The organism is Serpens gallinarum, from assembly GCF_014836765.1.
Lineage (GTDB): Bacteria > Pseudomonadota > Gammaproteobacteria > Pseudomonadales > Pseudomonadaceae > Serpens > Serpens gallinarum.
Window position 1 is genome coordinate 1 of record NZ_JACSQG010000009.1, and the last position, 56,825, is coordinate 56,825.

General features: G+C 59.9%; 51 protein-coding genes (1 of these 51 running past the window's edge). 20 read left to right on the plus strand and 31 right to left on the minus strand.

Translation table 11 applies throughout. The features are described 5' to 3' along the window. The first annotated feature begins 81 nt into the window (after positions 1 to 81). Complete coding sequence (locus H9642_RS14600; protein ID WP_251837192.1) at positions 82 to 357, plus strand: barstar family protein; 276 nt, start codon at positions 82 to 84, stop codon at positions 355 to 357. 160 nt (positions 358 to 517) lie between these two features. Then, positions 518 to 5,002 (plus strand): AVAST type 2 anti-phage system protein Avs2, encoded by a 4,485-nt coding sequence (gene avs2 / locus H9642_RS14605; RefSeq protein ID WP_251837193.1) that lies wholly within the window; start codon positions 518 to 520, stop codon positions 5,000 to 5,002. A 307-nt stretch (positions 5,003 to 5,309) separates the two neighbouring features. Here the strand turns inward: avs2 and H9642_RS14610 are convergent, their stop codons facing one another. From H9642_RS14610 to H9642_RS14660, 11 genes are all read right to left on the minus strand, one after another. Further along, positions 5,310 to 6,188, minus strand: a complete 879-nt coding sequence (locus H9642_RS14610; protein WP_251837194.1) for a transporter — start codon at positions 6,186 to 6,188, stop codon at positions 5,310 to 5,312. 291 nt (positions 6,189 to 6,479) lie between these two features. After that, on the minus strand, positions 6,480 to 8,753 hold the full coding sequence (locus H9642_RS14615; RefSeq protein WP_251837195.1) for an ATP-dependent DNA helicase: 2,274 nt from the start codon (positions 8,751 to 8,753) through the stop codon (positions 6,480 to 6,482). Continuing rightward, positions 8,750 to 10,387 carry a VRR-NUC domain-containing protein gene (locus H9642_RS14620; protein WP_251837196.1) on the minus strand — a complete coding sequence of 546 codons (1,638 nt, stop codon included), beginning with the start codon at positions 10,385 to 10,387 and terminating at the stop codon, positions 8,750 to 8,752. The genes H9642_RS14615 and H9642_RS14620 overlap by 4 nt, the downstream gene beginning before the upstream one ends. A gap of 386 nt (positions 10,388 to 10,773) precedes the next feature. After that, positions 10,774 to 12,183, minus strand: a complete 1,410-nt coding sequence (locus H9642_RS14625; protein ID WP_251837197.1) for a c-type cytochrome — start codon at positions 12,181 to 12,183, stop codon at positions 10,774 to 10,776. A gap of 17 nt (positions 12,184 to 12,200) precedes the next feature. Next, the gene (locus H9642_RS14630; protein WP_251837198.1) at positions 12,201 to 13,841 is read right to left on the minus strand and encodes a GMC family oxidoreductase; all 1,641 of its coding nucleotides are present in this window, start codon (positions 13,839 to 13,841) and stop codon (positions 12,201 to 12,203) included. Positions 13,842 to 13,853: 12 nt separating this feature from the next. Next, positions 13,854 to 14,381, minus strand: coding sequence for a sorbitol dehydrogenase family protein (locus H9642_RS14635; RefSeq protein ID WP_251837199.1), 528 nt, complete (start codon positions 14,379 to 14,381; stop codon positions 13,854 to 13,856). A 439-nt stretch (positions 14,382 to 14,820) separates the two neighbouring features. Continuing rightward, positions 14,821 to 15,546 (minus strand): tellurite resistance TerB family protein, encoded by a 726-nt coding sequence (locus H9642_RS14640; protein ID WP_251837200.1) that lies wholly within the window; start codon positions 15,544 to 15,546, stop codon positions 14,821 to 14,823. Positions 15,547 to 15,752: 206 nt separating this feature from the next. After that, positions 15,753 to 16,325 (minus strand): NADPH-dependent FMN reductase, encoded by a 573-nt coding sequence (locus H9642_RS14645; protein ID WP_251837201.1) that lies wholly within the window; start codon positions 16,323 to 16,325, stop codon positions 15,753 to 15,755. A gap of 190 nt (positions 16,326 to 16,515) precedes the next feature. Beyond that, complete coding sequence (locus tag H9642_RS14650) at positions 16,516 to 17,655, minus strand: lactonase family protein (protein ID WP_251837202.1); 1,140 nt, start codon at positions 17,653 to 17,655, stop codon at positions 16,516 to 16,518. 266 nt (positions 17,656 to 17,921) lie between these two features. Beyond that, on the minus strand, positions 17,922 to 18,623 hold the full coding sequence (locus H9642_RS14655) for an RES family NAD+ phosphorylase (protein ID WP_251837203.1): 702 nt from the start codon (positions 18,621 to 18,623) through the stop codon (positions 17,922 to 17,924). Continuing rightward, positions 18,617 to 19,030, minus strand: coding sequence for an antitoxin Xre-like helix-turn-helix domain-containing protein (locus H9642_RS14660; RefSeq protein ID WP_251837204.1), 414 nt, complete (start codon positions 19,028 to 19,030; stop codon positions 18,617 to 18,619). Before H9642_RS14660 ends, H9642_RS14655 begins: the two co-directional genes overlap by 7 nt. Positions 19,031 to 19,220: 190 nt before the next feature. Between H9642_RS14660 and H9642_RS14665 the strand changes: the two genes are divergently transcribed. Then, complete coding sequence (locus H9642_RS14665; RefSeq protein ID WP_251837205.1) at positions 19,221 to 19,613, plus strand: GFA family protein; 393 nt, start codon at positions 19,221 to 19,223, stop codon at positions 19,611 to 19,613. A 187-nt stretch (positions 19,614 to 19,800) separates the two neighbouring features. Here H9642_RS14665 and H9642_RS14670 read toward each other — a convergent pair whose 3' ends face one another. From H9642_RS14670 to xdhA, 6 genes are all read right to left on the minus strand, one after another. After that, the gene (locus H9642_RS14670) at positions 19,801 to 20,442 is read right to left on the minus strand and encodes an FMN-binding negative transcriptional regulator (RefSeq protein ID WP_251837206.1); all 642 of its coding nucleotides are present in this window, start codon (positions 20,440 to 20,442) and stop codon (positions 19,801 to 19,803) included. 125 nt (positions 20,443 to 20,567) lie between these two features. After that, a complete protein-coding gene (locus H9642_RS14675; RefSeq protein WP_251837207.1) occupies positions 20,568 to 22,505 on the minus strand; it encodes a methyl-accepting chemotaxis protein in 1,938 nt (645 codons plus the stop codon). Between the two features lie 352 nt (positions 22,506 to 22,857). Beyond that, complete coding sequence (guaD, locus tag H9642_RS14680) at positions 22,858 to 24,159, minus strand: guanine deaminase (protein WP_251837208.1); 1,302 nt, start codon at positions 24,157 to 24,159, stop codon at positions 22,858 to 22,860. Between the two features lie 130 nt (positions 24,160 to 24,289). After that, a complete protein-coding gene (gene xdhC / locus H9642_RS14685) occupies positions 24,290 to 25,129 on the minus strand; it encodes a xanthine dehydrogenase accessory protein XdhC (RefSeq protein WP_251837209.1) in 840 nt (279 codons plus the stop codon). Positions 25,130 to 25,268: 139 nt separating this feature from the next. Further along, positions 25,269 to 27,671 (minus strand): xanthine dehydrogenase molybdopterin binding subunit, encoded by a 2,403-nt coding sequence (xdhB, locus tag H9642_RS14690; protein WP_251837210.1) that lies wholly within the window; start codon positions 27,669 to 27,671, stop codon positions 25,269 to 25,271. Further along, on the minus strand, positions 27,664 to 29,109 hold the full coding sequence (xdhA, locus tag H9642_RS14695; protein ID WP_251837211.1) for a xanthine dehydrogenase small subunit: 1,446 nt from the start codon (positions 29,107 to 29,109) through the stop codon (positions 27,664 to 27,666). Before xdhA ends, xdhB begins: the two co-directional genes overlap by 8 nt. 613 nt (positions 29,110 to 29,722) lie before the next feature. Between xdhA and nirB the strand changes: the two genes are divergently transcribed. The 5 genes from nirB (at position 29,723) to H9642_RS14720 (ending at position 36,297) form a co-directional block, all read left to right on the plus strand. Continuing rightward, complete coding sequence (gene nirB / locus H9642_RS14700; protein ID WP_251837212.1) at positions 29,723 to 32,281, plus strand: nitrite reductase large subunit NirB; 2,559 nt, start codon at positions 29,723 to 29,725, stop codon at positions 32,279 to 32,281. Next, a complete protein-coding gene (nirD, locus tag H9642_RS14705) occupies positions 32,281 to 32,664 on the plus strand; it encodes a nitrite reductase small subunit NirD (RefSeq protein WP_251837213.1) in 384 nt (127 codons plus the stop codon). Before nirB ends, nirD begins: the two co-directional genes overlap by 1 nt. A gap of 48 nt (positions 32,665 to 32,712) precedes the next feature. Next, a complete protein-coding gene (locus H9642_RS14710; RefSeq protein ID WP_251837214.1) occupies positions 32,713 to 33,522 on the plus strand; it encodes a formate/nitrite transporter family protein in 810 nt (269 codons plus the stop codon). A gap of 60 nt (positions 33,523 to 33,582) precedes the next feature. Continuing rightward, positions 33,583 to 35,304 (plus strand): bifunctional protein-serine/threonine kinase/phosphatase, encoded by a 1,722-nt coding sequence (locus H9642_RS14715; RefSeq protein WP_251837215.1) that lies wholly within the window; start codon positions 33,583 to 33,585, stop codon positions 35,302 to 35,304. A gap of 78 nt (positions 35,305 to 35,382) precedes the next feature. Beyond that, the gene (locus tag H9642_RS14720; protein WP_251837216.1) at positions 35,383 to 36,297 is read left to right on the plus strand and encodes an AraC family transcriptional regulator; all 915 of its coding nucleotides are present in this window, start codon (positions 35,383 to 35,385) and stop codon (positions 36,295 to 36,297) included. Positions 36,298 to 36,407: 110 nt separating this feature from the next. Here the strand turns inward: H9642_RS14720 and H9642_RS14725 are convergent, their stop codons facing one another. Next, positions 36,408 to 37,145: an SDR family oxidoreductase gene (locus tag H9642_RS14725; protein WP_251837217.1), complete on the minus strand. Its 738-nt coding sequence runs from the start codon at positions 37,143 to 37,145 to the stop codon at positions 36,408 to 36,410. A gap of 323 nt (positions 37,146 to 37,468) precedes the next feature. On the opposite strand from H9642_RS14725, the gene H9642_RS14730 reads away from it, so the two are divergent. After that, positions 37,469 to 37,663 (plus strand): hypothetical protein, encoded by a 195-nt coding sequence (locus H9642_RS14730; RefSeq protein ID WP_251837218.1) that lies wholly within the window; start codon positions 37,469 to 37,471, stop codon positions 37,661 to 37,663. A 47-nt stretch (positions 37,664 to 37,710) separates the two neighbouring features. Here H9642_RS14730 and H9642_RS14735 read toward each other — a convergent pair whose 3' ends face one another. Continuing rightward, positions 37,711 to 38,073, minus strand: coding sequence for a cupin domain-containing protein (locus H9642_RS14735; RefSeq protein ID WP_251837219.1), 363 nt, complete (start codon positions 38,071 to 38,073; stop codon positions 37,711 to 37,713). 153 nt (positions 38,074 to 38,226) lie between these two features. Between H9642_RS14735 and H9642_RS14740 the strand changes: the two genes are divergently transcribed. From H9642_RS14740 to H9642_RS14755, 4 genes are all read left to right on the plus strand, one after another. Further along, on the plus strand, positions 38,227 to 39,471 hold the full coding sequence (locus H9642_RS14740) for a saccharopine dehydrogenase family protein (RefSeq protein ID WP_251837220.1): 1,245 nt from the start codon (positions 38,227 to 38,229) through the stop codon (positions 39,469 to 39,471). Between the two features lie 139 nt (positions 39,472 to 39,610). Then, a complete protein-coding gene (locus H9642_RS14745) occupies positions 39,611 to 40,114 on the plus strand; it encodes a GNAT family N-acetyltransferase (RefSeq protein WP_251837221.1) in 504 nt (167 codons plus the stop codon). Between the two features lie 112 nt (positions 40,115 to 40,226). Next, complete coding sequence (locus H9642_RS14750; protein WP_251837222.1) at positions 40,227 to 41,180, plus strand: class I SAM-dependent methyltransferase; 954 nt, start codon at positions 40,227 to 40,229, stop codon at positions 41,178 to 41,180. Between the two features lie 108 nt (positions 41,181 to 41,288). Beyond that, complete coding sequence (locus H9642_RS14755) at positions 41,289 to 41,822, plus strand: DUF4256 domain-containing protein (protein ID WP_251837223.1); 534 nt, start codon at positions 41,289 to 41,291, stop codon at positions 41,820 to 41,822. Between the two features lie 288 nt (positions 41,823 to 42,110). Here the strand turns inward: H9642_RS14755 and H9642_RS14760 are convergent, their stop codons facing one another. The 4 genes from H9642_RS14760 to purM all read right to left on the minus strand — a co-directional run bounded on the left by H9642_RS14760 (position 42,111) and on the right by purM (position 44,987). Further along, a complete protein-coding gene (locus H9642_RS14760; RefSeq protein WP_251837224.1) occupies positions 42,111 to 42,476 on the minus strand; it encodes a VanZ family protein in 366 nt (121 codons plus the stop codon). 80 nt (positions 42,477 to 42,556) lie between these two features. Beyond that, the gene (locus tag H9642_RS14765; RefSeq protein WP_251837225.1) at positions 42,557 to 43,267 is read right to left on the minus strand and encodes a DUF3108 domain-containing protein; all 711 of its coding nucleotides are present in this window, start codon (positions 43,265 to 43,267) and stop codon (positions 42,557 to 42,559) included. An 11-nt stretch (positions 43,268 to 43,278) separates the two neighbouring features. Continuing rightward, a complete protein-coding gene (gene purN, locus H9642_RS14770; protein WP_251837226.1) occupies positions 43,279 to 43,929 on the minus strand; it encodes a phosphoribosylglycinamide formyltransferase in 651 nt (216 codons plus the stop codon). Next, positions 43,929 to 44,987 carry a phosphoribosylformylglycinamidine cyclo-ligase gene (gene purM / locus H9642_RS14775; protein ID WP_251837227.1) on the minus strand — a complete coding sequence of 353 codons (1,059 nt, stop codon included), beginning with the start codon at positions 44,985 to 44,987 and terminating at the stop codon, positions 43,929 to 43,931. Before purM ends, purN begins: the two co-directional genes overlap by 1 nt. A 263-nt stretch (positions 44,988 to 45,250) precedes the next feature. Between purM and H9642_RS14780 the strand changes: the two genes are divergently transcribed. Beyond that, positions 45,251 to 46,258, plus strand: coding sequence for a DUF2066 domain-containing protein (locus H9642_RS14780; protein WP_251837228.1), 1,008 nt, complete (start codon positions 45,251 to 45,253; stop codon positions 46,256 to 46,258). A gap of 170 nt (positions 46,259 to 46,428) precedes the next feature. Beyond that, positions 46,429 to 47,133, plus strand: a complete 705-nt coding sequence (gene hda, locus H9642_RS14785) for a DnaA regulatory inactivator Hda (RefSeq protein ID WP_251837229.1) — start codon at positions 46,429 to 46,431, stop codon at positions 47,131 to 47,133. Positions 47,134 to 47,229: 96 nt separating this feature from the next. Here hda and H9642_RS14790 read toward each other — a convergent pair whose 3' ends face one another. Genes H9642_RS14790 through arsC form a run of 3 tightly spaced genes read right to left on the minus strand, consistent with a single transcriptional unit; the run spans position 47,230 to position 48,585 of the window. Beyond that, complete coding sequence (locus tag H9642_RS14790) at positions 47,230 to 47,637, minus strand: DUF2069 domain-containing protein (RefSeq protein ID WP_251837230.1); 408 nt, start codon at positions 47,635 to 47,637, stop codon at positions 47,230 to 47,232. Beyond that, on the minus strand, positions 47,630 to 48,235 hold the full coding sequence (gene wrbA / locus H9642_RS14795; protein WP_251837231.1) for an NAD(P)H:quinone oxidoreductase: 606 nt from the start codon (positions 48,233 to 48,235) through the stop codon (positions 47,630 to 47,632). Before wrbA ends, H9642_RS14790 begins: the two co-directional genes overlap by 8 nt. Continuing rightward, positions 48,232 to 48,585 carry an arsenate reductase (glutaredoxin) gene (gene arsC / locus H9642_RS14800; protein ID WP_251837232.1) on the minus strand — a complete coding sequence of 118 codons (354 nt, stop codon included), beginning with the start codon at positions 48,583 to 48,585 and terminating at the stop codon, positions 48,232 to 48,234. The genes wrbA and arsC overlap by 4 nt, the downstream gene beginning before the upstream one ends. A 156-nt stretch (positions 48,586 to 48,741) precedes the next feature. On the opposite strand from arsC, the gene H9642_RS14805 reads away from it, so the two are divergent. The 3 genes from H9642_RS14805 to H9642_RS14815 are packed head-to-tail and all read left to right on the plus strand — an operon-like array spanning position 48,742 to position 50,732. Next, on the plus strand, positions 48,742 to 49,983 hold the full coding sequence (locus H9642_RS14805; RefSeq protein ID WP_251837233.1) for a YihY family inner membrane protein: 1,242 nt from the start codon (positions 48,742 to 48,744) through the stop codon (positions 49,981 to 49,983). Continuing rightward, positions 49,980 to 50,447 carry a TlpA disulfide reductase family protein gene (locus H9642_RS14810; protein ID WP_251837234.1) on the plus strand — a complete coding sequence of 156 codons (468 nt, stop codon included), beginning with the start codon at positions 49,980 to 49,982 and terminating at the stop codon, positions 50,445 to 50,447. The genes H9642_RS14805 and H9642_RS14810 overlap by 4 nt, the downstream gene beginning before the upstream one ends. Positions 50,448 to 50,459: 12 nt before the next feature. Then, entirely contained in the window at positions 50,460 to 50,732 is a 273-nt protein-coding gene (locus H9642_RS14815) for an acylphosphatase (protein ID WP_251837235.1), read from the plus strand. Positions 50,733 to 50,879: 147 nt separating this feature from the next. Here the strand turns inward: H9642_RS14815 and folE are convergent, their stop codons facing one another. The 4 genes from folE to H9642_RS14835 all read right to left on the minus strand — a co-directional run bounded on the left by folE (position 50,880) and on the right by H9642_RS14835 (position 53,166). Beyond that, entirely contained in the window at positions 50,880 to 51,425 is a 546-nt protein-coding gene (gene folE, locus H9642_RS14820) for a GTP cyclohydrolase I FolE (RefSeq protein ID WP_251837236.1), read from the minus strand. A 132-nt stretch (positions 51,426 to 51,557) separates the two neighbouring features. Further along, positions 51,558 to 52,115, minus strand: coding sequence for a Smr/MutS family protein (locus tag H9642_RS14825; RefSeq protein WP_251837237.1), 558 nt, complete (start codon positions 52,113 to 52,115; stop codon positions 51,558 to 51,560). 44 nt (positions 52,116 to 52,159) lie between these two features. Beyond that, complete coding sequence (locus H9642_RS14830; RefSeq protein ID WP_251837238.1) at positions 52,160 to 52,480, minus strand: hypothetical protein; 321 nt, start codon at positions 52,478 to 52,480, stop codon at positions 52,160 to 52,162. A gap of 89 nt (positions 52,481 to 52,569) precedes the next feature. After that, positions 52,570 to 53,166 (minus strand): cysteine hydrolase family protein, encoded by a 597-nt coding sequence (locus tag H9642_RS14835; protein ID WP_251837239.1) that lies wholly within the window; start codon positions 53,164 to 53,166, stop codon positions 52,570 to 52,572. 179 nt (positions 53,167 to 53,345) lie between these two features. On the opposite strand from H9642_RS14835, the gene prmB reads away from it, so the two are divergent. Further along, the gene (gene prmB, locus H9642_RS14840) at positions 53,346 to 54,266 is read left to right on the plus strand and encodes a 50S ribosomal protein L3 N(5)-glutamine methyltransferase (protein WP_251837240.1); all 921 of its coding nucleotides are present in this window, start codon (positions 53,346 to 53,348) and stop codon (positions 54,264 to 54,266) included. Positions 54,267 to 54,796: 530 nt separating this feature from the next. Here prmB and H9642_RS14845 read toward each other — a convergent pair. Beyond that, the gene (locus tag H9642_RS14845) at positions 54,797 to 55,579 is read right to left on the minus strand and encodes a hypothetical protein (RefSeq protein ID WP_251837241.1); all 783 of its coding nucleotides are present in this window, start codon (positions 55,577 to 55,579) and stop codon (positions 54,797 to 54,799) included. A gap of 209 nt (positions 55,580 to 55,788) precedes the next feature. Here H9642_RS14845 and aroC point away from each other — a divergent pair, with 209 nt between their 5' ends. Beyond that, positions 55,789 to 56,825, plus strand: the 5' portion of a protein-coding gene (gene aroC / locus H9642_RS14850) for a chorismate synthase (protein WP_251837242.1). Its footprint extends 55 nt past the window's final position; the window shows 1,037 of its 1,092 coding nt (coding positions 1-1,037); the start codon lies at positions 55,789 to 55,791; the stop codon falls past the right edge of the window.

Below are 56,825 nucleotides of genomic sequence, written 5' to 3' on the forward strand. Positions count from 1 at the left end.
TGGTCAGTCACTTGAAAAAAGTGCCGCGAGCGCCGAAGGAGCGGGTGTTTTTGGGGTTTTTCTACAGCTTCGTTAGAACTCATGCGCTCCTACACTATTGATTGTGCTCATCTCAAGGATGAGGGTTCCTTTTGGCAAGCGTATCTAGCTGTAACTGAACCGGAAGATGCTGGTTATTTCGGCTGCAACCTCGATGCGTTTTGGGACGCTCTTAACGGAGGCCCTGGTTGGCCGGGAGAGTGTCAACTGATGTTCATCAATACTGCAAATCTCAAAGCGCTGCGAGAGGGGCGCTTCTATCAGGTGCTTCGAAAAATCTCACGAGATTCGAAACTTGTCGAGGTGCGCCTTGAATGAGAGTTCTAACCCGGCGCTCAACCTCTCCCTTCTGTCGCTGGACGCTGCGCGATAAAGCCGCGCAGCGCCGGTTCTCTGTTTTGTTCTCCTGCAGTGGAATGTAGCATCTCATAGAGGTCACGAGGCTTCGTTAAAATAGAAAATGTAGGATGGATAAAAAATGGAACCTGTCTCAATGGTAATTGGTGGAGCAGCTTACTACGTTGCAACAAAATTTGTAGACCAATTTATATCTCAGGAAGGGTACGGGTGGTTTCGCAAGATGCTTTTTCCCAAGCAAAGATATGTAGACAGGCTCTATCAACTGATTGAGGAAACGGCTACAGAGTTTGAAGTCGAATATCCAATTGAGTCAGATAAAGTTCCATTTTATCACTCTCAGCCATTATTTGATGTGTTAAACGAATACATTTTGTTTAAAGAGTTGCTCGATAAAACTGAGTTATTGAATAAGTTTAGTGATTATCCAAGTATACTTCCTCCAACTCAAAATCAACTTGAGCGTTTTTATGCGATTCTTGCGCTTAAAATAAACAAGTGCAAAACGTTAAAAAGTCTCCATATCGAAGAAACTTATAAAGAAAAAATATTCGATATCAGTGACGAACTTATTCAAATTAAACTTTTGTTGCGATCTATAGATGAGAAGCTAACTTTTCACTTGAGTGATGATTGGTTAAATGAGAAAAACAGACAAGCAATTGCTGATTTGGGTGGACGATATACACCTGAGTTGAACGTAAAGCTTGATATTTCAAAGGTATTTGAGGGCCTTGGAAGGACTCAAGCATTTTCTGATATGTTTTATTCGCATATCGACAGTTTTCTTATAAAAGGAAATAAGCTTCGTCAATGTGATGAAATTTCTACACCACTATCTGTAATGGTTCGGTCCTTAAATGATATTGCAAATCTCTATCAAGAAATCGACATTTCTAAATTAAGTGAAGTTCCAACGAAGAAGTTTATTGATAATGTTTCTAGATGCCGGGTAGCTATTAGTGAGTCGGAATCAGTATTGTGGGATTTGCGGGAAGAGTCAAAAAAAGAAGGTGAAACCAATCACTACAGTGATAAGTATTCATCCACTTTGAGAGAGCTTCGGGATCTTGATTATGCGTGCAATAATTTACTTGCATTCATTAACTCAATAACAGTGAAGTTAGCTAACAACCAATTCTTACTTCTCGAAGGAAAGGCTGGAATAGGTAAATCTCATTTACTTGCTGACGTGATTAAAACACGGATTGCCTCGGGTTACCCTTCTCTATTTATACTAGGGCAACAACTTACTTCAGATGAATCTCCTTGGTCACAAATATTTAAGAGATTACAGCTTAAGGTTACTTCCCGTGAGTTCCTAGAAAAGCTGAATTTATTTGGTCAAAAAAGGGGAAAAAGAGTCTTAATCTTTATTGATGCAATTAATGAAGGAAATGGCAACAAATTCTGGAATGATAACATCAACAGTTTTGTGGATGAAATCAAACAATTTGAATGGCTTGGCCTAGTAATGTCAGTCAGAACAACATATAAAAGTGTAACAATTTCAGATGAGAACGTGGAGCGCAATAATTTTGAAATTCATGAGCATATTGGATTTCAAAATGTCGAGTTGGAAGCGGTCAGCTTATTTTATGATTATTACAGTATAGAGAGGCCATCGTCACCTAACCTTAATCCAGAGTTTAGAAACCCTCTATTTCTTAAGTTGTTGTGCGAAGGGATTAAGAAAAATGGCTTAACGAAAGTGCCTGTTGGGTTTAATGGCATTTCAAATATTCTGAATTTTCTAGTGGAAGGTGTAAATAAATCATTAGCATCACCCAAAAAATATGCTTTCGACTCCAGCTTTCCCCTTGTTAAAGAAGCTCTCAACGAAATAATAAAAGTTAAACTGAATATTGGTGGAAATAGTATTTCACTTAAAGAAGCTCATTCAGTGGTTCAATCTGTTGTTCATGATTATGTGACTGATAAAACTTTTCTTAGCGCCTTGATTGACGAAGGGTTGTTAACTAAAGGCATAGTAAGAAATGATGATAATTCTACCGAGGAAGTAGTTTATGTGGCTTTTGAAAGATTTGATGATCATTTAACCGTTAAGTTCTTATTAGACGATGTTGAAGATATCGAAAATGAATTTAATTCTAATGGTCGCCTGAAAAGTTATTTTAAAGATGAATATGACTTTTATATACACTCGGGGATAGTTGAGGCTCTATCCATTCAATTGCCAGAAAAGTATGGGAAAGAGCTTTATGAATTATTGCCGGAGTTCAGTGATAATCATAATTTACTAGAAGCATTTATTGAAAGCTTGGTTTGGCGAGATATCCATGCTATTGATTTCGAAAAAATCAAACCTTTCATCAATGAGCAAGTATTTGGGTTTAACAATAGCTTTGATCATTTTCTAGAGGCAGTGATCTCTATTTCAGGGTTAGTTGATCATCCCTTTAATGCTAACTTCTTACATAGTTGGCTAACAAAGCACTCTTTACCAGATCGTGATGCGTTTTGGACTACACAACTTAAATACAAATATAGTGAAGACTCAGCATTTAGGCATCTAGTAGATTGGGCATGGGATAGAACAGATAAAAGCTACATTTCAGACGAATCAATCGAGTTGGTTGCAACTAGTTTATGCTGGTTTTTAACTTCGAGTAACCGGGAGCTTCGGGATTGTTCTACCAAAGCTTTAGTAAGTTTACTCGAAAAAAGAATTCCTGTATTGAAAAAGATAATTGATAAGTTTGATGGGGTAGACGATCCTTATGTTTGGGAAAGAATATTTTCAGTTGCATTAGGCTGTACATTGCGAACGGATAATGTTCAAGAACTAAAATATTTGGCCGAAACTGTTTACCAAAAGGTATTTTGTCCTGAGTATGTGTATCCAAATATCTTACTTAGAGACTATGCGAGAGAGATCATCGAATTTGCTACTCACTCTGGACTGGTGCTTGACGGTGTTGAACTGTCTAAGACTAAGCCTCCATACAACAGTAGTTGGCCTGACGAGATTCCTTCAAAAGAAGAACTAGAGTCCCTCTATGATAAAGACCCTTATTGGACACTTTGGAGCTCGATTATGGGAGGTGGTGACTTCTCACGATATACGATTGGAACAAATCACAATCACTCGGATTGGTCTGGTTGCAAGTTTGGTGAACCCCCTATTGACCGTAAGCAAGTTTTTAAAACTTTCCAAAGTAAATTAACTGATAACCAAAAAGAGCTGTATGAAGCTACTGACCCTATCATTTATGATGATAATGCCGAAGAAATTACGTTTGGTAGCACTACAATTAGGCTAGGTAGCGCGATAGGCAGAAAAGCTCAGGAAGAAATAAGGGCGAACAAAGAATTGTTTAAAAAGTCTTTGTCGGATGACCTGTTAATTGAGTTTGAGAATGATATAGAGCCGTACCTAGATCACAATAATAACTTGCTGGAAACCGATAAACACTTTGATCTTAGAGTAGCAGAGCGCTTTATATTTAAGCGTGTTGTGGAGCTTGGTTGGGATCCTGAGAAGCATGGTGATTTTGACCGACAAATAGGAACTGGCCGTGGGCGCAGAGAGTCATTTCAAGAGCGGATTGGTAAGAAGTACCAATGGATTGCTTATTATGAATACATGGCAAAGCTAGCCGATAATTTTATTCGTTTTGAAGGATATGGTGACGAACGAAAGGAAAGCCCATATCAAGGGCCATGGGAGCCTTACGTAAGAGATATAGATCCTACTATCTTACTTAAAGAAACAGGAACAAAGGTGTTAAGCAATCAAGAAATGTGGTGGCTTAATGATGAAGTATTTGATTGGACTTGCTCTTATGAAGAATGGGTGAAAAGCTCTACTGCGATAACTAATCCATATGGTTTGATTGAAGTTAAAGATGACAACGGTGATGAATGGCTGGTATTAGAAAGTTATCCGTCTTGGAAAGAGCCCAAAATTATTGGCAACGATGACTGGGGGCACCCACGAAAAGAGGTTTGGTGCCATCTCAGAAGTTATATCGTTAAATTAGAAGAATTTGAAAATTATAGAGATTGGGCAATAGGCCAACACTTCATGGGCAGGTGGATGCCGGAAGGAAGTGATAGATACCAATTATTTAATAGAGAGTTCTATTGGTCCGAAGCATACCAGTTTTTTAAATCAGACTATTATGGTGGCTCAGATTGGACCTCGGTATCAGACCAAGAGTCCAGAGCTAAGATAGCTGACGTTAGTATTACTTCTGTTAATTATTTGTGGGAAGAAGAGTTCGATAAATCAAAAATAGAAACTTTGAGCTTTTTGAAACCAAGCAATTTAATCTTCGAAAAAATGGACTTAACGAGCGGGGAAATAGAAGGTAGCTTCAAGGATCAAAACGGTACTATCGTTTGCTTTGCAGCTGAAGCTATACATGCTTCAAAGGCACATTTACTTATTAAAAAAGAACCATTTTTAAAAATGTTAGGTGAGAATGGCTTTGAAGTAGTTTGGACATTGTTGGGTGAGAAAGGTGTTATAGGTGGCTCACTTACCTCAAATCATCATTATGGCCGACAGGAGTTTAGTGGAGCGTTTTATTTTGATAACAATCAGCTAAAAGGGAGCCATAAAACTTACTCAACGCGATAAATGAATGTAAGAACTGAATGATAACTAGTATATATAAGTGGTGTTAAAAAGGAGTGATGCTTAAGAAACCCCAACTTGAGGGGGGGCTGCCGAAAGGAGAGAAAAGGGGACAGATTTATTTTCCTTAGCGCAGCTCTGGCCTATCGGAACCACCGGCTGCTTCTGGCCGGATAGCGACGGCCTGGCATAGATCGTCGCTATTGCTCGGGATTTCAAAACTGCACTGGTCGCTCGGTCGCTCGGTCGCTTCCAGAAGCGGTCAGCCTTCACGAAATTAGGGGCGATTCGTATTGCACAAATCCAGTGTTCAAAGTCCTCCGCCGAAGCGGTATTGCCAAACAATGCCCAGAACATCGTATTGGCTGCCAGTACGGGTGTGCGCGCCCTCACTGGTAAACAGCTTTAGCGAATGGTTCCGGCTCAACGGCAGCGTGAGAGTGCCCCCGTAGCGTGTGTTTTCCTGAAAGTCGTGGTTACTGACCCCATCAACAGAAGTGCTCCCGCCCGAGAAGTAGGTCGTATCCAGCGCTACCCAAACACCATTGCTAAAGGCATAGATAACATGCGCTTGTACCTGGTAAATCGGGTCTTGGGAAACCGTACGGTGGCCGAGGAAGTCGTCATTGTCGGTGAAAAAGGTTCCCGCACCGGATAACTCCAATGTCACTGCCCCCAGGCGCTTGGAAATCCCCAGCTCTGGCTTGAATGACCAGCGATTGTTGCCGAGATTTATGAGCCTACTGGAATCGTATTGGCCAACTGGCGGTGTGATTGCCAGGCTGGCGCCAATAATCAAGTCCTGTTGGTAGTTAGGGAATTCAGCCAGGGAGAGCGACGGGGCGCCATAAAAGTTAACCGAGAATCGAAATCTTGGATCGATCAGCCCTGTGACATTACGTTCCCTGGGTTCACCGGCAAACAGAGCAGAACCCTCCAGTCTCGCCTCGGGCACAACGATATCGAACTTCCCGGAGCGACCCCATACGTCCAACGATCTGGCAAAGGCAAAGACGGTAGTCTTGATATTAATTTGGCCATTTTCGAGCGTATTGAGGGGTTCGCGGTCACACTGCCATCCATATCGCTGTAGCCCACGAGCAGAAAATTGATACCGACCGGCGTATTGGCATAAGACCTGGGTTCGAGATCTTCTGCGACTGCTCCGTTGGCTATAAGCGACGCGCATGCGAACCGGACCAGCCTAACGGCGCAGAGTTTGGGCATCGTCCACATTCGCGTGCTTCCTACGGCCCCAGAGTTCTATTGTTGTAGCGCATCTGCCTACATCTGACCGCTACCAACAATGCTGCGCGGCTGCACTCGCTGTTTGATCGGGTGGTCCTGCTGATCGGTGCCTCGTCTGGTGAACGACAACTTGGGCGTTAGCAGCCTTTCGCGAACGGGAGCAGCGACCCTAGGCAACCCTTAGGCGTGGCAAAATTCTGGCGGCTTCACAGCATCCTTGTGGCCCAACCTTTCACACCCGCCACGACTCCACTTCCCACCAACTGGGCAACAGCCCCCTCACCTTCGCCCGCCCAAATCGATCATCCAGCAGATACACCACACCACGGTCGTCGGTGGTGCGAATCACCCGGCCGGCGGCTTGAACGACTTTCTGCATCCCCGGATAGAGGTAGGCGTAGTCGTAGCCGTTGGCCTCGCCGAAAATGTCCTGCACGCGTGTTTTGATTTCTTCGTTGACCACGTTGAGCTGGGGCAGGCCGAGTGTGGCGATAAAGGCGCCGATCAGGCGTTTGCCGGGCAGGTCGATGCCTTCGCCGAACGCGCCGCCCAGCACGGCAAAGCCAATGCCTTCCGAGTGCAGGGTGAAACGGTCGAGAAACGCCTGCCGCTCGCCTTCCTGCATGTTGCGGGTTTGCACGCTGGTGGGGATGTCCGGGTGCAGGCTCCTGAACAGCTCGCGCACTTGCTCCAGGTAGGCGTAGCTGCTGAAGAAGGCCAGGTAGTTGCCGGGCTCGCGTCGGTACTGCTCGGCCATCAGGTGGCAAATGGGCGCCAGGCTGCTTTCACGATGCTGGTAGCGGGTGGACAGGTTGCGCACCACGCGAACGCTCAGTTGCTCGGCCGCAAAGGGCGAGGCCACGTCGATCCACTGGGTTTCTTCCGGCAGGCCCAGCAGGTCGCGGTAGTAGTTGGCGGGTCGCAAGGTGGCCGAGAACAGCGTGGTGGTGTGGGCCTCGTCGAAGCGCGCGGCGAGGAACGGCGCCGGCACCACGTTGCGCAGGCACAGCGTGGTGTCCAGGCTCAGCGCGTTGCTGGTCTGACGGGTGATGTCGCACAGCGAATGGGGGCCGTAGGCCTCGCTCAGGCGACAGAACAGCATGGCGTCCAGGTAGAACTGCAGCAGGCTGCGGTCGTTGCCGTCAGGCTGCTCGCTCAGGTGATCGGTGATGGCGGTCACCGCTTTTTGCAGGGCCGCGACGAATAAATCCGGCACGCTGGGGTAAATCTGGTAGTCGTGCTCTTGCACCCGGTTGAGCTGTTCCCAGTGGCGACCCACGCGCTGCAACTCGCTGCGGATGCGCGCCGGCGCCCGGCGGAGCAGGTCGTGGAATACGGCTTGATCCAGTTCGGCGCTGTACATGCTGCGCGCCCGGTCGACCAGGTTGTGCGCCTCGTCCACCAGCACGGCGACGCGCCATTCGTTGAGGGTGGTCAGGCTGTAGAGCAGGGCGCCCATGTCGAAGTAGTAGTTGTAATCGCCGACCACCACGTCCGCCCAACGGCACAACTCCTGGCTCAGGTAGTAGGGGCAAACCTGGTGTTGCAAGGCGATGCGGCGCACCTGCTGCTGGGAGAGCCAGCCGTGTTGCAGGGCGGCGTGCCGAGCAGCCGGCAGGCGATCATAGAATCCTTTGGCCAGCGGGCAGGACTGCCCATGGCAGCTTTTGTCCGGGTGTTCGCAGGACTTGTCCCGCGCCACATGCTCCAGCACCCGCAACGGTGTGGCCCGATCCTCATGGCGCAGGCTGTGCAGCGCGTCCAGGGCCAGACGGCGGCCGGGTGTTTTTGCGGTGAGGAAGAACAGCCGATCCAGTTCCTGACTGGGCATGGCCTTGAGCTGGGGAAACAGCGTGCCCAGGGTCTTGCCGATGCCCGTCGTGGCCTGGGCCATCAGCGTGTGGCCATCGCGGGCGCTGCGATAGACCGCTTCGGCCAGTTGCCGCTGGCCATGGCGAAAGGCTGGGTAGGGGAAGCTCAGGGCGTCCAGATAGTCGTCACGCTCTATACGGTGGGCCTGTTCCTGCTCGGCAAAGCGTAAAAAGCACAGGCACTGTTGATCGAAGAAGGCTTTCAGGTCAGAGGCGCGGAAACGCTCGGTAAAGGCATGCTCGACCTGGGTCATCACCTCGAAATACACCACGGCCAGTTCCAGTTCTTCCAGCCCGAGTTGCTCGCAGAGCAGCCAGCCGTAGACCTTGACCTGGGCCCAGTGCAGCAGCCGATGGTTGGCGGGGATGCGGCTGATGTCGCCGCGGTGGGTCTTGATCTCTTCCAGACGGTTGGCCTCGGGGTCGTACCCGTCGGCGCGACCGCTGACCAACAGCCCCGGATAGGTGCCACTCAACGGCAGTTCCGCGAGGTAGTGCCCGCCACGCCGGCTGACCACGGTCTGATGCCCGGCGATGCCTTCCTGGGCGGTGGGCGAGGGCGTAAAACGCAGGTCGAGGTCGCCCTCTTTGGCGGTGAATTCGCACAGCGCCCGCACCGCGACCCGATAGCTCATGCCGCTGCCCAGGTCACGTAACACACCTCAACGGCAATGCCCTGTTCGGCGGCGAAGGTCAGCCAGCGTTTCTGGTTGTCCTGCAGGCGATCGCCGGGGCCTTTCACTTCGATCATGCGGTAGCGCCGCTCCTGCGGGTAGAACTGGATCAGGTCGGGCATGCCGGCGCGGTTGGCTTTCAGGTCCTGCAGCAGGCGGGTGAAACAGGCCTGCAGGTGCTGCGGCGGAATGCAGTGCAGGGCCATTTCCAGGAGCGGCTCATCGAGCATCGCCCAGAACACGAAGGGCGACTGGATGCCGTACTTTTCCCGGTAGCGCGCGCGCAGCAGTTGCGGGTAGTCGGGGTGTTCAAGGCGCGCCAGGCACTGCTCGAACAGTGCCTGGCGCCGAGGGTGGAAGTCCGGGCTGTACAGGTCCACCGGGCCGCTGTGGAACGGGTGGAAGAACGCGCCCGGCAGCGGGGCGAAGATGGCGTCCCAGCACAGCAGGCCGAACAGGCTGCAGAGCAGGGAATTTTCCACGTAGAACACTGGCGCCGCGTCCTGATGCAGGTGATCGCGCACGGCGATTTCCACGCTGCTCTCGGCAGGCGCAAGGGCCAGGTCGAGGCGCGCCTCCGCAAGGGTTTTGGGCCGCTTGCTCAGCGGTAAGCCGAGCCGGCGGCGCAGGCGGGTCAGGGCGCGCTCCAGGCGCTGGCTTTCCTCGTCACTGCCGGGCTGTTGGCTGAAGAGTTGGGCGTACTCAAGGGCTTCGGCATTGCGGCCCAGGTTTTCCAGCACGCGAATCTGCCGCCAGCGTGCCTCGCCGTGGCTGCTGTGCCGGTAGAGCGTCAGGGCCTGTTCCAGCTCACCGCAGCGTTCCAGTTGCTGAGCGATCTGGAACAGCAGCCGTGACTGGCGGGTGCGCAGGTGGGGGTTCTGCGAAGAGAAGGCCAGCAACGCCGGCAGTATCGCCTCCACGGCGAGGCCCTCGTCGCAGTGCTGGCGCAGCCCGCGCAGGTGCAGGTAATCCTCAATATCCTGGCGACACTGGAAGCCACGCGAGTGCGGGCTGATGTCCACCGGCTCGTAGCGGTATATGCCCAGGTCGGCCAGCACGAACTCGGACCAGTCCTGGCTCAGGTTGCCGAAAAACATCAGGCGCAGGCGGTCGCAGAGTTCGCCCACCTGCAGGCTCAGCAGCCGATCGTCCAGGGTGGGGCACCAGTTGCTAAAGGTCTGTTCCGGCAGGTCCTGCGCCTGCAATTGTTCAAGCAGCTCGCTTTTCTTTTGCGCGGCGCGGCGATCCGGCAGTGGCAGGTGGGCGAGCACTTCATCCTTGCGTAACAGCTCGGCCACTTCAGCTGCGCTCAGAATTGCCTGCTCGCTGACCCAGCCAAGATCCAGCAGCGGACGGGCCGCGGCCAGGCTGTCGCCGATCTCCGGGTAGCCGAGTTTGCTCAGGCGAAAGTGGCAGCCACGGCGCATGACCATCCGCACCAGCAGCGCCTGGGCGGGCAGCTCCAAGGTGTGGAAGCTCTCGATAAAGGCGAGTTCCTCAAGCGTCAGCAGGTCGGCATAGCGCTCGCGCACCCAGGCCAGGGCGGTGCGAAAGTTGTCGAGGTAGTAAAACTCGGGGGCAAGCGAGGAGGGCATGGCGCGGCAATCACTGGGTTTTCATACAGGATTGTCCGGCCTGGAGCGGGATTGAGCAACCGCAGGTGACGACGGGGTTGCGAGCGTTATTCGGGCCCGCCCGCTTACTGAGTCGTTCCGGTCCCCTGGCCACTTGCCGGGTCGATGACCTCTCCGCCTTCACTGCCGTGTTCGGTACCAAGGCCGGTGCCTTGTTCCGCGGGGGGAGCTGTTTGGTCATTGCGATCAGGGTCCATCGAGTCGTCTGACCCGCTGGAAGGCTGCTCGTGACTGGGCGCAGGTGTAGGTTCGGGTGCGCTGCGTTCGGTTTCATCCACGTCGCAACCGACCAATGCCAGGGCAAGCAGAGCCGTTATCAGGTAGCCAAACCGCATGGTGCTGTCCTCCTAATACCGATGGTTGGTGACCCTGCGCCGTCTGCGCCGCATGAGCGCGATGAGCACAATAAGCAGCACGATGACGCCAACGACCATGGCCACGCGTGCAAACAGAACCAGGTCAGGCGCTGAGGTCTTCCCGGCGCGCAGGTTCTCGACCTGGCCCACCGTGACTTCGGCCTGGGGATTTCCGTAGGTCTGGATCAGGTAATTGGACAGGGTTGCGATTTGCTGATCGGAAAGTTCATGGGCGAAGCCCGGCATGCGGATCTCATGGCCTTCGGACACTCGATGAATTCCCTGGAGGATCACCATCGCCAGGTTGTTGGTCTCAGGCCTTCCGGTCGCGGTGTTTTGATACAGGGCTGGAAGCAGGGTGTCGAAGGTGCCTTCGCCGTGGGCCTGGTGACACGCGGCGCAGTAGCCGTCATAGAGCTGGGCTCCGGTCATCTCGTCAGGGTTTTCAGGCCAGGCGCCGCTGCGTGAGCGGTGGACCGCGTTGACCGCGCTACCCCAGGCGTACACGGGCTTCTCGATGCCTTCTTGAACCACGGCAGGAACCGTCTTGAGATAGACGGCGATCGCGTGCAGGTCCGCGTCGGTCAGGTACTGCAAGCTATGGTCGATGGCTTCCGCCATGGGCCCCGAGGCCTGGCCTTTGGCGATATTGCCGGTTTTCATGTAATGCACCAGCTCCTCGGTGCTCCAGCCGCCGATGCCGCTGTTGACGTCGGAGGTGATGTTGGGCGCGTACCAGACGCTGACTTCGCCACCGGCCAGGTCTTTGGACGACATTTCGGCCATCAGGAAATTGCGCGGCGAGTGACAGGTGCTGCAGTGGGTCAGGCCCTGCGCCAGGTAGGCCCCCCGATTCCATTCAGCGTTCTGGCTGGGGTCGGGCTGGTAGGGCTCGTCATCCAGAAACAATGCATTCCATACAGCCATGGACAGCCGAATGTTGAATGGAAAGGGCAGCTCCGTTGCCGGTGGGCGGGTTTCCACCGGCGCCACGCCGCTCATGAAGTACGCGTACATCGCTTCGATGTCTTCGTCTGTTGTCTTGGCGTATGAGGTATAGGGCATCGCGGGGTAGAGGTATTTGCCGTCAGCGCGAATGCCTTTGCGCACCGCGTCGTCGAACTGCTCCAGGGTGTAATTGCCGATTCCCGCTGTTTTCGACGAGGTGATATTGGTGGCGATGACATCGCCCAGCGGCGTCGACAAGCGCAGTCCGCCGGCAAAGAGCTCTCCGCCTTCGAGGGTGTGACAGGCGACGCAGTCGCCCGCCCTGGCCAGGTACTCACCGCGCTTGACCTGTTCATCGTCAAACGGAGCTGCCTGGGCGCCCAGGCTGAGGACCACCGCGATGCTCGCCAGGAGGTGCTGACCAATGCTCTGCTTCGTTCTTTCAATGGTCATGAAAACTTCCTTCACGCTTACGCGATGGGCGCGTCATGGTTAACAGTCCATGCGCTCGAGGAGCCAGGCAGCATGTGTTCGACGCTTCGCAGCGCCACGGCCACGGCAGCCAGCGTCGAATTGCACGTGCCCGCAGTCGGCAATACACCCGTGCCGACCAGATAAAGGTTTTCGTGGTCGTGGGCGCGTCCGTACTCGTCACACACGGACGTATGCGGGTCGCTGCCCATGGTTAGCGTCCCGCAGATGTGCTGGTTATTGGCGAAATAATCATCCTTGGTATACCGAAGGTTACTGCCGCCCATCAATTCTGCGATCCGGGCGAAATCCGCCTTGCCGGCGATGGCGCCACCGCGGGTGTAATCGTCAATCCTGTAGTGGGCCTGCGGTTTCGGGATGCCCAGGGCGTCTTTCTGATCGCTCAGGCTGATGCGGTTTTCCGGGTTGGGCAGCACTTCCAGCACGGTCTTGACGTTCATTTCATGGGCGGCGCTATAGCGCAGGCGCTTTTCGAACTCGGGCCCATAGACGCCTTCCAGCAAGAGCCGTTGAGTGGTGCTGTCGACGCGTGAAATGTTGGTGAAATCCAGCCGGTATGCGGAATATTCCGAACGGAACGGGCCGTCGCGCAGGGTGTTGATCGAGCTTGGGCTCTGCGGTCCGCGCCCAAGCCAGACCTCTTCATCGGCATCGAAGGTCAGTGACGTGCTCGGATGGTCCATCAGGTTGCGGCCCACCATTCCCGAGCTGTTTGCCACTCCGTTGGGGTATTTATCACTGGTGGAGAGCAGCAAGAGCTTGGGACTTTCGATGCCGTTGGCGGCAACGATGAATGTTCTGCCCGTAACGCGGTGGGAAGTCTTGTCCGGATCGTAGTAATGCGCGGCCACGATTCGGTCTTGGGCATCATGTTCGAGCTGATAGACCACGGCATTGGCAATCAGCTTGGCGCCGGCCGCTTCGGCGGCGTCCACGGACAGCCCTCCGTGGTACTGCGCATCCACCGGGCAGATCGGCTGACAGTTGTTGCTGCCGCAGCAGGCGGGGCGGCCGTCGAAGGTGCGGCTGTTGCGTGCAACGGTATTGCCCACCACGGGGTAGACGCCAGCCAGGCGTTCGCGCAAGCGGCGCATCGCGTAGGGTTCGGCCACGGGCTCCAGTGGGAACGGCTTGCTACGAGGCGATTCCGGATGCTCTTCCAGAGAACCGGCGACCCCCATGATTTCCTCGGCTTCCTGATAGAAGGGCTCGAGCGCGTCATAACTGAACGGCCAATCGACACCCACGCCGTAAAGGCTTTGCATGAGCATGTCATTGGGGACATAGCGCCAGGCATGCGCCGCCCAGTGCCAGGTGGTGCCGCCCACCATGCGGATGTATTCGGCTGGATACGGATACGGCCCGGCCTGGACCAGGTAACCATTGTCCTTGGGCGCATACACCGGGTGGGGTGCCCAGGGCGAGAACGGATACGGCGACATCCAGTCGCTTCGGCGCGTCGAATTACGGAAATTGGCCACCAGTTGGGCGCGACCCACGCGGGGGCCGGCTTCCAAGATCAGCACCGAGGCGCCGCGCCTGGCCAACTTGAGCGCGGTCAGCGCGCCGCAAATACCGGAGCCAATCACAACGAAATCAGCAGACAACTCTTCGGCCACGTGGCGACCCTCTCAAACCGGTTTACTGGCCCAGCTGCCATAAGCGCCATGGCAATAGCTGGGCGGCTTCAGCACATCGCTGACGAACACTGCATTCAAGGCGTTTTCATAGGCGAGGCAATGCACCTGCTCACCGTCGCTCACGATGCCGAGAAACCAGGCCGTGGCAATTTTGCGCGGCACCGGCGCGAGCGAGGGATAGTCGCTTTCGAGTACCGCCTGCAGTTGGAGGGGACCGATCTGGCGATCGTTGATCAGCTTCAACAGTTCGCGGGTTGCCGCTGAAAAATTGGGGTCCGCCTCGGTCAGCGCATCGAAGAGAGTCGCCGAGAGCTCAGCGTCCAGAGACTGGCGACCGGCGATGATTGCCGAAACGGCCATGAAGGCGCCGCGCTCGGCGTCCGGGGCAGTTTGTGCGACGGCCCAGGGAATCAGGGATGCCGTATAGAGGGTGAGCATGCCCATCAGCAGGCCCCGGCGCGACGGATCTTCGGGGGCGTGAGGTGAGAGGCTGACGACTTTTTTTCTTACCAAGGACATGGCAATACCAGAGTCAGATCAGTCCGGCTTTAGCGTCGAGGCCGATAACGAAGGAGTGTTTGTTATAGGCCAGCACGAATTCGTAGAGTTCAGAGTCGCTCCACATTTCCCTCGTGAGGGGCGACTAGGGTCCGTGGACATTTGCAGCGAGCCGCGTAGTGGCTCCATTGCGCTAGCAAGGCGACACCCGCTCCCGGCGGGTTTGTCGTAGCCTATGGATCGCTCGTCCTGCTTTCTCTGAAGATTGGCGCCACCCGGCTGCACCGGTTCGGTTGACCCGCAGCAGCCCTCTGGCGGTTTATCGATTGGTTGCGCCTATCGGAGGCTGAGTGAGGGGGCATGCTGCATTTGACCTAAAGCGGCCCCGTCGCATTAGGCAAAAATACGGCCTGGGTTTTTCGGGCCCGAAACATAATTCGTTCCCTTTTCTCTCTCTTCCTCAAGTTCCGGCCTGACGAACCTGATTTTCCAGTTCGGTCTTGAGGGCCGGATCGAGCCTGAGCTGCTTGGCCAGCTCATCAAGATAGGCGCGTTCCATGAAGTGCTCTTCATCCACGAGCATGACGCTGGCGATGTACATTTCAGCTGCCATTTCCGGAGTGCTGGCGGCGCGCGCGACATCGGCCGGGTCGAGGGGCTTGTTCAATTCGGTGTGCAGCCACTGTTGCAGTTCCTGATCGTTGTCGAGCTTGACGAACTCGCCCTCGATCAGCGCTTTTTCGCGCTCGTCCACATGCCCATCGGCCTTGGCCGCCGCCACCAGCGCCTTGAGGATTGCTTGGCTGTGCAGTTCGACTTGGGCCGGCGGCAATCGATCAAGGGTTTGCGGCTCGCCTTGTGGCGCGCTGCCCTGCTGGGCTTGCCAGTTGCCGTAGGCCTTGTAAGCAATCACGCCGAGGGCCGCCAGGCCGCCGTAGGTCAAGGCCTTGCCGCCGAACTTGCGCGCCTTCTTGTTACCCAGCAGCAGGCCCATCGCGCCCGCCGCCACGGCACCGCCGCCCGCGCCAGAAAGCAGGCTGCCCAGATTCCCGCCGCCCGCACCGCCTAACAACCCACCCAACCCGCCATTGGCGACGGGTTTGCCGGTGGTGCTCTTGCTGCCCTGTTTCTGCAGCAGATCCTGGCCAGATCTGAGCAACTGGTCGAGTAAACCTCGGGTGTTCATCTGAGCGTCCTCAAAAAAGTAAATAACGGCTGCAGGGTAAAGCTTGCCTTGCGCCTCGACGTGGCGCATTTGCATCCGGATGTTGCATTTTTTACGAACGCACTGCACGAGTAAACGGGAGGCGGGGAGCGCGACTGCCCAGCGGCACGCTCGAAAAACGCGCAGGGTGCGGCATGCCTCGATTACGCTCGCACCCGTCGTGCGGCTCAGGTCGTGCGGGGCAGCACGGTGAGGACGCGCACGATGAAGGCGTGCAACTCGGTCATGTAGTTGCGCAGAAACTCCCGAGTACTCTCGTTGGTAACCTCGCCGTCGGCCGTGATAAGCCCTTCCTTGAAGTGGATGTAGGCCTCAACGGTGTTCATCAGTGGCGAGTTGCAATAGCACAGCACGCCACGCAATTGGCTCTGGGCCACCGCAGTGCCAATAGCCCCAGGTGACGTGCCGATCACGCCGGAAGGTTTGTGCGCCAAGGAGTTTTGGCCCCATGGACGGCTGGCCCAGTCGATTGCGTTTTTTAGGCCGCCGGGGATCGAACGGTTGAACTCAGGGGTGACGAACAGGAGAGCATCGCAGTCGGCGATGGCCTGCTTGAAGGTCCGGGCCACTGGAGGGTAGTCGGCATCATAGTCTTGGCTGTAGACAGGCAGATCCTTGATCGGGATCTCGACGAGTTGCAATTCGGGGGGTGCCAATCGAGTCAGTGCCTGGGCAAGCCGACGATTGATCGACGTCGAGGACAGGCTACCAACGAAATACCCAACCTTGTAACTGGCCATATTCGTTTTCTCCTAAGTGAGATTTCCTGGTGGAACCTTGGCCTTTGACCCGACTCCTGGCAAGAACGCGCAGGCATGTCGTCGGCCAATGATGCCGGCCGGCGTTGTGCCGCAATAAGGCTGGTGGGTTAGCGGTTGATGCCGCCTTGCATGCCGGAGCGCTTGTCAGCGGGCGGAGGCCCGGATTCGCTTACGGGTAGGACACGGTTTCCACCCAATTGGCACCTTTACCCGAAGGCGCGTTGCCGGCGCGGGTGAGCGTACCTTTCTCGGGATCGATGGCGTAGACCCCGATCTCATCGCTCTTCTCGCCGGTCACGAGGAGCCATTTACCACTCGGATCGACCGCGATGCCCCGTGGTTGCTTCTCGACTGCAATGTTTTGCAGGTAGGTCAGCGTACCGGTCTGGCCGTCGACGGCAAAGACGCTGACGCTGCTGCCGGTGCGCTCGCTCGTATAGAGGAAACGGCCGTTGGGCGTGAGGCGAATGTCCGCACACCAGATCAGGTTGTCCGGCAGCGTTGGCGCAGGCTGGCCGGGCGTGGCCGCAGGCCGCGGTTGGCCGTGCACCAGGCCGGCGCTGGCTGGAACCGATTGCACGCTGGCGACTTCGGTCAGGGCGCCGGTGGTCTGATCAATCGAGTAGCTGGTGACGGTGCCGGCCATTTCGCCGAGCAGGTACAGGAAGCGGTTGTCCGTGGCGATCACGGCATGGCGTGGGCCGGCGTTTTTCGGCAATTTGACCGAACTACTCTGGGTCAACTGGCCCGTTTTTTCGTCGAATGTGAACACCAGAAGCTGGTCAGAGCCCAGGTTCGTGGCGTAAGCAAAGCGGTTGCTGTGGTCGACGATGATGGCGTGGGCGTTGAGCCCAGTCTCAACCACTTGCTGCGAACCGTCCTGAACCATGCCCTGGGCGTCAATCGCGTTGACCATGACCTGATTGTTGCCGTAGGAAGCTCCCAGCAGATAGTGGCCGGTGCGGTCGACAGAAATGTAGGCCTGACTGTCGGCTACGGCGGCCTTGCTCAGCAGTTTGAGCGAGCCATCCGCCGGGTCCACGGCAAACGTTGCGACACTAAAGGGCTCCGAGCGGATGGAGGCATACAGCTTGCGATGATCCGGACTGAGTGCCAGGGGCATCACGTTGTCACCGGCTTGTGTGGACGTGAGTAGGGTCAGAGTGCCGTTATCGGCCAGGCGATAGCTGCCGATGGTGCCATCGACGGCGTTGGACACAAAGGCGTAGGTCTGGGCCTGTAACAGCGGGCTGGCGAGGGCCATTGCAGCGGATAGCGAGAGGGCTTTCAGGGTGTTGAGCGGGGTCATGTTGTGCCTCCACTCCGGTGCGACGGGGCGCGACCGGCATTGGCTGGGTGAGGAGCTTTTTTGACCGTCCGCCACTCTGTTCTGCTTAATGCGCCAGCCGCTGTTGCCCAGCCTAAACGGACGAAGATGGCCAGTTCCTCATCGCTCAGGCAATGCTTCGCTTCTCTTTGTGTAGATGCAGCCAGCATTCACCCAGCGCCAGCAGAAGAAAGCTGGCGTCTGGCACGCCAGGGCTGCTGACCTACCAGCCATCCCTGCAACCCAGCCTATCGACTCTCCAGCGTCGCAATCCGATTGATGCCGATGATTTGGTTGCTCCAGATCATTTCGTAATGTCCGGTCTGAATGATCGAGGTAACGGGTCGGGGCGTCATCAATGCCCAGCAAATGTTGCCGGGGGAGCGGACCGAGTTGTAGCGCAAGCCCGGGCAGCCGGTTCGTTTCAATTCATGCCCCCATTGGCGCGAATGGCTGTAATCCTCGGGCGCGTAGATGGGGTCGGTCAGCGGCACTGCCGTGGCGTCTTTCATGCCGGTATCGTTGAAGCGGCACGTGAGCCCGCGAAAGGTAAAGCGTTCGTAGCTGAGCCCTGGCACGTTCGACCAGTAGCGCGCCTGGTGGTAGCGCACTTCGGCGATCGCGGTGCCCATGCTGTCGGCCAGGTAGAGCACGCCAAAACTGCCATCGCTAAAACGCGAGCCCTCAGGGTTCACATGGGTGAAGGGCGCCGTGGCATAGGCGCAGCCGGTAATACCGAAAGGAATCTCATCGCGGGCCACCAGCTCCAGCCGGCCGATTTCGTTCTGCAGGCGAGGATTGGTCAGGGACTGGAGCTGGAAGAGCGCCTCGAAGTCCTTTGCGTCGGCCACATCATCGAACAGGGCGATGGGGGGAAACTTGGAGTTGACCAACCGGTAGGCCCGGAGGTTCTCGCCGCTGGAAATGGCCAGGCTGCCAAGCCTTACCACTGGGCGCCCCGCAGCGCGTCGATGCGCCGAAAGGTCTCGTACAGGGAGATCATGTCGCCCTGGGCCATGATGTCCAGCGGCGTGCGGCCATTGAAGAACGCGTTGTGGTTCTCCATCGCGGGGAAGCCGTAAACATTTTCGGGGTTGTCGAAAATCAGGCGAAGCGCGGCGTGGATGTTCAGCACCATGCTGATGCGTTGCAATTGATCGGCGTCCAGCGCCACGGACCAGGCCGGGTCCTGTTGCCGGGCGCGGGTGTATGTGCTGCGTGAGATGCGCAGGATGCGGCAGGCCTGTTCGGACGAAGCCTGCCACTTGTCGAGGATATTCAGCGCCGCCCGCAGACCTGCTACGCATTGCTCCCGTGAAAAGTCTCGGGCTGGAGCAGCGGTTGCCAGGGTTCCCATAGCAAAAGCTCCTTTGCTTGATTCTGTAGACTCAATAATAGCTGTGTTGCGTCTATAGATCAAAGTGGGTTGGAGTAAATGCACCTGTCGACAGCTGAAATCGATAACAGGTTAGGCTGTCACAGCTGTCATGAACGTCCACTGGCTAACGTTTTATAGTCCGAGCCGTTAGCGTTCAACGGAGGCACACATGAACCAGTTCACCGGGGGCTGCCTGTGCGGCAATGTTCGACTTGTGGCGTCGGGACGCCCTTACCGGGTTGGCCTTTGTCACTGCCTCGACTGCCGCAAGCACCATGGCGCGCTGTTCAACGCGTGCGCGGTATTTCCTCAGGATGCGGTGACGGTCGAGGGCGAAACGCGCGATTACGGCGGACGGTTTTTCTGTCCCCGCTGCGGCTCGTCCGTGTTCGCCCGCACCGCAGACGAAATCGAAGTGCAACTAGGTGCTTTGGATGCCCCTGACCAACTGACGCCCACCTACGAATGCTGGACCCTCCGCCGCGAGTCCTGGTTACCGGCGTTTCCGCTCACCAGACGTTACGAGCGTGATCGTGATGACGCGAGTAGGTTTGAGGGGTAAGGCGCCGGACGCAGCTTAAAAACGTTGCATGGTGTTGAGCGCAGCGATACCCATTGTCGTAGTTGGCATTGATAGGTATCGGCGCAATGCCACGAGGTAAATCGTCACCCTCTGTGCGCCTCAACCCATCCTACGGCTGAGCGGTGTACCGGAGGGAGATGCGTTCGGGCCACGCCGGGGCGGCTGTTCAGCCTTTCCTTCCCAGCGTCTCAAGCATGTGCGCGGCCAGCGCCTCCTGTCCGCGCTCCCGCAGGTTTTCCGCCGCGCCGCGTGCATCCCGTGCTTCCCTGTTCTGGCTGATTTTCGACTTGCCGGTGAGGCGGGTAATTTCGATCTCGATGCCGACGATGGCGGCGAGCATCTGGTCGATGTAGTCGCGGCTGGAATCGGACATTTTCCACGGCTTGAGAGGTTCGGCCTGGGCTTCGTGGGTGCGGGTCAGGCGCCCGACGACGCCGCGGACGAATTTCTCATCGTCGCGAATGCGCAGGCGGCCATGGGCGTGGACGACACGGTAGTTCCAGGTGGGCACCTGGCGGTGGAATTCGTGTTTGCTCGGGTACCAGTTGGGCGAGACATAGGCCTGTTCCGCACGGAAGATGACCATTACTTCGCTGCCGTCGGCGATGTCCTGCCACAGCCGGTTGGCGCGGGCGACGTGGGCGAGGAGTGTGCCCTGCGGGCCCTGCGCCGAGGCCAGCTCGAAGGGCAGGTGATTGGCATCCAGGCCCTCGGGACCGAGGACAACCAGCGCGCCGAGGGGGTAGTCCCGAATCAGTTGGTGCAGCGCTTCCGTGCGGTTTTCTGCGAAGTGGGCGGGGACGTACATGACGGCAGGCTCGTGATGGCAGGAATGCCATCGAGTGTGCCACTGGCGGGTGACTTACAGGAACCGGGTGCCGCAAAAAAGAGCGCTTCCACTGGCCTGCCATGGGCAGGCCAGTGGCGCGAATTTTACAGTTTGAAGCGGCGAATCTGCGCTTGCAGCGTGGCGCCCAGACGCGCCAGCTCATGGCTGGCGGCAGCGGTCTGTTCGCTGGCGGTGGCGGTCTGGTCGGAAATGTCGCGCACGCGCACGACGCCGTGGCTGATTTCGTTGGCCACGCTGGCTTGCTGCTCGGCTGCGGTGGCGATCTGCTGGTTCATGGCCTGCATGTTGGACACCATCTGGGCAATGGTAGCCAACGAGGTACCGGTGTTCTGACCCAATTCTACGGTGCGATCAGTCAATTCGCGGCTGCTTTGCATGGTCTGTACGGCCGCCTGGGTACCGGCCTGCAAGCCAGCAATCAGGCTTTCGATTTCCTGGGTGGACTGTTGGGTGCGCTGGGCCAGGCCACGCACTTCGTCCGCAACCACGGCGAAACCGCGTCCGGCTTCGCCGGCGCGGGCGGCCTCGATGGCGGCGTTCAGGGCCAGCAGGTTGGTCTGTTCGGCAACGTTCTTGATCACATCCAGCACGCTGCCAATCTTCTCGCTTTCCTGCTGCAGGTGGTTCATCGCCGCCATGGAGCGACCGACCTGTTCGGCCAAAGTGTGGATTTGCGTCAGGGTTTGCTCAGCAAGCCGGTTGACTGCAAGTGCCTCTCGGTCTGCGTTGTCGGCGGCATGCGATGCCTGTTCGGCATTGCTGGCCACGTCCTGCACGGTGGCGGTCATTTCCTGCATGCCCTGGCTGGCCTGAGCGGTCTCCGCCATCTGGCGCTTGGCGCCTTCACTGGTTTGCAGGGTAACGGCGGACAGCTCTTCGGCGGCGCTGGCAATCTGATTTGTGCTGTTGCCGATGTTGCCAATCAGCTCACGCAGGCTGTCGCGCATCGCGGAGACGTGCTGTTCCAGTGCGCCGAATTCGTCGCCACGCTGGCTCACGGGGTGCATGCTGAGGTCGCCGTCGGCGATCCGGTCGGTAGTCTCCAAAGCCAGTTGCAGGGGCTGGACGATCTGGCCGGTAATGATGCGTGCCACCAATAGGCCCAGCAATATCGCGCCCAGGGCGGTAAACAGAATGGTCAGTTTGGCGAAGCGGGTCTCATCCAGGCGCTGTTCAAGCAATGCTTCGTACAAGGTGCGACCGGTGGTGAACAGGTTGTCTTTCGCGACGCGCAGGTCCTCCATGGCTTTGTCTTCGTGGGTAAAGGCGGCGGCACTGCCCTGGTAGGCAGTCTGGTAGGCGCGCAGCGCGTCACGGGCAGTAACCAGGAGAGGTTCCTGATGGTTGAAGTACGCCGAGCGGTTGTCGAGTCGAGTCAGTACGGACTGCATCGTGGCCAGACCTTGCCTCTGCAGGTCGTGGTTATCTCGCTGGAGCTCATAACGCATCAACGTTTGACGGCCCAGCAACATGTCGCTCTGCATGCTCATCAGTTCGCGGGTGAGTTCAAGGGTGAGCTCAAGCGGGAAGGGGTTGTTGTCGATGAGGTTGCGGTCCAGTTTGTCGAACGCCCCCAGCACCTGGCCGCCGGATAGGGCCTGTTGTGAGGTGTGCTGGATGCGGGATTGCAGCGCTTCGTCCAATTGTGTGAACGCTGCGCCGTACTGCTCGCCCAGTGCCAACAGGCGGTTGGCGACATCAATATGCTCGGGGACATCGAGATGCTTGCGCATTTCCAGTTGTTCAGCCTGCAGGCGTTGCAGTTGGTTCTGCGCAGCCTTGCGATCCGTCTCCTTGATGCTCTGCCGATAGGTCTGGACGGTGAAAACCAGTTCCTGGGTGAGTCGCTCGAGAATCGCGATTTGGCCAAATTGATCGGCACTCTTGGAGAGCCTGTCCAGCGACAGCCAGGCCGTAATGGCAATCAGGGTGGTGAGGGCCAACACAAGGGCGAAGCCGATGGTCAGCTTGCCGGTGACCTTGATATGGGTGAAGAACGCAAATGCGCGACCGTCATTCATGTGTGCGGATGCTCGAAGCAGGTGAATAAAAGGTGCAATTCCATTGCGGTGGAGTTGTTGTTGGCTGCCGCAGCATTCCGAATGGAGATCGCTTGATGTGAAGTAAATGATAGCATTTTGATGTCAATGTTCTTTCTTGGCTTCTGAGCAAAACCAAATAAAAACAGTTATTTAGCGCAATATCATGATTATTTAGACGATGTTTCAATCTGGACTTGGTGGTTCACATTGAGTGAGGAGCTCCCGGTTCTGTTTTGGCGAGCTTTGGGGAGGCGGGGTGCGAAGAACTACCGGAATACAGGAGGCCGCCCCGCGATCCTCTCCAGGAGCGTAGGGCAGCATTCAGACAGCCTCAGCTCCGATGCACGGACTGCCCGGCGGCGAAGGTTTCGCGCACGGCGCGGTCGTCGCCCAGGATCATCAGGGCGAAGAGCTTTTCCCGCAGCGTGGTCGCTTGGCTGAGTCGCTGACGGATCAAGGGGGTGGCCTGGTAATCGAGCACCACGAAGTCGGCGTCCTTGCCCGGTTGCAGATTGCCGATCTTGTCGTCCAGATAGAGCGCACGGGCGCCGCCGAGGGTGGCGAGGTATAGCGCCTTGAACGGATCGAGCTTCTGCCCCTGCAATTGGAGCACCTTGTAGGCCTCGTTGAGGGTCTGCAACTGCGAAAAGCTGGTGCCACCACCGACATCGGTGCCCAGACCGACGCGCACGCCGTGGCGTTCCGCCTGGTCCAGATCGAACAGGCCGCTGCCAAGGAACAGGTTTGAGGTGGGACAGAAGGCCACCGCCGAGCCGGTTTCCCCCAGGCGCTGACATTCTTCGTCGCACAAATGAACGCCGTGGGCGAATACCGCGCGCGGGCCGATCAGGCCGTGATGATCGTAGACATCCAGGTAGCCGCTGCGCTCGGGGAACAGCTCCTTGACCCAGGCGATTTCCTGCTGGTTTTCCGAAAGGTGGGTGTGCAGGTACAGGTCCGGGTATTCCTTGAGCAACTGGCCGGCGCGGTTCAATTGCTCGGGCGTGCTGGTCGGTGCGAAACGCGGGGTGACGGCGTAGTGCAGGCGGCCCTTACCGTGCCAGCGCTCGATCAGCGCCTTGCTGTCGGCATAGCCGGAGTCGGCGGTGTCGGTCAGGTACTCCGGGGCGTTGCGATCCATCAGTACCTTGCCGGCGATCATGCGCACGTTGAGCTTCTGGGCCTCCTCAAAGAAGGCATCCACCGATTGCGGGTGCACAGTGCCGAAGACCAGCGCAGTGGTGGTGCCGTTGCGCAGTAGCTCTTGAAGGAACAACTGGGCCTGTTCACGAGCGTGCTGCGGGTCGGCGAACTTGGCCTCGTTGGGGAAGGTGTAGGTTTCCAGCCAGTCGAGCAGTTGCGCGCCGTAGGAGCCGATTACGCCCATTTGCGGGAGGTGGATGTGGGTGTCGATAAAGCCGGGCGTGATCAATGCATTGGGGAATTCACGCACTTCGACAGTGGCGGCCAGGGTGGGCAGCAGGGTGGCAGCATCGCCCAGCTGGACGATTTTGCCGTCCTCGACCACCAGCACGCCGTCCTCAAGGTATTCATAGGAAGCCTCCGTGCCAACCTCGCGCGGGTCGGCAAGGCAATGAAGCAGGGCGGCGCGAAAGGCAGTGCGTTGGGTCATGGGGTTCTCAGAAGTCTATTGGTTACGTACGGGCCCCATGTAGGGTGGACAACCGTTTTTAGTTGTCCACCAAAACGGCGCCTGTGGTGGATGTAAAAAACGACATCCACCCTACAACAGTTGTATGGGCTTATCCCCGGCGCGAAGCCGGTAGCAGCATAGGCACCGACTTCTCGCCGTGCTGACGTTGTTCACCGAAGCGGGCGTTGTAGGTGGCGATCACCTCGCCGGCTATGGACACGGCGATTTCCATCGGCAGTTTACCCTTTACCTGGGCCAAACCCATGGGGCAGCGTATGCGCTGGATGACCTCGGCTGGCACGCCGCGTTCTTGCAGGCGGTGTGCGAAACGGGCGCGCTTGCTCTTCGAGCCGATCAGCCCGAACCAGGCGAAGTCGTTGCGCGTAAGGATGGCGGCGGCCAGTTGCAGATCCAAGAGGTGATTATGGGTCATGACGATGAAGTAACTGCCGGCGGGCATCTCCTGCACTTCATCGATGACGTCCTCGGTGAGTACCTTGTCCACCCCGGCGGGAATCTGCGCGGGAAATTCCTGTTCCCGCGAGTCGATCCAGCGTACCCGGCACGGCAGGCTGGCCAGCAGCGGCACCAGCGCGCGGCCGACATGCCCGGCACCGAACACGGCAATGTATGCCTGCGGCTGGCCCATGGGCTCGAACAGCAACACAGTGACGCCGCCGCAGCACTGGCCAAGGCTGGCGCCGAGGGTGAAGCGTTCCAGGCGCGGTTCGCGGCTGCGGCTTTCCAGCATCTCGCGGGCGATCTGCAGGGCCTTGTATTCCAGATGGCCGCCGCCGATGGTGTCGTAGCTGCGCTCGGCGGTGACCACCAATTTCGCGCCGGCATTGCGCGGTGTCGAGCCACGCTCCTCGATGAGGGTCACCAGCACGCAAGGCGTTCCCTGTTGCTGCAGCTCGGCCAGAGCCTCGATCCAGGCGGTGTTGCTCATGGCTGGGTTCCTAGTCGTACGGATAGCCGCCCCGTGGAAAACCGCGCAGCGTTTTCCTGCGGAGAATTCGTGTTGTAGCCAAGGTGGACAAGCAGAGCGTTGTCCACCCTACTCATGAGCTGCAAGCCGCATGTAACCATCAGGGGGACTCCGTCATGTTGGGCTCCTCGCTTCGCTCTTGAAGCTTGGAGCTTGCCGCTCTCATCTGCTCCACGCCCCACAGCACCCGCTCCGGGGTCGCCGGCGCGTCGATGTGCGGCTGCACGCGGTAGTCGGCAAGACTCGCCACCGCGTCCTTGAGCGCACACCACACCGAAATGGCGAGCATGAACGGCGGTTCGCCGACAGCCTTGGAGTGAAACACGGTGTCTTCCGAGTTCTTGCGGTTCTCTACCAGCGTCACGCGCAGGTCCGCCGGCACATCCGTCACCGCCGGGATCTTGTAGCTCGCCGGCCCTGAGGTCAGCAGCTTGCCGGTGTCGCTCCACACCAATTCTTCCGTCGTCAGCCAGCCCATGCCCTGCACGAAACCGCCTTCCACCTGACCCATATCGATGGCCGGGTTCAGCGACGCGCCGACGTCGTGGAGGATGTCGGCGCGCAGCAGTTTGTATTCGCCGGTCAGGGTGTCCACCAGCACTTCGGAACAGGCCGCGCCGAAGGCGTAGTAATAAAACGGCCGGCCCTTGGCCTGGGAGCGGTCGTAGTAGATCTTCGGCGTGCGGTAGAAACCGGTGGCCGACAACGACACCTGGCCGAAATAGGCCTGTTGGATCAGATCCTCGAAAGCCAGGAACTGGTCGCGAATGCGCACCTGGCCGTTCTTGAATTCGACGTCTTCCTCGCTCACCTGCCAGTGGCGGGCAGCGAAGTCCACCAGCCGCTGCTTGATGGCCAGCGCGGCATTCTGCGCGGCCTTGCCGTTCAGATCGGCGCCGCTGCTGGCGGCGGTCGGCGAAGTGTTGGGCACCTTGTCGGTGTTGGTGGCGGTGATCTGGATCTGGCCAATGTCCACCTGGAACACCTCGGCGACCACCTGGGCGACCTTGGTGTTCAGGCCCTGACCCATCTCGGTGCCGCCGTGGTTCAGGTGAATGCTGCCGTCTTTGTAAATGTGGATCAGCGCGCCCGCCTGATTGAGAAAGCTGGCGGTGAAACTAATGCCGAACTTCACCGGCGTCAGCGCCAGGCCTTTCTTCAGCACCGGGCTTTTGGCGTTGTAGGCGCGGATCGCGGCGCGGCGCGTGGCGTACTCACTGCTGGCTTCCAGCTTGGCGGTCATCTCGGCCAGCAGGTTGTGCTCGACGGTCTGGTAGTAGTGGGTGACGTTGCGCGACTCCGTGCCGTAGTAGTTGCGCTTGCGCACCGCCAGCGGGTCCTTGCCCAGCGTGCGGGCGATGTGATCCATGATCTCCTCAATGGCGACCATGCCCTGCGGGCCACCGAAGCCTCGAAAGGCGGTGTTGGAGGCCAGGTTGGTCTTGCAGCGATGGCCGTTCACCACGGCGTCGCCCAGGTAGTAGGCGTTGTCGGCATGGAACATGGCGCGGTCGACGATGGAATTGGACAGGTCCGGCGAATAGCCGCAATTGCCGGCGAGGTCGATCTTGATGCCGTGCAGCAGGCCATCGTCGTCGAAGCCGACGTCGTATTCGACGTAGAACGGGTGGCGCTTGCCGGTGATCTGCATGTCTTCCAGGCGCGGCAGGCGCATCTTGGTCGGCCGCCCGGTCAGGTGCGCGATCACCGCGCACAGGCACGCCGGACCGGCGGCCTGGGTTTCCTTGCCGCCAAAGCCGCCACCCATGCGGCGCGTGTCGATGACGATCTTGTTCATCGACACGCCGAGCACTTCGGCGACCAGCTTTTGCACTTCGGTGGGGTTCTGCGTGGAGCTATGGACGAGCATGCCGCCGTCTTCGCTCGGCATCACCGAGGCTGCCTGGGTTTCCAGGTAGAAGTGTTCTTGTCCGCCGATGTGCAGCGTGCCGTGCAGACGGTGCGGCGCCGTGGCCAGTGCGGCGTCGGCGTCGCCACGTTGATGGGTATGGCTGTCCAGCACGAAGTGGTGGTTGCGCAGCGCCTCGACCACGTCGAGCACCGGTTCCAGATCCTGGTACTCGACGATGGCCGCCTGCGCCGCCTGGCGGGCGTGTTCCAGGCTGTCGGCGGCCACCGCCAGCACCGGTTGGCCGATATATTCCACCAGGCCGTCGGCCAGCAGCGGATCGCCCGGGGCGATGGCGCCGATGTCCAGCTGGCCAGGTACGTCCTGGGCGGTGATGACGAGGGCCACGCCGGCAATTGCGTAGCAGGGCGTGGTGTCGATGCGCCGGATGCGCGCGTGGGCGCGCTCGCTGATGCGCGCGTAGACGTGCAGCTGGTTGGGGAACTCCAGGCGGTCATCGACATACAGCGCTTCGCCCGTCACGTGCTTGGCCGCGCTGTCGTGGGGCACGCTGCGGCCAACGCCGGTGTGCAGATCCTGCTTGAACAGGGCGGCGAGCTGTTCCTGGGTCTTGACGGTCGCGTGATCAGACATAAGCGGTCACCCGGGTGGCGGTTTTCGGTGCGTTCAGCTCCAGAAAGCATTTGCGCAGCAGGTTCTGCGCGACCAGCAGGCGGTACGCGCGACTGGCGCGAAAGTCGCTCAGCGGGGTGAAGTCCGTGGCCAGCGCGGCGCAAGCGCGCTCCAGCGTGGCGAGATTCCACACTTCGTCCTGCAACACCGCTTCGCAAGCCGCGGCGCGCTTGGGAATCGCCGCCATGCCGCCGTAGGCAATGCGCGCCGACTGCACGACACCGTCCTCAATCGACAGGTTGAACGCTGCGCACACCGCGGAAATGTCGTCGTCCAGACGTTTCGACACCTTGTAGGCGCGAAACTGCTGGTTGGGGCGTGCGCGCGGAACCAGGATCGTTTCGATGAATTCGCCCGGCTGGCGCGCGGTCACCTTGTAGTCGATGAAGTACTTCTCCAGCGCCAGGGTGCGCCGGGTCTCGCCCTTGCGCAGCACCAGTTGGGCGCCGAGGGCAATCAGCAGGGGCGGGGCGTCGCCAATGGGCGAGGCGTTGCCGATATTGCCGCCCAGGGTGGCCTGGTTGCGGATCTGCAGCGAGGCGAAGCGTTGCAGCAGGGTGCCGAAGTCCGGGTATTCCTGGGCAAGAACGTCATGGCAGTCGGTGAGCGAGGCCGCCGCGCCAATCCGGATGTACTCGTCATCCAGCGTGATCCGTTTCATTTCGGCGATGTGCCCGACGTAAATCATCACCGGCAGCTCGCGGTGAAACTGGGTGATTTCCAGCGCCAGGTCAGTGCCGCCAGCCAGCAGGCGTGCCTCGGGATTGGCCGCATAGACTGTCGCCAGCGCGTCGCTGGTAAGCGGTGACAGGCAGCGTTTCTGCCCGTCATCCAGCTCGGCGGTTTCAAGCGGGGCGATGGCTTGCAGGTGTTTCACTGTCTCGGCTTCGGCTATGTCGAACTGGTCCAGCTGCGGATGGCTGCAGGCCTGTTCAGCGGCGGCCAGGATCGGTCGGTAGCCGGTGCAGCGGCACAGATTACCCGCCAGGGCTTCGTGGGTGGCGGCGGGGTCGGCGCCAGTGGCGGCGCTGTTCTTCTGCAGGGCGAACAGGCTCATGACGAAACCGGGGGTGCAGTAGCCACACTGCGAACCATGGCAATCGACCATGGCCTGCTGGACGCTGTGCAACTGCCCTTGGTTCTTGAGGTCTTCGACAGTGATCAGTTGTTTGCCGTGCAGGGCAGAAAAAAAGGTCAGGCAGGCGTTCAGCGTGCGGTAGCGCAGGCGTGTGCCGTCCAGTTCGCCGACCACTACCGTGCAGGCGCCGCAATCGCCCGAGGCGCAGCCTTCCTTGGTGCCGGTCTTGTGCAGGTGTTCGCGCAGGTACTGCAGCACCGTGGTGTTGGGGTCGAGCGTCTGCTCGCTGCGCATCTCGCGGTTGAGAAGAAACTGAATCAAGGCAACGCCTCCGGGTGATTTCGTGCAGCAGGGTGAGTGGCGAGCGAGGCTACCTGGTGGCTTGCCTCCAGCCCGCACCTGCTCCTGGCTGAACGGCCTGTGGTTCAGAACAAGTCTGGTCCACTTGAGCGGAGCCTGCCGCGCGCATCGATAGGCGTGGCCGTGGCGATGCGCTGCGCGATCGCGCCGTTATCGACGACGTCCTGCCCTTGCCAAGCAAATGGCTCCAGGCTGGTGCGCAGGCAGGGTTGGTTGCCATGTGCTGGTGCGCATAAATACCGGCCATGGCCTGAGCTGCGCGGGCCTGCCCGTGGCTATTTGTGCCGGCTTTCCAGGCGGGCTGCGGCTCGCGCCTGTCCTGTGTATGGCCTCAGCCGAAATGGCATGCAACCTGCACTACTCAGAAAGCCTGCCCATGGCGGCAGGCCGACTACAGAATTATCCAGGCGCCGCGCCAGTCGCGCGGGGCAGGGGATACCGGGCAACGGCGCCCGGAACATGATCCCCACGATTACCAGGCAACGGCGCCTGAAGCTGCTCGGACAGCTTCAGGCGTTTTTTTTTTGATTTTTTTGCCGGCAACCACCGGCAGCGACGTTGAGCGAGGTAAGAGATGAACGCCATTGTCACCCCAGCCACGCGTGAAAAGCGGATCATCATCGGCAACGGAATGGTCGGCCATCACTGCATTGAGCAGCTGATCGCCCTTGGCACGCTGGCCCACACGGAACTCCATGTGTTCGGCGAAGAGCGCCAGCGCGCCTATGATCGCGTTCACCTGTCCGAATACTTCGGCGGTCGCGATGCTGAATCGCTCGCCATGGGGGAGGCGGACTTCTACGCGCAGAACGGCGTACACATGCACCTCGGCACCCCGGTGCTGGAGATCGACCGCGAGCGCAAGGAAGTCGTCACCCCTGACAGTCGCTACGCCTACGACCAGTTGATTCTGGCCACCGGCTCATACCCCTTCGTGCCGCCGATCCCGGGTGCAGAGGGCAACGCCCGGCTGGTCTATCGAACCCTGGATGACCTCGACGCCATTCGGGCTGCGGCCAGTAACGCCCGCCGTGGTGTGGTGGTGGGCGGTGGTCTGCTCGGTCTGGAAGCCGCCAATGCACTCAAGTCCCTGGGCCTGGAGGCCCATGTGGTGGAGTTCGCCCCGCGTCTGATGCCGGTGCAACTGGATGCCGAGGGTGGCGCCGCGCTGCGTGCCCGCATCGAAGCGCTGGGCGTGGGCGTGCACCTGTCACGCGCCACTCGGGAGATTGTCGCCGGCGAGGACTACGCCTACCGGATGGCGTTCGAGGACGGCGAGTACCTGGAAACCGATCTGATCGTCTTTTCTGCCGGCATCCGGCCGCAGGACGCTCTGGCTCGCAGTGCCGGACTGGAGATCGCCCCGCGCGGCGGTGTGGTGGTCGATAACGATTGTCGCACGTCGGATCCGGCCATTTTCGCCATCGGCGAATGCGCCAGCTGGAACGGCAGCGTATTCGGTCTGGTGGCTCCGGGCTACAGCATGGCGCGCACGGTCGCTGCGCAATGGGCCGGTGTCGCCCACGAGGCCTTCACCGGCGCCGACATGTCCACCAAGCTCAAGCTGCTCGGGGTGGACGTCGGCTCCATCGGCGACGCCCATGGCGCCACACCAGGCACTAAGAGCTATCGCTTTATCGACGAGGCTTCCGCCAGCTACCGGCGTTTGGTGGTGTCCGCCGACGGCAAGCATGTGCTCGGCGCGGTGCTGGTCGGCGACAACAGCTACTACGACACCTTGCTGCAGTACGCGCAGAATGGCATTGCCTTGCCACAGAACCCGTCCAGCCTGATCCTGCCGCTGTCTGATGGCGCGCCGGCGCTGGGGGTCGATGCGCTGCCGGACGCCGCAACCATCTGCTCCTGCCATAACGTCAGCAAGGGCGCGGTCTGTTGCCAGGTGGACGCCGGCCTGACCGAGCTGGGCGATCTCAAGGCCGCCACCAAAGCCGGCACCGGGTGCGGCGGTTGCAGCGCGCTGCTCAAGCAGGTCTTCGAGCATGAACTGAGCGCCCGTGGCGTCGCGGTGGACAAGAGCTTGTGCGAACACTTCGTCCACACCCGCCAGGAGCTCTACGCGATCGTGCGGGTCGAGGGCATCCTCAGCTTCGAGGAACTGCTGGCCAAGCATGGGCGCGGCCATACCGGCTGCGACCTGTGCAAGCCGGCTGTGGGCTCGATCCTCGCGTCCTGCTGGAACCAGCCGATCACGGATCCGTCGCTGGTGCCGCTGCAGGACACCAACGACACCTTCATGGCCAACATGCAGAAGAACGGCACCTACTCGGTGGTGCCGCGCATCGCCGGTGGGGAAATCACTCCCGACAAGCTGATCGCCCTGGGTGCGGTGGCAAAGAAATACGACCTTTACACCAAGATCACCGGCGGCCAGCGCATCGACCTGTTCGGCGCCCAGCTGCATCAGTTGCCGGACATTTGGGGCGAGCTGATCGCGGCGGGTTTTGAAACCGGGCATGCCTATGGCAAGTCGCTGCGCACGGTGAAGTCCTGCGTCGGCAGCACCTGGTGCCGCTACGGCGTGCAGGACAGCGTCGGCATGGCCCTGCTCCTGGAGAACCGCTACAAGGGCCTGCGCGCGCCGCACAAGTTTAAGTTCGGCGTTTCCGGCTGCACCCGAGAATGCGCCGAAGCGCAGAGCAAGGACATCGGCGTGATCGCCACCGAGAAGGGCTGGAACCTCTATGTGGCAGGCAACGGTGGCATGCGCCCGCGCCACGCCGAGCTGTTTGCCACTGACCTCGATGACGCCACGCTGATCCGCACCATTGACCGCTTCCTGATGTTCTACATCCGCACGGCGGACAAGCTGCAGCGCACCTCGGTGTGGCGCGAAAGCCTGGACGGCGGCCTGGACTATCTCAAGGACGTGATCATCCACGACAGCCTGGGGCTCGGCGCCGAACTGGATGCGCAGATGCAACTGGTGATCGATCGCTACGAATGCGAATGGGCCAACGCCCTCAAAGACCCGGAAAAGCTCAAGCGCTTCCGCACCTTCGTCAATGATCGGCGCGCCGATCCGGACATTCACTTTGTCAGAGAACGCGGCCAGCGCAGGCCGGTGCGCGCCTCTGAACTTCACCTGATCCCCGTTGCCCAGGAGGTGCTCTGATGAGCCTCAATGCCATGTGTCTCGACTCGCAAACCGTCAGCCCATCCGCTTCCTGGCGTGCCCTGTGCGGCCGCCGCGATCTGGTTGCTAACTCGGGCGTGGTCGCCTGGCTGGATGGCATCCAGGTGGCGCTGTTCTACCTGCCGGAGAACACGGCGGGCGACAGGCTCTACGCCATTGAGAACCGCGACCCGAAGTCCGGAGCCAATGTTATCGGCCGCGGCATCGTCGGCTGCCTCAAGGGCGATCTGGTCATCGCCTCGCCGCTGTACAAGCAGCATTTTCGCCTGCAAGACGGCACCTGCCTGGAATACCCCGAGCAGCGCCTGCGTGTCTGGCCGGCACGTTTGAATGACGATGCCGTGGAAATCGGCGTCGCGTGAGCCCCGCATTGTTTTAACCCTGTTTTTGACTGCATACGAGAGACCGCCATGTCCTACATAGTCCCTTCGGAGTTCGCCACCAAGATGGTGGACGCCGGCGAATCGAAGATTTTCATGTCTACCCGCGACACCCTGATCCGCGCGTTTATGGCCGGTGCGATCCTCTCCCTGGCCGCGGTATTCGCGGTGACGATCACCGTGCAGACTGGTTCGGCGTTGGCCGGAGCGATGCTGTTTCCCGTCGGCTTCGTGATGCTCTACCTGATGGGCTTCGACCTGCTCACCGGGGTGTTCGTGCTGACGCCCCTGGCGCTGCTCGACCGTCGCCCCGGCGTTACGGTCAACGGCGTGCTGCGTAACTGGGGGCTGGTGTTCCTGGGTAACTTCGCCGGCGCATTGACCGTGGCCTTCATGATGGTCTTTGTCTTCACCTACGGCTTCTCCATCGAGCCCGGCGAGGTGGCGCACCGGCTGTCGCACATCGGCGAATCACGCACCCTGGGGTATGCCGAGCACGGCCTGGCCGGCTGGATGACTATTTTCCTGCGCGGCGTGCTGTGCAACTGGATGGTCTCGATGGGCGTGGTCGGCGCGATGATCTCCACCACCGTGGGCGGCAAGGCCATCGCCATGTGGATGCCGATCATGCTGTTCTTCTACATGGGCTTCGAGCACTCGGTGGTGAACATGTTTCTGTTCCCGGCCGGACTGATGATCGGCGGTGATTTCTCGGTAATGGATTACCTGCTGTGGAACGAAATCCCCACTGCGCTGGGCAACCTGGTGGGTGGCCTGGCCTTCACCGGCCTGACGCTGTACGCCACCCACGTGCGTACCGCTGCCAAACGTTCTTTCTGATCAGGACGTAACGCACAGGCTCCGGACTGCCGGAGCCTGTGCGTTTGAAGCCAGAATCCCATGCCCAGCCAACTTGCCATTTCCCTCGGCCAGCACACCGACAAGGGTCGCAAACCCGTCAACCAGGATTTCCACGGTGCCTGCCTGCCCGCCGAGCCGCAGCGCTCCACCAAGGGTATAGCCATCGCCCTGGCCGACGGTATCAGTAGCAGCGCGGTCAGCCAGATCGCCAGTGAAACCAGCGTCAAAGGGTTCCTCGCCGACTATTTCTGCACCTCGGAAGCCTGGTCGGTAAAGACCTCGGCGCAGCGTGTGCTGGTGGCGATCAATTCCTGGCTGCATGCCCAGACCCGGCAGAGCCAGTACCGCTACGACCGTGATCGCGGTTACGTGTGTACCTTGAGCGTGCTGCTGCTCAAATCCACCACGGCCCACCTGTTCCATATTGGCGATGCGCGCATTTACCGCCTGCGCGACGGTGCGTTGGAACAGCTGACCCGCGATCACCGTGTCTGGGTCTCACAAGACACCCATTATCTGGGCCGCGCCATGGGCATCAACTCGCATCTGGAGATCGACTACCAGACGCTGCCCCTGGAAAGGGGCGATCTGTACTTTCTTGCCACCGACGGCGTCTATGAGCACGTCTGCGCGCCGTTCGTGGCGCAGGTGATCGATGCGCACGCGGATGATCTGGACACGGCGGCGCGCTTGATCGTCGAGGAGGCCTTCGCGCAAGGCAGCGATGACAACCTGACCGTGCAGTTGGTGCGGATCGACGACCTGCCCGATCAGGGGGCCGACGAAGTCCAGCAGCGGCTCGGCGAGCTGGCATTGCCGCCGCTGCTGGATGCCCGGATGCAGTTCGACGGCTATCGAATCGTCCGTGAATTGCATGCCAGCAGCCGCAGCCATGTTCATCTCGCAGTGGACGAGGCCAGTGGCAACCGGGTGGTGTTGAAGACGCCTTCGCTCGACCTGCGGGGCGATGCGGCTTATCTGGAGCGTTTTCTCACCGAGGAATGGATCGCGCGGCGCATCGACAATCCCCATGTCCTCAAGTCCTGTCTGCCGGCGCGCAAGCGCCACTACCTGTACACCGTCAGCGAGTTCATCGACGGCCAGACCCTGGCGCAATGGATGATCGACCACCCGCGTCCCGACCTGGAAACCGTGCGCGGCATCGTCGAGCAGATCGCCCGTGGCCTGCGTGCGTTCCATCGCCTGGAAATGCTGCACCAGGACCTGCGCCCGCAGAACCTGATGATCGACGCCACCGGCACGGTAAAAATCATCGATTTCGGTGCCACCCGCGTAGCGGGCTTGGCCGAATTGGGCGGGGTGCGGCAACAGGACGATGTGCTCGGCACCGCGGCCTATGCCGCGCCGGAATATTTTCTCGGCGAACCTGGCAGTTGCCGCTCGGATCTGTTTTCCCTCGGCGTGATCACCTACCAGATGCTCAGTGGCAGGCTGCCCTACGGCGCCCAGGTGGCCAAAAGCCGAACGCGGGCGGCGCAACTCAGCCTCAGCTATCAATCGGTGCGCGACAGTACGCGGGAAGTGCCGGCCTGGATCGATGATGTTCTCAAGAAAGCCACGCATCCAGACCCCGCCAAACGCTATGGCGAACTGTCGGAATTCCTGTTCGAGCTGCGCCAGCCCAATCAGGCCTTCCTCAACAAAAGTCGTGCGCCGCTGCTGGAGCGCGATCCGGTGTTTTTCTGGAAGGGTGTGTCGTTGATCCTGGCGCTGACCGTCGTCGTGTTGATGCTCCGCTGAGTCAGTGGCGCACTCTGTGGCGATGGGCGTGTGCCTGATAAGCTGCATCCCCACCTGTGCAATGTGACGTATCGAGCCATGCCCCCACTCGCCATCGCCGACGAGACAGCCGCTCCTCGTGCCGCCCTGGTCCGTCTGCTTGCGGATCTCGTCCATGAGGATGGCGTGCACCCGACCGCCATTGACGCCTTGCACCTGATTCGCTGCGCAACACCGGGCGAACTTGTGCGCGGGCTGCATAAGCCGGCGCTGTGCATCATCGTGCAGGGCCGCAAGGAGGTTTGGCTGGGCGAGGAATGCTACGCCTACGACGCCCTGCATTATCTGGTGGTTTCGGTCACCGTGCCGGTGGCGGGCCAGGTTGTGGAGGCTTCGCCACAAGCACCCTATCTGTGCATTCGTCTGGACATCGATCCGGTGCTGATCGCGCCATTGATTGCCGAGATGGGGCCGCCGGACCCGAAGCGTGAAGGGGTGACGCGGGGGTTGTACCTGGATCGTGTCGACGCAGCGTTGCTGGACGCGACGTTGCGGCTGGTCCGCCTATTGACCAGCCCGCAGGATATTGCGGTGCTCGCGCCACTGGTGCAGCGGGAAATATTCTATCGCTTGTTGTGCGGAGGGCAGGGGCGCCATCTGCATGAGATCACGGTGCGCGACAGCCAAGGCCACCGTGTCACGCGGGCCATCGAATGGCTGAACCGCAACTATGTCGAGCCGCTGCGTATCGAGGAGCTGGCGCAGCGGGTCAACCTGAGCAGTTCGACCCTGCACCACCGCTTCAAGGCGCTGACGGCCATGAGCCCGCTGCGCTACCAGAAGCAGCTGCGCCTGCAGGAGGCGCGCAGGTTGCTGATCGGCGAGGGACTCGACGTGTCCAGTGCGGCGTACCGGGTCGGTTACGAAAGCCCCTCGCAGTTCAGCCGTGAGTACAGCCGACTGTTCGGCGCCTCGCCGATCAAAGACCTGGCCCGACTGCGCAGCACAGGCTGAGCCTCGCAGCCCCGGCTAGGGCCTGGGCATATGGCGCAGCCCCTGCACCGCAAAATGCCCGCCCACCCATGCCGAGAAAAGCCCGGTACGGTTCAGGCTAGGCGGGCAGCTCAGTAAACACTGGCGGTCGGGCGGACGATCAGTTCGCTGACATCCACATCGGCTGGCTGGTCGATAGCGTAGGCAATGGCGCGGGCAATAGCGTCGGCGGGGATGGCGATGCGGCGGTAATCGCGCATGGCCTCACGGGCACCGTCATCGGAAATGCTCTCTGCCAGCTCCGATTCGGTGACCCCGGGGGCGATCAGCGTCACGCGGATGTCGCCATCGACCTCTTGACGCAGCCCTTCAGAAATCGCCCGCACCGCGTACTTGGTGGCGCAGTAGACCGCGGCGGTAGGGCTCACCGCATAGGCGCCGATGGAGGCGATGTTGATGAACTGGCCCGAACGCTGGCGCTGCATCAGCGGCAGCCCGGCAGCAATGCCGTGCAATACGCCACGAATATTGACGTCGATCATCCGGTTCCACTCGTCCACCTTCAGCGCGTCGAGCGGTGACAGCGGCATGACCCCGGCGTTATTGATGATGACGTCCACCCTGCCGAACTGCTGCTCAGAGAAATCGATGAAGGCCTGGGCGTCTTCAAGGCGGGTGACATCCAATGAGAGAACGCGCACCTCGCCGCCTTCATCCTCGATACGTCGGGCCAGGGCTTCGAGGCGTTCCAGGCGTCGAGCACCCAGCACGACCTTGGCGCCCTGGCGGGCCAGCAGCAGAGCTGTGGCCTCGCCAATGCCGCTGCTGGCGCCCGTGATGGCGACCACCTTCTGTTCAATGTTCGGCATGTGTGTTCTCCATTGTTCATTGTTCTGGCACCAATGTGTGCCGTGGAACACATGCTAGAGAGATGGCCTGGCCAGGCGTTAGATCGATCCTGCCGTGCTCTTGCCTGATTCTGGCGACGTAACAGCCTTGTCAGGCACCGCTGCGTTTTCTGTAGGGAGGGACGGGGCGTATGCGCACTGTGTGCCATGGGGGGAAGAGTGACGGGGCACAGGGGCTAGCGTTTGTGAAAGATTTCCGCGGTGTAGGCATCGCCAAAAACACGGTCTACTTTCAAAGGCGGTTGTGAGAGTTACATCACAAGGATTTGATCAAGGAGCGATCAATGAACACCCCGCCACTCGACTACATGTCCCCCGAAAACCTGCTTGAGCTGGAGCGCATTCGCCGCAAGGCACGGCGCTATATCCAAACGAACCCGCCGCAGGGCCCCGCCATTTTCAACCGGGTGGAGCCGCTCGAGCTGGAGGACATGGAGCCCGTGGACAGCCGTCATTATCCCCGCTTCACCGCGTGCTGAGCTCCACGGGTTGCGAGTGTGCCTAGTAGCCCGTCGAACGATCGACCCTAGCTGTTGGCTTCAAATATCACATAGACCTTCTCGCAGGTTTCCAGCACTTCCCAGGTGCCGTTGAAACCGGCGGGAATCACGAAGCGGTCGCCTTGGGCGAGTTCCTTGCGGTTACCGTTCTGATCGGTAATGACCGAGCGGCCAGCGAGAATTTCGCAGTACTCATGTTCGGTGTAGTGGACTTTCCATACGCCCGGTTCGCCTTTCCAGGTACCCGCCTGGAACTGGCTGCACGGACTGGCATAGACGCTGCGCACGCTTTGTTGCGGGTTGCCGGAGATGATTTTTTCGGTAGCCGGCAGGTAGTGCTCTGCGGCTGGCGTTGCGGTGGCGAAATCGATGATCTGTTCGATGGTCATTAGAGGCCTCGGAGAAGGAGAGGTTGGCGGTCCGGCGATCCGTCATGTAAACAAACCTGGCTAGGACGTTGGCTTGTGACTTCCTTGGACGTTGAAGGAGAAAGGCGTAACAATCGGCCCCCACAACAATAATCAGCCGGTAAGGACGCGTCCATGACCACCCCAAACTATGACCTCGTGGTGTTTGGCGCCACCAGCTTTGTTGGCCAGATTCTCACTCACTACCTGGCCGAGCATCTGTCGAGCCAGGACGTGCAGTTACGTTGGGCCATTGCCGGACGTGCCGAAAACAAACTCAATGAACTCAAACGCGCGCTGGGTACAGCGGGGCAGTCGCTGCCGATCATCGTGGCAGATGCGGCCAACGAAGCCCAGTTGCAGGCCATGTGCACGCAAACGCGGGTGGTGGTGTCCACCGTTGGCCCCTATGCGTTGTATGGCGAACCGCTGGTCAAGGTTTGCGCAGAAAGTGGCACGGACTATTGCGACCTCACCGGGGAAACCCAGTGGATCAAGCGGATGATCGAGAAATACGAGCCCATTGCTCAGCAATCGGGCGCGCGCATCGTGCATTGCTGTGGTTTTGACTCAGTGCCGTCGGACATGGGCGTGCGCTTTCTGCAGGAACAGGCCATGACCCAATGGGGCATGCCCGCCACCCACGTCAAGATGCGCGTCAAGACGCTCAAGGGCGGTGCGTCCGGCGGCACAGTGGCCAGCGTGGTCAATCTGGTGAAGGAGGCGGCCGCCGACCCCGCGTTGCGCAAGGAGTTGGCCAATCCCTATTCCCTGTGTCCCCAGGACCACGGTTTCACGCTGCGTCAGCACTCGCTCAAAACCGCCCAATTCGATCAGGACTTCAATGCCTGGACAGCGCCCTTCGTGATGGCTGCGATCAACGAGCGTGTGGTGCACCGATCCAATGCCTTGTCGGGCAACGCTTATGGCAGTCGGTTCAGCTACGACGAAGCCGTGCTCACGGGCACCGGGATGAAGGGTCGCTTGGCGGCGTTGTCCATGGTGGCCGGCCTGGGCGCGTTCATGTTGGGCATCGTCATTAAGCCCGTGCGCGGCCTGATGGAGCGTTTCCTGCTGCCCAAACCGGGTGAAGGTCCGAGCCCGGAAGCGCAATTGACGGGTCGCTATGACATGCGTTTCTTCGGCCGAACCGATAACGGCCAGACCCTGCGGGTCAAGGTCACCGGTGATCGTGACCCCGGATACGGCTCCACCGGCAAGATGCTCGGGCAAGCGGCAATCAGCCTCGCGCTGGACCATACCAACGACGGCAGCAAGCCCGGACGTCCAGGAGGCTTCTGGACTCCCGCCAGCTTCTTCGATGAACGCTTTATCGAGCGGCTGACGCGCTACGCAGGGTTGCGCTTTGAGCGGCTGTGAAGAGGTGTGCGAACATGTAAACGCCTCGCGGCTCCACACAACGATGTGAGTCGCTCCACCTTCCGTTTCCGATTGAGTGTTCCATGCCTTCGACCGCGTGTTCTGTCCCGCTATACCTGCCCCCCTGCGAGGCCCGGCGATGAACGATGTCACCCTTGAGCTGGTGCCCACCGAGCGGGAACAGATGCCGCTGATCCGCAACCTCTATCAGTTCTACCTGTATGAGTCTTCGGATTGGGAGCAGGAAGATGTGGAGGTGGATGGCCGTTTCTACATTCACGACGAGCACCTGGTTCGTTATTGGCAAGAGCCGGGCTGGAGTGCCCAGTTGTTGCTGGTTGACGGCTTTATTGCCGGTTTCCTGTTGATCGAGCGCAGTGAGCTGCCCGGCGTGGATGCCTTGGAGCTGGCGGACCTGTTTATTCTGAAAAAGTACCGCCGCCAGGGTATCGGGCGCGCCTTGGCTACTCAGGTATTGATGAGTGGCGAGGACAACTGGCTGGTGCGTTTTTACGGCCAGGATGAAATTGCCCTGGCGTTCTGGCGCTCGGTACTGGCCGATCTGCCCAGGCCGGTTGAGGCTCTGGAGCTGGATGACGAGCCCGACTTGTTGAGCTTTCTGATCACGCGGCTGCTGCATTGATTCGAGTTCCTTCGGATCATGCAGTCGACTCCCCTGTAGGCGAGCCAGCCGGCGAAGCCAGTGGCGTGGGATTTGCGTAAAATGCGCCGCTTTGCTTCTGTGAAATATCCCAATGAATTCCGACGCCATCGAAACCCTGCGCCAGCACTTGCTGGCTGCCCTGAATCCCGCCCCCGTGGAAACCCGCCGTTTGTTTCACGGGCGTGGACGCTGCTGGGCGGGCCTGGAGCATGTCACCGCCGACTGGTTGCAGGGCATTGTGCTGGTCTGCCTGTTCCGCGAGCCGGAGGCCGCCGAGCTGGAGGCGTTGAAGCGGATGCTGATGACATTGATTGAGTCACCTGCCTGGCAGCAAAGCCAGGCGCATACGCTGTTGCTGCAGCACCGTTATTTGCCGGAGAGCACCACGGAGTTCCTGCTCGGCGAAGAGCGGGATGAGTGGCAGATCAGCGAGAACGGTCTGCACTTCAAACTGTATATCGGCAAAAAGCAGAACAACGGCCTGTTTCTGGACATGCGGTACGGCCGTCGCTGGGTGCAGGAACAGGCTGAAGGCAAGCGTGTGCTGAACCTGTTCGCCTATACCTGCGGCTTTTCAGTGGCGGCGATGGCGGGCGGGGCGGAGCAGGTGGTGAACCTGGACATGGCCAAGGCAGCCTTGAGCCGTGGGCGCGACAATCATCGCCTGAACGGCCACGACCTGAGCAGGGTGAGTTTTCTCGGCCATGAACTGTTCAAGTCCTGGGGCAAGGTGAAGAAATACGGCCCCTACGACTTGATCATCATCGATCCGCCATCGTTTCAGAAAGGCAGCTTCGCGCTGAGCAGGGACTACCAGAAAATCCTGCGCCGCTTGCCGGAGCTACTGGCCGAGCAGGGCACCGTGCTGGCGTGCGTAAACGACCCGGATACCGGCCCGGACTTCCTGATCGCCGGTATGGCGGCGGAGGCGCCCAGCTTGCGCTTCGTCGAGCGGCTGGAAAATCCGCCCGAGTTTCCCGATATTCATGGGGACAGTGGGTTGAAGGCATTGGTGTTCAGGCAGGAACACATGCGGCTCTCATAAGCGGTCAAGCAAAAGCCATGAACAGAAGCCTCCGGTGGAGGTCTTTGTCGGACACATAATGCTGCATCGCACGCGCAGAAGATGGCCCTGAGCCCTAGGACCTTGCCCATGAATGACACCGAACTGCTCAAGATCCTGAAGGCCCGTTTTGAACAGCACATGCAGCGCCATCCGGACATTATCTGGTCTGAGGTGCAGGCGCGGCTGAAGCCGGCGTCCCTTGAATCACTCCAGGCCATGGAAGACACAGGTGGCGAGCCGGACGTGATTGGGCGGGATGACGCCACGGCAGGAGGTTTCCTCTTTTGCGACTGTTCGACAGAGAGCCCTTCCGGTCGCCGCAGCCTTTGCTACGACCAAGCTGCCCTGGACGCGCGCAAGGAGAACAAACCCCAGTCCAGCGCGCTTGAAAGGGCGGTTTCCATGGGCATCACGCTTTTAACCGAAGAGCAATACCGAGCGCTTCAGCAACTGGGGGAGTTCGATACGCGGACCTCCAGCTGGATCGAGACGCCGGATGCGGTGCGAATGCTCGGCGGAGCGATTTTTGGCGACCGCCGTTATGGCCGGGTATTCATTTATCACAACGGTGCCCAATCGTATTACGCGGCCAGAGGGTTTCGCGGTTTGCTGCGCGTTTGAGATACACCGCACCGCAGGTCTGTCCGCTGGAAATGGCTGCGAGATGACGGGGCGGTTTGAATTGCAGAATGACACCTTTACCGATTGGATGGCGCGGCTCGCTATGAGCGCCATTTTCGTGCTCCGCAACCGGTCGTCGATGCGCCCTTCGAGCCGAGTTTAGCGGGCCAGCAGCTCACAGGTACGCTCTTGCGACTTGGGACGCTCGGCTTGGTGGAGCTCGGCCTCATCGCCGCAGCGGTGTATTGCTGTGTCTGGACGAGTCCGCTGCTGTCCCAGGCACAGTCCTCAGGCCGCAATCCGCCGCTGCGCCCAGCTCGCCGAGGCAAACAACCCAAACCCCAGCGCGATGCCCAGCGCATCGGCCAGCAGGTCGGCGTATTCGGCGAAGCGGTAGCCGCTCAGCGCTTGCAGGATTTCGATGCCGATGCCGTAGGCGCACAGGCCGGCGGCCAGCAGCAGCGCCTGTTGTGGAAAGGACCAGCGGCCAAGCAGGGTCAGTACGCAGAAGGCCAGCACATGGTTGCCCTTGTCCCAACCGGTGCTGAGGCGCGGATCGGGATCGTTGAGCAGGGAAAGGACAAGGACCGAGATCAGGCAGATCAAGAAGGCCAGGCGCCAGAGCCAGCGGGGAATCAGAGCTAACAGCTGCATGCGAATGGTCAATCCATGAACAAATAGAGGTGAGGGCCGCGTAATGCCGTCCGGTCTTCTTCCGACCTACGCTAGAAAACTCAGCGACCTTTGACCGTGCGGCCGTTGACTTCACCGGACTTGAGCATGATCTGGTATTCCTTGCCGTCGGTTTCCACCTGATGCAGGCGCACCAGCAGGTAGTTCCAGTCCTTGGCGAACCACATGGTGGTCTTGCGGCGGCTCTTGGTGGGGTCTCGCACGCGCTCGACCTTAAGGGCATCGACTACACCGGCGCGGGTGCGCACCGCTTCTTCGCCGAGGACGCGAAAGTCATAAGTCTCGACGTCGTCGCCGTCGAGGACCTGGTAACTCATGCTGGTCTTGCCGTCGGCAACGTCATACTGCAGGGCGATCTGATAAGTGGATTTGTCCAGCAGGCCCCGATTGAGCGGCACGCGCAGCGGCTTGCCGCGTTCGCTGCCCAGTACTTGTCTGCTGCTCCAGTCGAAGTCGTGCTCGATTTCCTTGCTCTTGCCCAGACCGCTGCGGCGGTACTGGTAGGTCAGGGGCTGGAGGCTGTTATTGGTCACGCGAAAGGTGCTGTCCTCGGTCAGGCTGGCCACCAGCATGGAGGCCTTGAAACGCAGTTTCCAGGTGTTGTCCTGTTGCTGGACGAGGCTGCGCTCAGCCGAGCCGCTGACCGGTACTTGCTTGAAGTCAGCCGTGTAGCTGGCCGAAAAAGGCTGCAGTTCGAAGCCTTGTGCGGGCAGGCAGAACAAGGCACTCACCAGCAAAAGGACTCGATGCATTACCAGTTCTCCTAGGCTCGAATCAGCGTGCCGCACGCCGGCAGGGGCACGCCGTCCAGCATTGCGCTATCGCCATCCAGTTGCAAGCGACCCTCTGCGAACCAGCGCATGGCCAGAGGATAGATGCGGTGTTCGAGCTGATGCACACGCATCGCCAGGCTTTGCGCGGTGTCGCCTGGGGTGACGGCGGTTACGGCCTGTACGACCAATGCCCCGCCATCGAGTTCCTCGGTAACGAAATGCACGCTGCAGCCATGTTCGGCGTCGCCCGCTTCTAGAACGCGCGTGTGAGTGTCCAATCCCTTGTACTTGGGAAGCAGCGAAGGGTGGATGTTCAGCAGGCGGCCTTGGTAATGACGCACGAAGCCGGGCGTGAGAATGCGCATGAAGCCGGCCAATATCACCAGGTTCGGTGCGTAGGCATCAATGGCTTGGATGAGCGCTGAATCGAAGGCTTCTCGATCGGCGAACCCTTTGTGATCCAGCACGGCGGTGGGAATGCCCGCCTGGGCGGCACGGGTCAGGCCGTAGGCATCGGCGCGGTTGGAAATCACCGCGCTGATGCGCGCCGGGGTATCCCCGGCGGCGAGGCTGTCGATCATCGCCTGCAGGTTGCTGCCGCTGCCGGAAATCAGCACCACGACATTGCAGGGTGCGCCCATCAGTGTTGTTTCAGGTTGTTCAGCACGACACGTTCGGCTGCGCCGGCTGCCGCATTGATCTGGCCGATCACCCAGGGCTGTTCGCCGCTGGCGCGCAGGTGGGCGAGAACGGTCTCGACCTGATCCTGCGCCACGCAGATGACCATGCCGACGCCGCAGTTGAGGACGCGATGCATCTCGTGCTCGTCGACGTTGCCTTGTTGCTGCAGCCAGTCGAACACCGCCGGGCGGGTCCAGCTGGCGGCATCGACTACCGCCTGGGCGCCTTCGGGCAGTACGCGGGGAATGTTGTCCAGCAGGCCGCCGCCGGTGATGTGCGCCATGGCCTTCACCGCGCCGGTGTCCTTGATCAGCGCCAGCAGCGGCTTGACGTAGATGCGCGTCGGCGCCATCAGCAGCTCGCTGAGCGCTGTGCCGTCCAGTTGGATGGTTTCGATGTCGGCGCCGGAGACTTCGAGGATCTTGCGGATCAGCGAGTAGCCATTGGAGTGCGGGCCGGAAGAGGGCAGTGCGATCAGCGCATCGCCAGCAGCGACTTTCGAGCCGTCAATGATTTCGCTTTTTTCCACCACACCCACGCAGAAGCCGGCCAGGTCGTAGTCTTCGCCTTCATACATGCCGGGCATTTCGGCGGTTTCGCCGCCTACCAGCGAGCAGCCGGCCAATTCGCAGCCCGTGCCAATGCCGGTCACTACAGTGGCCGCCACATCGACGTTGAGTTTGCCGGTGGCGTAGTAGTCGAGGAAGAACAGCGGCTCGGCACCGCAGACCACCAAGTCGTTGACGCACATGGCCACCAGGTCCTGGCCGATGCTGTCGTGCTTGTTCAGGTTCAGCGCCAGGCGCAGCTTGGTGCCGACGCCGTCAGTGCCCGAAACCAGGACCGGTTGCTTGTAGCCGGCAGGGATTTCACACAGGGCGCCGAAGCCGCCCAGACCGCCCATCACCTCAGGACGTGCAGTGCGTTTGGCTACGCCCTTGATGCGCTCGACCAGCGCTTCGCCCGCGTCGATGTCGACTCCGGCGTCCTTGTAGCTAATGGAGGGTTGCTTGCTCATAAAATCCGGCCTTTTGGGGAGAGTGCGTAGGGGCGAGCGGGCCTGTGGCCTGTTTGGCGGGTTCAGTTAGTCAACTTCGACGAAGTTGAGTTAACCAACCAACCGCACAGGCCACTGGGGGCGCATCGCGAAGGCGCGCGATTTTATCAGGCTTGCCGGTCAGCGGCCATTCCCGCGCGGTTGCAGTTGCCGTCAGGTGAGTGGCTGTTTAAGGTATGGCACTTTCATATCGCGGTGGAAGCCGCTTATTTCGGGAATTTTTCATGAGCCTGATAGCCCGCCTGTTGGTCATGTGTTGTATGTCGTTGCTCTCTCTGGCCAGCCTTGCCGCGCCCGTGAACGGCTTGTATCAGGTACGTGAAGCGGTGCTCGGCCAGCAGGCTGTGGAGCGCGAGCAGGTGCTGCGTCAGGCTCTGGATACCTTGGTGATGCGCCTGTCGGGTGATCCCGCTGCGCTGGAAAATCCCGCTGTCATTGCCTTGCGCGAGAAGCCGCAGCGCTTGATCAGCCAATATGCCTATGACGGCAACATGCTGGTGGTGGATTTTGATCCGGCCACCAGCATGCAGGCCTTGCGTGACGCCGGGTTGCCACTATGGGGCGCCGACCGACCCGCCGTGTTGGTGTGGTGGCTGAACGAGTCCGCCAGGGGCAGTCTGTTAGTGGGTGATACCCAGGAAAGTTCGGCGTTGTTGCGCCGCGCTGCTCAGCACCGCGGGCTGCCTGTGCGGGTGCCGCTGGCGGATTTGTCCGAACAGTGGGTCGGCACACCGTCAGCCTTGAGTGGCAAGAATCTTTCGGCCTTGCGTGACGCCTCTGCCCGCTACGCCGCGGACGTGCTGTTGACGGTCTATGCCCGTCAAGCCAGAGGATCGCAGTGGCAGGCCCATTGGCGCTTGTGGCATGGCGAGCAGTTGCTACAGGGGCAAGTGGCCGGAGCCAACCCCGCCGTATTGAACGACGCCGTGTTATTGGCAGTGCAGCAGGCGCTGGCGCCGCTTTTCGTGGTTCGCCCCGGCGGTGAAGAAGTGCTTACGCTGGTGGTGAGTAATGTTGATCTGCCGCGCTATGCCGAACTCGAGCGACTCCTGGAGCCTTTTGCTCCGCGTCTGCTGCGCGCCGATGGCAAGGTATTGACCTATCGGCTCAAGGCCAGCGCCGAGCAGCTGCGGGCTCAGCTGGCGCTGGCTCGCCTGCAAGAACTGCCTGCGGCGGCGGTGCAGGGCGACGGCGTGATGGAGGCACGCGCTTCGGTGCTGCGCTTTCACTAACCAATAATTGATTGCTGTTGTTCCGGTTCTTGCCTGTATTCTGCTGGGTTTGCGCAAGTCTTTGATTTTATTTGAGTAGACTTGCGTTGTATGGCTCTGGGGTGGGGTATACACTTTTTGCACTTCCCACTGGAGCGCCCTCGCGGCTTCAAGGAGCCTTCAGGCCCGGCATGAAACCAGTTCAGCTTCCTCTTGGCGTGCGTCTGCGCGACGACGCCACCTTTGCCAATTACTACCCCGGTGCCAACGCAGCCGCTGTTGGGTATGTCGAACGTCTCTGCGAAGCCGAAGCCGGCTGGGCTGAAAGTCTCATTTATCTATGGGGAAGCGCAGGGGTTGGGCGCAGCCATCTGCTGCAGGCTGCTTGCCTGCGTCTCGAACAGAACGGTGAACCTGCGCTGTATCTGCCGCTTGGGGAAGTCGCCGAGCTAGGCCCAGAGATTCTCGACAATCTGGAAAGCTATGAACTGATTTGTCTGGATGATCTGGATGCGATCGCCGGGCGTGCGGAGTGGGAAGAGGCTCTTTTCCATCTGTTCAACCGCTTGCGCGATTCCGGTCGACGCCTGTTGCTCTCGGCTTCCGCCTCGCCACGCGAGTTGGCGGTGAAACTGCCGGACTTGCAGTCGCGGCTGTCCCTGTCGCTGGTCTTTCAACTCCAGGAACTCTCCGACGAAGATAAGCTGCGTGCGCTGCAGTTGCGCGCCTCGCGCCGAGGCCTGCATCTGACCGATGAGGTGGGCCGCTTCATTCTCACCCGGGGCGCACGCAGCATGAGTGCGCTATTCGAGCTGCTTGAGCAACTGGACCAGGCCTCCCTGCAGGCGCAGCGCAAGCTGACCATTCCCTTCCTCAAGGAAACCCTGGGCTGGTAAACCTTGGTAATCGTCGGGTGGACAACCGTTTTTTGGTTGTCCACCAAGCAGCGAGGGTGAATGCAAAACGACATCCACCCAGGGGGCGCTCTTTCCTTATTCTCCCGCCAGCTTGCGGTCGTACTGGAATCTCCAGCGGGTGTAGTACATGGCGCTGCAAAACAGCAGCAGGCTGAGTAGCGCTTCGACCCAGCCGTACAGGCTGCGGGCCGGGTCAGTGGCCGCCAAGACACCCTGGATGAAGTAGATATTCACCACAAAGCACAACCAGGCGTGGGCGCGGGCGCTGCCCATCAGGATGCCTGGGGCAAGCAATACGAGCGGCAGCAGCACAATGCTCAGCACCACCCAGGGGCGAGCGCCATGCAGATCGGCAAAGAAGCCGTTCCAGATACCAATCAACAGCGCCAGGGCCAAAAAGCTGAGCAGGCTGATAGCGCGGGTGACGGCCAGGCGTGGCTTGAGCCATGCAAGGGACGGCAAGGGCTTGGGCGTTTTAGCCACGGGAGTTCTCCAGACTGCGGGCAGTGTTAGCCAGGCGCTGGCCAAGGGCACGGCACAGGGCAATTTCATGTTCGTCCAGGGCGCGTTTGGCATCAGCGCCGGCATGGTGGCTCGGGCCATAGGGCGTGCCGCCGCCGCGGGTGTCGATCAGGGCGGACTCGCTGTAGGGCAGGCCGCAGATCAGCATGCCGTGGTGCAGCAGCGGCATCATCATCGATAGCAGGGTGGTTTCCTGGCCGCCATGCAGGCTGGCAGTGGAGGTGAACACGCCCGCCGGCTTGCCGACCAGGCCGCCAGTCAGCCACAGGCTGTTGGTGCCATCGAGGAAGTACTTCAGCGGTGCGGCCATGTTGCCGAAGCGAGTTGGGCTGCCCAGGGCAAGACCGGCACAGTTCTTCAGGTCATCGAGGGTGGCATAGAGAGCGCCCTCCTCGGGAATGCTTGGCGCGATCGCTTCGCATTCAGTGGACACCGCTGGCACGGTACGCAGACGGGCTTCCAGGCCGGCCTGTTCCACGCCGCGGGCGATATGCCGGGCCATGTTGGCAGTCGCGCCGTGGCGGCTGTAATACAGCACCAGAATGTAGGGCGTGCTCATGCCAGGATCTCCAGAACGGTCTCTGGCGGACGACCGACCACCGCCTTGTCGCCAGCCACCAGAATCGGGCGTTCGATCAGCTTTGGATGGGACGCCATGGCCTCGATCAGTTGCGCTTCTGTCAGAGTGGCGTCTGCCAGGTTGAGCGTCTTGTATTCATCTTCACCGGTGCGCAGCAACTGCCGGGCATTGAAGCCGAGCTTGGCAAGCAGCGCCTGCAGTTCGGTGGCGCTGGGTGGGGTTTCCAGGTAGCGCACCACGGTCGGGGTGAGGCCGCGGGCTTCGAGCAGTTCCAGAGCGCCACGTGATTTCGAGCAGCGCGGATTGTGGTACAGGATCAATTCGGTCATGGCAGGTCGCTTCCGGCGTAAGGTGGCGGGTATTCTACCCATCTGGACGCGGGGCTGAAGGCTCTGGTGTGCCATTCGGGCTGCAGCGTGGCGCGTAGTTCGGCTTCTGACATGAATAATCGCGCGCAGGCGGGTACCCAATTTCAAGGAGACGGCATGCGTCAACGGTTGTTGGATATCGGAGAGTTCTGGAACTTTCTCTGGCAGCGCTTTCTGACCGACCGCGGGCCGAACAGCGCGGCGGCACTGACCTATACCACGCTGTTCGCCGTAGTGCCGATGATGACGGTGACCTTCGCCATGCTCTCGGTTGTACCGGCGTTTCGCGAGGTGGGAGAAAGCCTGCAGGCCTTTGTCTTTCGCAATTTCGTGCCTTCCACCGGCGCTACTCTGTTGGCCTATCTGCAGGGCTTCAGTATCCAGGCCCGCCAGCTTACTTGGCTGGGCGTGGCTTTTTTGATGGTCACCGCGCTGTTGATGATGCTGACCATTGAAAAAGCCTTCAACACCATTTGGCGGGTGCGCCAGCCACGCCGGGGTGTGAGCAGTTTCCTGATCTACTGGGCGATTCTGAGCCTGGGGCCGTTGCTGTTGGGGGCCGGCTTTGCGATCAGTACCTACATCGCCTCGCTCTCGCTGCTCTCCGGACCGGATGCCTTGTTCGGGGTGGGCGGGCTGTTTCGCCTCGCGCCGTTGCTACTCGGCGTGGCCGCGTTCACCTTGTTGTATGCGGTGTTGCCCAATACCCGCGTGCCGTTGCGCCATGCCTTCTTGGGTGGGGTGTTCTGCGCACTGCTGTTCGAGGCGGCGAAAAAGCTGTTCAGCTTGTATGTCAGTCTGTTCCCTGCGTATCAGCTGATTTATGGCGCCTTCGCCACGGTGCCGCTGTTTCTGCTGTGGATCTATGTGTCCTGGCTGATCGTGCTGTTTGGCGCCGAATTGACCTGCAACCTGTCGTCGACCAAGGCCTGGCGGGCGCGCCCTTTGCCGCGCCTGCTGGCGACGTTGGGTATTTTGCGTGTGCTGCAGGAACGCCAGCGGCAGGGGACCACGCTGCGCTTTTTGGACGTACGCAAGGAGGGCTGGCCGCTGCCGGAAGAGGAATGGCATGAGGTGCTGGCTTTTCTGCACAGTGAAAAGCTCGTCTGCCGCACTGGCGGTAATGCCTGGGTGCTAAGCCGCGACCTGCATCATTACCAGCTGCATACTCTGATCAGCCGCAGTCCCTGGCCATTGCCGGCACTGGAACGACTGCCGGAACACTTGCCCGAGCCCTGGTACCCGGCCCTGCTCGAGGATCTGGGAGCGCTTCAGGCAGAGCGAACGCGAATTTTTAGCGGCAACCTGGCCGATTGGTTACGCGGCTCCACGAACGGAGAAACGGAGAGGAACAAATGAGCGGATTGGCAAGAATCATTCTGGTGACCCTGCTCGGCTTGGGCCTGGTCGGTTGTGCCGACAGCGACCTGGGCTTCGATCAGCATGGCAAGGTCGTGCGTGCGGACAGCCTCGAGGGGCGGTGGCTGGTCGTCAACTACTGGGCGGAATGGTGCGCGCCGTGTCGCAAGGAGATTCCCGAGCTCAATGCCCTCGAGCAGCAATTGAACGGGCAGGGCGTGCGCATTCTGGGCGTCAATTTCGATGCCTTGCAAGGCGACTCGCTGCAGCAGGCCGCTGACAAGATGGGCATTGCCTTTACTGTGCTTGCCGACGACCCCGCAGCGCGCTACGACCTGCCACGCAGCAAGGTACTGCCGGTGACCTACATCATCGACGACCAGGGCCAGGTGCGAGAGCAATTGCTCGGCGAGCAGACTGCGCAGGGACTGACCGCACGGCTCCAGGCATTGCGAGCGCAATAGAGGGAGACCGCTATGCAAATCTGTCGGCACGTGAGGGTAAGCGGCAGGGTCCAGGGCGTGTACTACCGCCAGAGTGCCGCTGATCAGGCAGTGGCTTTGCAGGTGCGCGGCTGGGTGCGCAATCTGGACGATGGGCGCGTCGAGGCGATGCTCGAAGGTGAGGAGCACGCGGTGCTGAAACTGATCGAGTGGATGAAGCAAGGGCCGTCCGCCGCCCATGTGGATGCGGTGGAGGTTTCCGAGTCGGCCATGCAGGGCATGACGGGCTTTCACATTCGGCGCTGAACGCTGAACGTAGCGTAATCGCAAGCGGCGAGAGGTTATGGCGATACCGTGGAAAGGATCACGCCTCTACGTAGCATTTACTTCGCGCCACAAACAACGCGCCCGCGGCTGAAACCAGGCGCGGGCGCGATGAAGGATGGCGGACGATCAGCGAATCAGGCTGAGGAACTCGCTGCGAGTTGCAGGGTTGCTGCGGAACTGGCCCAGCATCACAGACGTGACCATGGTGGAGTTCTGCTTCTCTACACCGCGCATCATCATGCACATGTGCTGGGCTTCGATGACCACCGCTACGCCGGCGGCATCGGTGATCGACTCGATGGCTTCGGCGATTTCGCGGGTGAGGTTTTCCTGAATCTGCAGGCGGCGCGCAAACATGTCGACGATGCGCGCAACCTTGGACAGCCCCAGTACCTTGCCATTGGGCATGTAGGCGACATGGGCCTTGCCAATGAACGGCAGGATGTGATGCTCGCACAGCGAATACAGCTCGATATTCTTGACCAGCACCATCTCGCTGTTGTCGGAGCTGAACAGCGCGCCGTTGGTGACCTCTTCAAGGGTCTGTTGATAGCCCTTGCAGAGAAACTGCATGGCTTTGGCGGCACGTTTGGGCGTATCGACCAGGCCTTCGCGGGTCACGTCCTCGCCGAGCTGGCCGAGGATCGCGGTGTAGCTTTGTTCCAGGGACATTTAACTACCTGTCAGAATTCATGGGGCGCGAGGGGCGAAGGGTAGGGGGTGTGGCAGCAAGCTGCAAGCCACAGTCCTCACCTTCAAGCGGAAAAGGCCCTGCGCAGGCCGCTCCGCACGTGGACGGGGGAGCTATTCATCCCTGCCTTCGAGCATGGTGCGCTTGAGAATCACATACAGCGCACCGCAGCCCCCATGCCTTGGCAGGCAGGACGTGAAACCGAGTATCTGCGGATGCTGGCGCAGCCAGGTGTTTACGTGGCTCTTGATCAGCGGGCGCTTGCCGTCCAGTCGGGCGGCCTTGCCGTGGGTCACACGCACGCAGCGGATTTCCAGTCGGGTGGCTTCGGCGAGGAAGTCCCAGAGAATTTCGCGGGCCTTTTCCACCGTCATGCCATGCAGGTCCAGACTGCCTTCGAAAGGAATCTGCCCCGCCTTGAGCTTGCGCATCTGGCCTTCCTGCACACCGTCGCGCGCCCAATAAAGCTCATCCTCGGCGCCGACGTCGATGACGAACTGATCGGACAGGCCGTCTACCTTGATGGCATCGGTGCGCTGAGTGGCATTTTCCCGGCGGTGGGCGATCTGTTGGCGATCGGTCTTGGGTTTGCCCGTCTCGGCCTGGTCCACCTGAATACGGCGCACACCCCGCATTTGCGTTTGGAACAGGGAAAAATCGTCGTCTTGCATGTGACCTCCTGAGGGAGGCAAGTGTAACGGAGACGGTGCCAGATTCAGTCGCGCTTTTTCATCAGATGGGGCGAGAGGCTCAAGCCCTCCTTGAAGCGCAGGCGCTGGCGGCAGCGTCGCCAGATGATGATACCCAAGGCCAGTAGCACCAGTCCGACGATCAGCAAGCCCCAGGCATCGCCGCCGCTGTCGTTGAGCGAGCCCAGTGCAGGAGGCCGGCCCAGCAAGGTGGCGGTGCCAGCCATGGCGAGAAGGATGCCGAAGGCCGCAAACAGGGCGCCGAAGATGCCGCCGAGACGCCAGCTCCAGAGGCGCTGGCGGCGCGGGCGAACACTGTTGGCCGTGAACCTCTCAGAAAATTTCATCCGGTATCGCTCCTGAAAATCCACCAGGCTATGGCCCGTATGCTCCCTGGAGGTTCCCGGCGACGGTCTATTGCGCGGGGCTGCGGCGGTTACATCACCGCTTGGGCATTCGGAACCACCATGGCGAAATTGTCGGCCAGGGCCGCCATTTCCATGCGGTGCAACTGATCCGCGCTCAGCGTGCCACCCTCATTAAGCGGGATGTCGCGAGTAGCGCAGGCTGTGTCCACTAATGTGCAACGATAACCATAGTCCTTGGCCGCTCGCACGGTTGTGCTCACGCTGGAATGGGTCATGAAACCGCAGACGATCAGGTCGAGATGGCCCAGGGCAATCAGCGTGTCATTCAGCTCGGTTCCGGCGAAGGCGTTCGGCAGCCGCTTTTCGACGATCAGCTCGTTAGGCAGTGGGGCGAGTTCGGGAAGAAAGTGGCCGCGGCGGGTTTGCGGATCAAGGAAGCTGCCCGGAGCACCGAGGTGACGAACGAAGACGATGGGCCGGTTCTGGGCGCGGGCTGCGCTCAGCAATCGTGCGATCTCTGCCATTGCCGGCGCCAGCCCCGGCAACGCCAGGACGCCACTGCGGTATTCTTCCTGGGCATCGATGATCAGCAGTGTGGCGGCGCCCAGCATGGCGGGGGCATAGCCACGGCCGCTGAGTTGAAGCATGGTTTGCAGCTGGGACATGACGGAACTCCTGAAACACGATGTGGCACATTGTCGCCGCTTAGGTCGCAGTTGTGAAATGCGGGTAACGGCGCAGTGTGCCGTGATGTCATTTTGACGTCAAAAAGATCAAGGATAGTGGGGCAGTGGCGTCAGGCTTCGGCTAAACTACCGCGCCCATTTTAATCGGAGAAATTGCCGTGACCGCTCTACCCACTCGCCTGCGCAGTTTGCGCGATTATATCCGCTGGGCGGTCAGTCGTTTCCAGGCCGAGAATCTGTTCTTCGGTCATGGCGCCGACAATGCCTGGGATGAGGCGCGGCAGTTGGTGCTCGGCGCTCTGCATTTACCCTATGAAATAGCCGACAGCTATCTGGACTGCCGGTTGGAAGACGAAGAGGGCCAGCTGCTGCATGCGCTGATCCGGCGCCGTATCACTGAGCGTGTTCCGACAGCTTATCTGCTTGGCGAAGCCTGGTTTTACGGCTTGCCCTTCGTGGTCGACGAGCGGGTGCTGATCCCGCGTTCACCCATTGCTGAACTGATCGCGCAGCAGTTCGAACCCTGGTTGCCGGCTGTTCCGACGCGCATTCTGGATCTGTGCACCGGTTCCGGCTGCATTGGCATCGCCTGCGCCACGGCCTTTCCGGAGGCCGAGGTGGTGCTCAGCGATGTGTCGTTTGCGGCCCTGGAAGTGGCCAACCTGAACATCGAACGACACGGCCTGGAAGAGCGGGTCTATACCGTGCAGGGGGACGGTTTCGAGGGGCTGCCCAAACAGCGTTTCGACCTGATCGTCTCCAACCCGCCGTACGTGGATGCCGAAGACTTCGCCGACATGCCCGCTGAATACCACCATGAGCCGGCTCTGGGCCTGGCCTGCGGCGATGATGGCCTGGATCTGGTGCGGCGCATGCTTGCCGAGGCGGCAGACCATTTGACCGAGCAGGGTATTCTCGTGGTCGAAGTGGGCAACAGCCAGGTGCACGTCGAAGCGCTGTACCCCGAAGTGGACTTCACCTGGATGGAGTTTGAATACGGCGGCCACGGCGTGTTCCTGCTCGCCGCCGCGCAATGCCGCGAACACCAGGAATTGTTTCGCAGCCGTTTGCGCGGTTGATCCAAGATCGTACCCGGTACGCAATTTTTTTGGGGGTGGACACCGCTGTGTGCTGTCCACCGAGCGGCGCATGGTGGATGTAAAAAGCGACATCCACCCTACAACATGGCAATCAGCCTGGCGTACCGCTGGCGGGCTGGCCGGGATACGTAGTCGACCCGTGCGTAGGGTGGACAACCGCTGTGTGCTGTTCACCGAAGGGCGCCATGATGGATGTAAAAAAGCGACATCCACCCGCAACTGGCAATCAGCCTGGCGCCCCGCTGGCGGGCTGGCCGGGATATTAGTCGATCCAGTGCGTAGGGTGGACAACCGCTGTGTGTTGTCCACCGAAGGGCGCCATGATGGATGTAAAAAAGCGACATCCACCCGCAACTGGCATCAGCCTGGCGCCCCGCTGGCGGGCTGGCCGGGATATTAGTCGATCCAGTGCGTAGGGTGGACAACCGTTGTGTGTTGTCCACCGAAGGGCGCCTTGGGTGAATGTAAACGCGATATCTACCCTCAACAACTTGAAGCGCAGGCGCGCCTCAGCGCGTCGCGATCCAGATCAGCAGGCCGGCTTGAAACAGGGCGAAGGCCACCAGGCAGGTGACGGTAAAGCGCAGACCGCTATCCTCGCGCTGCAGCCAGGTGATGCGTTCTTCCTGCTTGCGCAGGATGGCGTCCTGATCACGCATCTGCTGGTCGGCTTGCTCCAACATGCTGGCCGCATCGAGGGTATCGATGACCTGCACCTTCTCGGGGTTCCAGTCGGTCAGCAGATTACTCAACCGAGGGGCGTCGAAATGAGCCTTGAGCTGTCCCTCGTCCGGGTACACCACCTCGAAGCCCTGGCCGCGCAGAGCATGGTCGCGACGTAGGCGGGCATCCTCGCTGAGCAGGTTCTTGTTGGGCAGGTCGCCGCCCTGAACCTGGTAATGCGCCCATTTGCCCTGTGCCCAGTCGATGCCCTGGGCGAGCAGAAAGCGGCCCAGGCCACGGTTGGGTGGATCCATTTGCAGCCCGGCGTCAGGTCCGAAGCGGACTTCCTTCTGCTCGTGGTCAACCCAGACATCCAGCTGGTTATGGCCGTCGCGCACCGAATGCCCGGGCAGGTCGACGCGCAGGCGCAGCAGGCTTTCCTTGGGGCTGTTGCGCTCCAGACGGGAATATTGGGCAAAGCGCAGCGGGCGCACGCCTGTGGCGCGATCGACCGGCTGCGGAAACAGGCGGAGCAGGCGATGGGGTACCGGAGCCAGGTTGGCCCAAGGGTGTACCTGCGGCTGTGCCTCTTGCTCAGGGGCTACGGATTCGGGGGGTGTTTCGGTCATCGGGGGGTCCACGGACTGTCTGCCAAGGGGTTATCGGCTGCAATTCCGGTTTCTGCAGTCTGTTATTGCGGATAACTGATGAGTCGCCCACGTTTCACCACCCTGTGCCGACGTCCCAGCAGGAACGCCGCCTACCGTAAACGGCGAATCTCGGTCGCCGCTCAGGTATACTGCCGGCCTTTTTCAAGGCTGATCGCGGAGCTTCCTGCATGTCCGGCAATACCTACGGCAAGCTATTCACCGTCACCACCGCCGGCGAAAGCCACGGCCCGGCGCTGGTCGCCATCGTCGACGGCTGCCCACCGGGGCTGGAGCTGAGTCTGGACGACCTGCAGCGCGATCTGGATCGTCGCAAACCGGGCACCAGCCGGCACACCACCCAGCGCCAGGAAGCCGACGAGGTGGAAATACTCTCGGGGGTATTCGAGGGCAAGACTACCGGCTGCCCGATTGGCCTGCTGATTCGCAACACCGATCAGAAGTCCAAGGACTACTCGGCGATCAAGGATCTGTTCCGCCCGGCCCATGCGGATTACACCTACCACCACAAGTACGGCGTGCGCGATTACCGGGGTGGCGGACGCAGCTCGGCCCGCGAAACCGCCATGCGCGTGGCAGCGGGGGCAATTGCCAAGAAATACCTGGCCACCCTGGGCATTCAGGTGCGTGGCTACATGAGCCAACTGGGCCCTATCGAAATCCCCTTCAAGACCTGGGACAGCGTCGAACAGAACGCCTTCTTCAGCTCTGACCCAGACAAGGTGGCGGAACTGGAGGCCTACATGGACCAGTTGCGCCGCGATCAGGATTCGGTCGGGGCGAAGATAACCGTGGTCGCCGACGGCGTGCCGCCGGGCCTGGGCGAGCCGATCTTCGACCGTCTGGACGCCGAGCTGGCCCATGCGTTGATGAGCATCAACGCCGTCAAGGGAGTGGAAATCGGCGCCGGTTTCGCCAGTGTCGCCCAGCGCGGCACCGAGCACCGGGACGAGCTGACGCCCGAAGGCTTTCTGTCCAACCATGCCGGCGGCATCCTCGGCGGCATCTCCAGCGGCCAGCCGATCATTGCCCACTTGGCGCTCAAGCCCACCTCGAGCATCACCACGCCGGGGCGTTCCATTGATGTGAATGGCAACCCGGTGGACGTAGTGACCAAGGGCCGCCACGACCCCTGTGTCGGAATTCGCGCCACGCCCATCGCCGAGGCGATGATGGCCATCGTGCTGATGGATCATCTGTTGCGGCA

What these genes read in the sequence shown, in the direction of transcription:
- purN (WP_251837226.1), bottom strand. Translation starts at nt 43,929, where the DNA reads ATGGGCGCACCCTGCAATGTCGTGGTGCTGATTTCCGGCAGCGGCAGC.
- purM (WP_251837227.1), bottom strand. Translation starts at nt 44,987, where the DNA reads ATGAGCAAGCAACCCTCCATTAGCTACAAGGACGCCGGAGTCGACATC.
- H9642_RS14745 (WP_251837221.1), top strand. Translation starts at nt 39,611, where the DNA reads ATGAACGATGTCACCCTTGAGCTGGTGCCCACCGAGCGGGAACAGATG.
- H9642_RS14825 (WP_251837237.1), bottom strand. Translation starts at nt 52,115, where the DNA reads ATGCAAGACGACGATTTTTCCCTGTTCCAAACGCAAATGCGGGGTGTG.
- avs2 (WP_251837193.1), top strand. Translation starts at nt 518, where the DNA reads ATGGAACCTGTCTCAATGGTAATTGGTGGAGCAGCTTACTACGTTGCA.
- H9642_RS14635 (WP_251837199.1), bottom strand. Translation starts at nt 14,381, where the DNA reads ATGTCCTTGGTAAGAAAAAAAGTCGTCAGCCTCTCACCTCACGCCCCC.
- H9642_RS14810 (WP_251837234.1), top strand. Translation starts at nt 49,980, where the DNA reads ATGAGCGGATTGGCAAGAATCATTCTGGTGACCCTGCTCGGCTTGGGC.
- H9642_RS14845 (WP_251837241.1), bottom strand. Translation starts at nt 55,579, where the DNA reads ATGACCGAAACACCCCCCGAATCCGTAGCCCCTGAGCAAGAGGCACAG.
- folE (WP_251837236.1), bottom strand. Translation starts at nt 51,425, where the DNA reads ATGTCCCTGGAACAAAGCTACACCGCGATCCTCGGCCAGCTCGGCGAG.
- xdhC (WP_251837209.1), bottom strand. Translation starts at nt 25,129, where the DNA reads ATGAGCAACACCGCCTGGATCGAGGCTCTGGCCGAGCTGCAGCAACAG.
- H9642_RS14740 (WP_251837220.1), top strand. Translation starts at nt 38,227, where the DNA reads ATGACCACCCCAAACTATGACCTCGTGGTGTTTGGCGCCACCAGCTTT.
- hda (WP_251837229.1), top strand. Translation starts at nt 46,429, where the DNA reads ATGAAACCAGTTCAGCTTCCTCTTGGCGTGCGTCTGCGCGACGACGCC.
- H9642_RS14765 (WP_251837225.1), bottom strand. Translation starts at nt 43,267, where the DNA reads ATGCATCGAGTCCTTTTGCTGGTGAGTGCCTTGTTCTGCCTGCCCGCA.
- H9642_RS14715 (WP_251837215.1), top strand. Translation starts at nt 33,583, where the DNA reads ATGCCCAGCCAACTTGCCATTTCCCTCGGCCAGCACACCGACAAGGGT.
- xdhB (WP_251837210.1), bottom strand. Translation starts at nt 27,671, where the DNA reads ATGTCTGATCACGCGACCGTCAAGACCCAGGAACAGCTCGCCGCCCTG.
- H9642_RS14710 (WP_251837214.1), top strand. Translation starts at nt 32,713, where the DNA reads ATGTCCTACATAGTCCCTTCGGAGTTCGCCACCAAGATGGTGGACGCC.
- H9642_RS14650 (WP_251837202.1), bottom strand. Translation starts at nt 17,655, where the DNA reads ATGACCCCGCTCAACACCCTGAAAGCCCTCTCGCTATCCGCTGCAATG.
- H9642_RS14815 (WP_251837235.1), top strand. Translation starts at nt 50,460, where the DNA reads ATGCAAATCTGTCGGCACGTGAGGGTAAGCGGCAGGGTCCAGGGCGTG.
- H9642_RS14640 (WP_251837200.1), bottom strand. Translation starts at nt 15,546, where the DNA reads ATGAACACCCGAGGTTTACTCGACCAGTTGCTCAGATCTGGCCAGGAT.
- H9642_RS14615 (WP_251837195.1), bottom strand. Translation starts at nt 8,753, where the DNA reads ATGAGCTATCGGGTCGCGGTGCGGGCGCTGTGCGAATTCACCGCCAAA.
- H9642_RS14600 (WP_251837192.1), top strand. Translation starts at nt 82, where the DNA reads ATGCGCTCCTACACTATTGATTGTGCTCATCTCAAGGATGAGGGTTCC.
- H9642_RS14645 (WP_251837201.1), bottom strand. Translation starts at nt 16,325, where the DNA reads ATGGCCAGTTACAAGGTTGGGTATTTCGTTGGTAGCCTGTCCTCGACG.
- H9642_RS14730 (WP_251837218.1), top strand. Translation starts at nt 37,469, where the DNA reads ATGAACACCCCGCCACTCGACTACATGTCCCCCGAAAACCTGCTTGAG.
- H9642_RS14735 (WP_251837219.1), bottom strand. Translation starts at nt 38,073, where the DNA reads ATGACCATCGAACAGATCATCGATTTCGCCACCGCAACGCCAGCCGCA.
- H9642_RS14625 (WP_251837197.1), bottom strand. Translation starts at nt 12,183, where the DNA reads ATGACCATTGAAAGAACGAAGCAGAGCATTGGTCAGCACCTCCTGGCG.
- wrbA (WP_251837231.1), bottom strand. Translation starts at nt 48,235, where the DNA reads ATGAGCACGCCCTACATTCTGGTGCTGTATTACAGCCGCCACGGCGCG.
- H9642_RS14755 (WP_251837223.1), top strand. Translation starts at nt 41,289, where the DNA reads ATGAATGACACCGAACTGCTCAAGATCCTGAAGGCCCGTTTTGAACAG.
- H9642_RS14750 (WP_251837222.1), top strand. Translation starts at nt 40,227, where the DNA reads ATGAATTCCGACGCCATCGAAACCCTGCGCCAGCACTTGCTGGCTGCC.
- arsC (WP_251837232.1), bottom strand. Translation starts at nt 48,585, where the DNA reads ATGACCGAATTGATCCTGTACCACAATCCGCGCTGCTCGAAATCACGT.
- H9642_RS14725 (WP_251837217.1), bottom strand. Translation starts at nt 37,145, where the DNA reads ATGCCGAACATTGAACAGAAGGTGGTCGCCATCACGGGCGCCAGCAGC.
- H9642_RS14720 (WP_251837216.1), top strand. Translation starts at nt 35,383, where the DNA reads ATGCCCCCACTCGCCATCGCCGACGAGACAGCCGCTCCTCGTGCCGCC.
- H9642_RS14665 (WP_251837205.1), top strand. Translation starts at nt 19,221, where the DNA reads ATGAACCAGTTCACCGGGGGCTGCCTGTGCGGCAATGTTCGACTTGTG.
- H9642_RS14805 (WP_251837233.1), top strand. Translation starts at nt 48,742, where the DNA reads ATGCGTCAACGGTTGTTGGATATCGGAGAGTTCTGGAACTTTCTCTGG.
- H9642_RS14830 (WP_251837238.1), bottom strand. Translation starts at nt 52,480, where the DNA reads ATGAAATTTTCTGAGAGGTTCACGGCCAACAGTGTTCGCCCGCGCCGC.
- H9642_RS14760 (WP_251837224.1), bottom strand. Translation starts at nt 42,476, where the DNA reads ATGCAGCTGTTAGCTCTGATTCCCCGCTGGCTCTGGCGCCTGGCCTTC.
- nirB (WP_251837212.1), top strand. Translation starts at nt 29,723, where the DNA reads ATGAACGCCATTGTCACCCCAGCCACGCGTGAAAAGCGGATCATCATC.
- H9642_RS14675 (WP_251837207.1), bottom strand. Translation starts at nt 22,505, where the DNA reads ATGAATGACGGTCGCGCATTTGCGTTCTTCACCCATATCAAGGTCACC.
- H9642_RS14620 (WP_251837196.1), bottom strand. Translation starts at nt 10,387, where the DNA reads ATGCCCTCCTCGCTTGCCCCCGAGTTTTACTACCTCGACAACTTTCGC.
- H9642_RS14835 (WP_251837239.1), bottom strand. Translation starts at nt 53,166, where the DNA reads ATGTCCCAGCTGCAAACCATGCTTCAACTCAGCGGCCGTGGCTATGCC.
- guaD (WP_251837208.1), bottom strand. Translation starts at nt 24,159, where the DNA reads ATGACCCAACGCACTGCCTTTCGCGCCGCCCTGCTTCATTGCCTTGCC.
- H9642_RS14780 (WP_251837228.1), top strand. Translation starts at nt 45,251, where the DNA reads ATGAGCCTGATAGCCCGCCTGTTGGTCATGTGTTGTATGTCGTTGCTC.
- H9642_RS14670 (WP_251837206.1), bottom strand. Translation starts at nt 20,442, where the DNA reads ATGTACGTCCCCGCCCACTTCGCAGAAAACCGCACGGAAGCGCTGCAC.
- nirD (WP_251837213.1), top strand. Translation starts at nt 32,281, where the DNA reads ATGAGCCTCAATGCCATGTGTCTCGACTCGCAAACCGTCAGCCCATCC.
- H9642_RS14660 (WP_251837204.1), bottom strand. Translation starts at nt 19,030, where the DNA reads ATGGGAACCCTGGCAACCGCTGCTCCAGCCCGAGACTTTTCACGGGAG.
- H9642_RS14610 (WP_251837194.1), bottom strand. Translation starts at nt 6,188, where the DNA reads ATGCGCGTCGCTTATAGCCAACGGAGCAGTCGCAGAAGATCTCGAACC.